Genomic DNA, 55,955 nt, shown 5'->3' with positions numbered 1-55,955 from the left:
TATCCTATCAGTTATTCATCAATAATCCTCTTTTATATCATAAAATAAAAAAGGCTTCAGGCATTAAAGAGTACTTAATGCCTGAAGCCTTGAGTTGGTTTTTCTTTATAACCTGCTTTTATAGACTTGCTTTATGCTGCTCGAGTCAGCTTATAAGTGCCAGTCTCATGCAGCTCTGCTTGCCAGCCATTTTTAATGACCACAGTAGTGGTTGGCTCTTGGATAAGCGCAGGGCCTGTGACCAATGCACCAGCACCGAATTTCTCACCGTCATAGATAGGCGTATCAATCCAGTCATAGGACTGATCAAACAGCATCTCACGGCTACCCGTTTTAGCATTACTGATATCCCCTTCCTGCGGCACAAGGCTCGGTAGTTTTGGCTTACTGATTTTACCAATTACCGATACCTCAATGTTGACCAGCTCGACGTGACTATCACGCTCATCATAAGTATAAAGTTCACGATGGCGATGATGGAACAATTCTAAAATGGTGCTGACGCTATCCGCATCGAGCTTACCATTCGGTATCAGCACGTTACATTCATGCACCTGACCAACATAGCGCATCTCCATGGTACGTTCGATAGTGATATCTTCATCTGTAAAGCCATCTTCTAACAGTTTTTGCACACCTTGCGCTTCAAGCTCTTGTAACTTGGTATTGAGTGCTTGCAACTCTACCTCTGGCGCAAGGATCATCATTTGTGTCGCCAAGTAGTTATACTTGATATCAGAGATAATCTGACCAAAGGCACAGAGGCAAGATGCGATTTTTGGTATTAAAACCGTACCAATACCCATCTCCTCGGCCAAAGCAATAATATGCATGCCAGCCGCACCGCCTGCGCAGACTAGCGCAAAGTCCCGAGGGTCATAGCCTTTTTCGATAGTAATACGGCGAATGGCATTAGACATGTTTTGGTTAACGATAGCACTGATACCGAATGCGGCATGATCTAACTCGATGTTTAGCGGATCAGCGATGTGCGTTTGCACCGATTGTACTGCTTTATCTTTGTCTAAGGTCACACTACCGCCTAACACCGCATTCGGCTGTAGATAGCCGAGTACCAAGTTTGCGTCTGTGACGGTTGGCAAGTCACCACCTTTACCATAACATGCCGGTCCAGGCGTCGCACCAGCACTCTGAGGGCCGACCTCTAGCATACCAAAGGTATTAACATGGCCAATAGAGCCACCGCCCGCCCCTAATGTCTCTACATGAATCATAGGTACGCCAATACGATTACGTAGAAAATCAATATCGCGGTTAAGGCTGGTTCTGCCTGATTTTGCCATGGTAATGTCAAAAGACGTACCGCCCATGTCGACTGTGATAATATCGTCAATCCCAAACGGGCTAGCAATATACAGGCCTGCTTGCGGCGCTGACGCTGGTCCTGAGTTAATAGCATTGACTGCACGTTCTCGCATGATACTACCAACTGCAAGCCCGCCATTAGACTGGAAGTAACGCACGGGCTGCTCAGCGCCTAATGCCTTAAAGTAATCGTCAATCTTATGGACATAAGATGCCATAACTGGGCTTAAATAGGCATTCACTAAGGTAGTTGAGGTACGCGTATATTCTTTAATCTGTGGATATACATCACTACCACAGCAGACGAACACCCCTGGCATATGCTCTTCAACCAGCTCTTTAGCGCGCTGTTCGTGCTGAGTATTACGAATAGACCAGACGAAGGAGATAGCAACTGCCTGAACGTCTTGCTGCTTTAACACTTTAATCGCATCAAGGATATCTTGCTCATTTAGCGGCTCGTGTTCAGTACCATCAGCTAAGATACGGCCTCGAATAGGAAAGCGACGATCACGGGTGGCGATTTGCGGTGCTGGCGGATAGCTGGCATCATAGCGATGCCCTTCTTCTTTATGCCCTAAGCGTATCTCGATACTGTCCTCATGGCCTGCCGTACATAACAGACCAACCTTTACCCCTTTCATCTGAATCAAGGCGTTTAGCGCGACGGTCGTACCATTGATGCATAGGTCACAGGCTTGGATAATGTCTTCAATAGGACGGTCAAACTGGGTGGCGATTTGCTGTAAACCATTAGCAATAGCCAAAGTGCCATCTTCAGGGGTAGAAGGTGCTTTGAATAGATGGACATGGCCACTTTTTTCGGCCAAAACAAAGTCAGTAAACGTCCCGCCAGCATCGACTCCAATACGGAAATCATTTTTCATCAGTCATCCTTAACTCAAGTTATTTAATATCAGGTGGTTTGTAGTTTTATGCTGTTAACTTCAACTGCTGGCGCTGCAAATGACGACGTAAAGCATCCGTCTCTGCTTCATTGACTGTCAGCGTTTGTGGGTCAATAACCACCCCATATTCAGTCTTAGCTGCTGCCACTGATATGATTCTTTCTTCTACATCTTTTAATACTGCGGGTATCGAGCGCGCAAATGAGCTACCATAGCCGCCACCACCAGGATTGGTATTACGCGCACGGTCACCCGGCTGGATTTCAGTGACAGTATTTTGCTTATATAAATCAGTGACACCGCCCTTATGGATAATCTCTAAGCGTCCTAATTTGAGCTCAGGTGAGATTTGCTCCGCACCAGCAGCGCCCATCGTTGGATGCTCACGGCCTTCACCAAAGGCAACTACCGTCATCTCATGACCTAACGGCTCAACTTCCCATACCGTGCCGCAGCCGCCGCGATACTCGCCAGCGCCGCCACTGTCTTCTGCCAAGCCATACTTATGAATCAAAATAGGATATTGATACTCTAGTAGCTCAATATCACCGGAGCTTAATGCACCAAAGCAGCATAAAGGACCGCAAGCATGCCAGCCATCCATTTGCTGAGTCGCGCCGGCACCAGAGATGATCGAAGCTAAAATCATCGTGACGTATTGTTCCCCTGTTTTTGGGTCAATACCTGAGATATTGATACCTGACGCATGACCCCAAGAAGCAATCACTCGATCTGGCGCTGCATCTTCAAACGCCATACGCACGGCATCGGTTAAGGTTTCCATCGGCGTGGTGGTACAGTTGACATGAGGGGCAGGTTCTTTGGCATTACAAAGCGTGCCATGCTCGCCCAAGTCTACCGTGACACAGCGATACAACCCTTCGTTGTACGGCGGATCGACTTGCGCAAACATCATCAGGCCTAGTAGTACACCAGACATCGAGTTACCAGCATAAGAGTTAATAAAGTAAGGCACTTGCGGTGGACTGGTGATTTTAATATGTACATCGCTGTCTTTAATCTTAATATCAGCGCTGATGGTCAAATCACCCAGACCGTGCCCCGAATCTTCTAATACCGCTTCACCATGATACTGGCCATCTGGGATAGATGAGATCAATGAGCGCATATGGGTATCAGCCATATTCTTTAGCTCTTCAATCGCCGCACGGACGGTCTCTACGCCATACTTGTCTAACAGCGCGATCATATTACGTTCACCAACCGCACAAGCACCATACTGCGCATTAAGGTCGCCTTCTTGGTTACGACGAGAGCGCATGTTGCTATGGATTAAGTTGATAACATCACGACGTCTAACGCCTTTTTCCCATATTTTGATAGGTGGAATGCGCAAGCCTTCGGCGTATATCTCTTTGGCATCTGGATTATAGCCTGCTGGTACAGGGCCACCGATATCAGTGACATGACCTTTACATACTGTCCAAAATACCAACTCGCCTTTATAAAATACAGGCTTGTACATACAGCAATCTAGGATATGACTGCCCATCATCACCGGATCATTATGATAAATAACGTCGCCTTCATGAATGTCATCACCATAATATTCGGCAACGGCTTTCATAGCTGGCATGAGTGAGCCTAGATGAATAGGAATGTCCTGACCCTGCAAAATCATCTCAGGCAAATGATCAAACAAAGCATTACTGTAATCGTGAGCGAGGTTAAAGACACTAGAGCGGGCGGTTTTTTCTAAGGTTGTCGTCATCTCGCGCTGTGCCGTTTCTAAGGCACCACGTACGACGGACAAGGTGATAGGATCAATTGAAGTGTGAGCGTGGCTCATGTGAGACTCCCTGTCTAGAAATTTATATCAGAAGATATGAGTGGCTCTGTAAAATATAGCGTCCAATGTGGCTGTTAATACTTAAACAGTTACACTCATTCTTTGCTTGCCTGTCATCCATCCTAATGACCAAGCTTTTTTACTATAACGAGGTTGTTAGCAAATAGATTGACTGACAGTGCAGAGTTTTTGACTGTGAGTGCACACTTTTATCAATAAACAGCCTGCTTTTATCTTTATCATAGTGGGACGTAACGCATTTAAAATAAAAAAGGGCAATGCATCGTTTGTGATGCACCGCCCTTTTTTATTACTTCATGTTTAATATTTTAAACTATTAAACATCTTATAAGTCAGCGACTAAAAAATTCCCTGAAACAATCTATAAACTGAGTAAACATTGATGGTTTTTATAAGTCATATACAAGGTAGTAGCAGTACCCTTATCCTCTTTGCTTGTATATATTGGATACTTATAAGCTTCCTCAAAAACGCCTTTATAACTCTCTAATTTAGCTATGCCTTTTATCGTTAAGTCTGCTTTGTTATTTATATTCATTAAATGATAAATATCGCTATAATCCACCCCTTTTTGTCTCATTTTCATAACATTAAAAGCAAAAACTGATTGGGTTGAACACAAATCCTCATTATTATCAGAGACATTTTGCACAGCATCTAGGGTTGAATCGATATAAACTCCTAATTTTTGTAACTCTTTAGGATGTTGTGAGGGTGCATGGATAGAGTCTGTTTTAGATTTAATTTCAGAGGGGAAGCTTGCTTGTACCGTATGCGTGAGTAGTAAAGTGCAAGTTAAAATTAGCGATTTTTTCATAATAGCTATGTGCTCATAAGTGGGTTTTTTCTAATAACCTCTACCGAGGTAGTTTTCATTCACATCGGCGTCTGACGAAATAACTTTACCATCAGCTCATAAATATCAGGATAAGCCTCTACCAATTTCTGCGGTGTTTCAAAAAACACTTCACTCAGTACCGCAAAGAACTCCGCTGGATTGGTCGCGCCATAACGATCAAGTCCTGACTTGCGGTGGGTCTGAAAATCTTCAAAATCTCGTGTCATAATCTCAGTCCAACGAGCAGGATCCATATCAGCTTGCAGCGGCGGAAAACCATTGGCGCGGCCGTTTAGCATATCAATCTTATGGACAAACTCATGAATGACCACATTATGCCCATCACGCTCGCCCGAATGCTTAGCGTCCTTCCATGACAATATGACAGGTCCGCGCTGCCATGCTTCACCGCTACGATGTTGAGTACCCTCATGGACGATACCGAACTCATCTATGGTAGTGGTGTCACTTTTGTATGAACCAGGATAAATGATTATCGATGACCAGCCAGCGTACCATTCAAGCCCTAGGTTTAAGATCGGTAGACAGGCTTGTAAGGCAATAGATTGTCTAGCAGCATCCGTAATCTCAAAACCTTGCGCGCCGTTAATAGATTTATCGTCCAAAAACAATGTCGCTAGCTCAAATAACCGTGTTAGCTCCTCCTGATTTAACCTATCAAGTATCACAATCCGCTGAGCCGCTTGCATCCAATCATTATGGGTAAATTCGCTATTATCCAATATACGCTGCTCGCGCCAGTCTTTTATCATACTAAACATGGTTATTTCCTTAATAGATAGACGTGTTCAAATCGTTTATTTCATTATTATCAAATGATGGATTGTATTTATCTATAAGAATTTTATATCAATCAAATCTTGTCCGGCTCTTATGATAATGCCCATAGCAACCCTAAAGGAGTAACCCCAAAATAATAAACACTCATTGTGCATTCATCGATAGACACGGTATAGTGAATGTAAGACATGGGCTATATAGCGGATGGATTGCCATACCAGTCTGACTATCATAACAATAACTTTACCAAGGATGCGTGAGGTATTTATGAATAAAGAATCGACTCAGTCCCAACATCAGTCTCAAAGCTACCCTCAAACTCAGGGCACAGAAAACACTCAAACTCAGGGCACAGAAAACACTAAAAACCCGATACAGACATCGACTGCCAATAAGGCGGCGGCCAAGGCCAGCGCTTCAAATACGACAAAACATACAGCGATAACGTCCAAAGAAAAACCAGAATGCTTTGATGAATTAAAAATCAATAATGACCAGTACCGTCCTGTAGCACAAGCAGTTGGTGACTGGCTAGATAATATCAATAATGATGCGCTTAGCCATCTTAATGAGCAAGCAGAGAACATCTTTTATCGAAAAGGTGTCACTTTCACCGTTTATAGCGATGCCAAAAATATCGAGCGTATGATACCGTTTGATATTATCCCGCGTATCATTGCGGCAAGTGAGTGGCAGCAGATTGAGGCGGGTTGTAAGCAGCGTATCACCGCTTTAAATGCTTTTTTGCATGATATCTATCACGATCAAGCCATCATGAAAGCTGGTGTCGTCCCGGCCAGCTACGTCTATGCAAGTGGCTGTTATGAGCCGTGGATGATGGGAATTGAGCTTGACAAGCCTATCTACTCGCATATCAGTGGTATTGACCTTATTCGTGATGAAAGCGGCCGATTTTGTGTATTAGAGGATAATCTGCGCACGCCCTCTGGCGTCTCTTACATGCTTGAGAGTCGTAATATATCAGAGACGCTGCTGTCCGATTTGTTTGCGCATACCCCTATCTTAGATGTCAGTGACTATCCAAAACGCCTCAAAGCCTGTCTTGCCAGCTCAACCAGCAAATACGACCCACAGATTGCCATCTTAACCCCAGGTCGCTTTAACAGTGCCTATTATGAGCATGCCTTTTTAGCACATGAGATGAATGTACCCTTGGTACATGGTTATGACTTAGTGGTTGAAGACAGCAAGGTCTATATGCAAGGTATTCGCGGCAAGGTACAAGTCGATATCATTTATCGCCGTATTGATGACCCTTATATTGACCCATTAGCCTTTCGCTCAGATTCTATTTTGGGCGTGTCCGGACTGATGAGTGCTTACCGTGCAGGCAATGTGGTCATCGTCAATGCACCGGGTACAGGCGTTGCTGATGATAAGAGTCTGTATCCATTTGTACCGGATATGATTGAATTTTATTTGGGTGAAAAACCTATTTTGCCTAATATTCAAACCTATCAGTGCCGTAAGCCTGATGAGCTGCAGTATGTACTGGATAATCTAGACAAACTCGTGGTAAAAGAAACTCAGGGCTCAGGTGGCTACGGGATGCTCATTGGGCCAACCTCAACCAAGCAGGAGATTGAGGAGTACCGAAAACGCTTACTTGCAAACCCAATCGGCTTTATCGCCCAGCCGACGATTTCTTTATCTACCAACCCTACTGCTGTCAATGACGGTATTGCGCCGCGTCATATCGACTTACGCCCCTTTATCTTAAGCCATGGCGATGGCTCAGTAGATATCGTACCGGGCGGCCTAACCCGTGTGGCGATGGTTGAAGGCTCTCTAGTCGTCAACTCATCACAAGGTGGCGGCATCAAAGACACTTGGGTGATTGACGACAGTAGTGTACATGATAAGCTCAACCAAAAAAGCCTGCCTACCTCTACCAAAATCGCCTCGGACAATCAGCATCCTGATAAGTCCAATCGCGTATCAACCGATACCAATAATAACGGCCATGCCAATTATTACGATCGCGTACAGCCTACAGAGGCAGGCTATGAAGATCTGGATGATGCACCGATGATACTACTGCTATCCACAGCCAGCCATCTCATTTGGCTCGGCAGATACAGTGAGCGCCTCTATTATTATGACGACGTTATGAAGCAGCTGATCAAAGGCGATCTCAAAAAATCCCAGATACAGCATCTAGTTGCTCATCTAGGCTTTGCAGCTGATGCCAATGAATCACTAAAGACGATGAAGGCGCAAATGATGACTGACTTAACACAAAATATCATTCCAAGCGTGATTCAATCTATTGAGACCAATGTCCAAGAGGCCAAGGGCGTGATCGGTAAAGATACGGCTGAGCTATACAATTTAATCAAACGCCTCTCAAGCGCAGGCACTTATCGGGCAGCCACCTTACAATTATATGCCTGCAATGCTGCTATGGCACAGGAGCATGTAACGGTCGTTTGCTTTTGGCAATTGGGACGGCATTTTGAGCGTTTAGAGCGCGCTGTCTTGTTAAATGAGGATTCAATGGCAGCAAGCCTTGAATTTAAGCACTGGATCAACAAATTGCCAGAGAACACGCGCTGGCGGGAGCTAATACGTTTGACCAATCAGATGATCCGATCAAAGCAATTTAGTGACTTTACGCTCATCAGCCAAGAGTTCAGTATCATACTGAAGCAAGGCGTCTAGTGTGGCGCTAGAACATCAGCATAGGGTGATGAATACAAAACATTAGACGAGATCATAGGATGATATTATGAAACTTCAAATCAGCCATCAAACCAATTATTACTATGATGATTTGGCTCAGCGCAGCGTACAGTATATACGTATGACGCCCATGCAGCTGCCGCATCAAATCATTCATAAATGGGATGTCATGTTGCCCAAAGTAGCAACCAATCAAAAAGACGGCTTTGGTAATGACTGGCTAACCCTCAGCCGAAATGAGGCGCACAATAACTTACAGATGCAGGCATCAGGAATCGTCGAAATCAACACCGAAACTGAGCGCCTAGAAGATATGGCGCATGTCCCCTACTTACTGTTCACCGTCCAAACCCCCTTAACAGAATGCTCAGAGGCGATGCGTGAATTTGCGGCACCTTATTTAAACAATCCCACGCATGACACTCTAAAAGCAATGGCCAATGCGCTCATCATAAAAATGCCATTTATAAAAGATATGACCCATGTTGGGACAACGGCGGCTGAAGCGTTTGCTACTGGTGCTGGCGTATGCCAAGACCATACTCATGTATTCTTAGGTTGTTGCCGTGATCAGAATATACCAGCGCGTTATGTGTCCGGATATCTCTATGATGACACCGAGAATCACATGGCAAGTCATGCTTGGGCAGAAGCGTGGCTAGACGGCTATTGGTATACCTTTGATATCTCAAACCAGTTATTTCAGCCAAGCTCTCATGTCTATGTCGCTATCGGGCGCGATTATTTAGACGCCGCTCCCGTGCGCGGCGTACGCATGGGCGGCGGTTACGAGAACCTATATAGCCAAGTACTCGTAACACGGCTATCGTAAAAACAGTGACAGCCATACTGAGAATAAAATGCTGTTTTTAGCTGGTTTTAATAATAAGCTTCATTTGAAAATGCTCACTACGTCAGTAAATTAAAACCCGCCTTAAGCGGGTTTTTTGCAACAGATATTCAATATCGATAACTTAAGCCTTTTTAACCTACCGCTAGTCGCATCAGCTGCGTACTGATATAGCCGCCAAATGTCCCTACCGCATAGCCTAAAATCCCCAAAAATACACCCACAGGGGCAAGTGATGGATGAAAGGCTGTAGCAACAATGGGCGCTGATGATGCACCGCCCGTATTGGCATTTGAGCCTACGGCCAAAAAGAAAAATGGCGCACGGATGATTCTGGCAAAAATAAATATCAACACCACATGGATACTCATCCACAGCAAACCAATCAGTAGCAGTCGCCACTGCGAGACAATACCAGCCAGATTGATTTGCATACCGATCGCCGCAATCAGCACAAAGATAAAGACGGTGCCGACTTTGGACGCACCAACATGGTCGAGTCTACGGATTTTGGTGAAAGAAAAGATGACCCCTATGATAGTAATGATCACCACCATCCAAAAGAAGGCGCTGGCAAAACTGTACTGTACCGCCCAGCTATAAGGAGCAAAGAATCCTGCAATCTGCCCACCAATAAAGTGTGCCACCCCTACCATAGCAAAGCACAACCCAAACATCACCATCAAATCATTTAAGGTTGCTGGACGGGCATTATCACGCTCATAGCTTTCAACCGCTTTGATGACCTTATCAATGCTACTGCTATCTGCCCGTAAAAACTTATCAATCTTAGCGCTATGTTTGGCCATAACTAAAATAGCCAGTAGCCATAATGAGGCATTGGTGGTATCGACAAGGATCATCATCCCAAATAAATCATCACTGACCCCAAACAGCTCTTTCATCGCCGCTTGGTTCGCCGCGCCGCCGATCCAACTACCAGCAACCGCCGAAAAACCGCGCCATAGCGTGTCATCGGTAAACATCTCAGGTGACACCCATTTGGCAATGCCTAAGCTGATCGGACCACTGATGATAATTGCAATACTGGCTGCAAAGAACATGGCAATGGCTTTCCAGCCTAATCCCAATATCTTTGGTACATCCATCGATAGGGTCATTAGAAGCAAGCTGGCTGGCAATAGATAGGTGGCAGTAAAGCCATAAATCTGTGAGCCAATACCGTCAGCGAATACACCTAAGCTGTTTAGCGTTGCAGGGATAAAGCAGCACAGTACAATCCCCGGTAGTACCGCATAAAACCGTTGCCAAAACTTACCCGGCAGTGCTTGAGTATAGAACACCAAACCGATGATGGCCATAATGATGCCAAACGCTAATGGCAAGCTTTCAATAGCTAAATAAGAGATATCAGGCATCCAATGGCTCCACTGCACACGATAAGAAAAAGTCTGTCAGTATAGACAAGGCAAAAAATACCTGCAAGCAGCTATCGAGTACAAAGCTTAACTTTACACTGTTTGGATAAGCTAGGTTCGTTAAATAGCCATGTATATTTGGGTCATACCTCTACAAAGTAGATTAGTATCAAACCCTTAAACACAAAAAAGCCAGATAACAAGTATCTGGCTCTTTTTGCGATATCTTTAGACGATTAAGGCATGATTATAAAAACCATTAATCGTTTAAGATAGGGCTATTACGAGTTGTTACCACGGTTGCCGCCGTTTGGACGACCTTGACCACGGCTGTCAGAACGACCAGCTGGACGGCCTTGGCTACCGCTTGGACGACCGCGACCTGTTGCAGCACGCTCACCACGTGGAACGCCTGTGCTATCACCACGGCTAGGAGCACCAGTACGCTTACCTTGATACGGCTTGCCACCTGAACGCTCATTTGGTTTACCTGATGCGTCACGTGGCTTACCTTGATAACCGCTGTCATTGCTTGCGCGTTGACCAGTTACCGAGCTATCGCTTGAACGTGCACGGCTTTGACCATTGCCACCGCCAGTTGAACGACCGGCATAACCACCCGCTGAACGACCACGGCCTTGACCATTACCGCCGCCGCTTGAACGACCACGGCCACGGCCGCGACCATTGCCTTTGTTTTCGCTAGGTACATAAGTTTTCTTAGCTTCCATACCTTCGATAACACATACTTCCATCTTACGATCTAAGTAACGGTTGATGGCGTTAAGCTGTGGGCGATCATCCATGCTACATAGGCTGATGGCAATACCGGTACGACCAGCACGACCACAACGACCGATACGGTGAACATAATCTTCCGTTTGGCGCGGCAAATCATAGTTGATCACGTGCGAGATAGCTGGCACGTCAAGACCACGAGCAGCAACGTCAGTCGCTACTAGGATTTTACATTTGCCATTACGTAAGTCTTGTACGATACGGTTACGCTTGCTTTGTGGCAAATCACCATGTAGGAAGCTGGCTTTATGACCCGCTTCTTGTAGCTGTTTAGCTAATTTTTCAGTACTACGTTTGGTCGCAGCAAAGATAATGATTTGTTCCATATCTTTGTGGCAAACGATCTTGTCAAGTAAACGGTTTTTGTGATCAAAATCATCACAATAGTATACTTTTTCTTCGATGTGTGCAGATTCAACTTTGATTGATACGCGCTCAGGATTTTTGGTAAAGCTGGCTGCGATTTTGCCAACAGGACCATCCCAAGTTGCTGAACACATGATGGTTTGACGGTTAATAGGTGCCGCTTTTAGGATGTCGCTGATATCATCAGCAAAACCCATGTCTAGCATACGGTCAGCTTCATCAAGTACCAAGATTTCTAGGCTTGATAAGTCAACGCGGCCTGCATTGATATGGTCAAGTAAACGACCTGGTGTTGCAACGATAACTTGAACGCCTTTTTTCAGCGCAGTGATCTGACCATTGTATGGTGCGCCGCCCACTAAAGGTACGCAAAATAGACCACGCATGTCTTTAGAATACGTACGGACGCTATCATGTACTTGCTGAGCAAGTTCACGCGTTGGCGTTAAGATAAGGGCTTTGGTTAATTTATCAAAGCTGGTTGCACGGCTTAAACGATCAAGTACTGGGATCACGAACGCGGCAGTTTTACCACTACCTGTTTGCGCTGATAATAAAAGGTCACGACCTTGTAGCGCGAAAGGAATGGCTTGTGCTTGAATAGGCGTTGGATTGGTATAACCACTACGATCAAGTGCGGTCAAAATCGGCTTGGCAATGTCTAAGTCAGCAAAGGTAACTTGATCTTCATCAGTCGCGTCAGTAGTAGCGGCTTGATTATTAGTATCAGTATTTGGGGTGTCAGTGTTTTCGATGATGCCGTTTTCAGCAGCGATTGCAGATAAGATGTCAGTCATGAGTATCCTTGGTAAGTATAAGCTGCTGTAAATTCAGCAGACTTGATGCATACCACTGATAACCGTTCACCACGTTACCTATATAATCTGAGTATCACAATCGTGATAATCACATGCCAAACCGATAAGGCTTGTCAAAATTATATAAAGGCGTTCGTGCTGTCTGACGTATTTTGGTGGTAGTGCCGAGTGTCTCATCTTTGTCTGCTAAAAACTCGATATCAATGCTTTGTCCAAAGCAGATAAAGGTAAATAACAACCAATCTAGCCCCTACAAGGGTCCGTAGATAAGATATGAGTCAAAAATAATAGGATTATTTAAGTACACAAAATCATCGGCAACAATTACTTTCGGTCATCCTAGACCCAAAATCGCAGGCGATGTTATCAATCTCATAATTCACATTAGACTATGCTAACGTGGCGACGCAGTATAACACAACAAAATCGTAATCAGTAGCTGTTTTTACGATTATCGTAGAAAACAGCCATAAAATGAGCATTGATGAGCCATACATGATTCATAATATAGACATTTTTGCATAAGCGCTTAAAAATAAAATTCTGCAAAAATGATGCATTGTAGATTTGTAGATATAGATATTAACGTGATATTTTTACATCAGTGACATATAGGGGTAATTGCCAAGCACCGCCCGCTTCAATCATACGGCACAGGCCGGTATTGCTTTCATGGCTTTTCTCAAAAGTCTTACCCGTCCATAACCATTCCGTTTTGGACAAACAGTCGCCAAGACCTCGACCTTTTTGGATAGATGTGATCTGACCTTTATCATAGTCGGTTGCATTGGTTGTGATCAGCTTTGGCTCGTATGGTCTAGTGTCATTGATCACCCAGACCCCTTTGCCTGCATTATAAGCAGCTGTCCAGCAGTTATGCTGCACGATCAGCTGCTTACTGTTTAGGCGCGTGACGTTCCATGACGACTTATCAAATAGGCTTGGGCAGTCACTACCGACATCTTTGATCGTACCCTTCATCAGCTCTGATAACTGAGATGAGCGCATGACAAATTTTTTCTTATTAGCAGAGATGGCTTTTGGATTGGGCATCACCATCCGTAGCGCTGGTGCGGACTTAGGCGATAAAACACTGCTACTGGGTTTGCTTGCGCCCTCTGTACGAATAAAAGCACTGGCTGTGCCCACTCGACCTTGTGCTTCATCTGCTTTTAGCATGACCGCACTCGCCCCTTTATCGGACAAGCGCCAGCGCGTATTACGCACAACCAGCTCTATTTTGCTTGATTTGCTCAAGGCCTCTAATAGCGCGTTGACTTGCGCTGAGGTCAACTCTGCATAGCCCGCTGTCCCCGAGTAAGGCTTGGCTTCGCCATAATCTTTATCGTTAATAAATAAAGCTATCCGGTGGCGGTTACCCAGCTGCATTAAGGCTTTGGCAGAATTTTCTCTGGCACCGCCAAGCTTGATCCGAGCCTCGACTGGGGCATTGGCACCTGCACGGCGTATCAACAATAAAGACACTGGCAATTCGATATCATTGTCTGCTTGATAACCTGCCAGTCTGCAAGTACGGGTATTGTCACAGACCACTTGCCAATCTTGGCTGGTAAAATCTATAGGCGTGCCAGCACTACTAGCGGCGCTATATAACGCGGTACTGATGGCGGTAAGGATGGGCAATAATATTCTTTTTGACAATATTCTTTTTGACATAGTTTTTATTATCTTTGTTGTTTTTTTAGATGGCGCTTTGATATGAGTGTGGTTTGAGTATTTAGGTTTGACAACATTGCTCTGGCGACTAGGAGTATTTACACTCACTAAGAGGATTGATCGAATCCTAAGCATATTCATCTCCTTCACATTCATCATGTTCATCATTCATCAATGCAAAAAATTGAAGCGCCTACCCTTTTTGGGTGGAGGCTGCTATCTTAACGCACCCATGTTTCTATCTGTTGTACTAATGTACCATTATGTAATTCATAAAGTATAGCTTAAATGCTTATAACCATATGTATATTTGGAATTATGAATATTTAAAATAAAAAAGGCTAATAAGACAGGTGCTTATTAACCTTTTTTGTTCGTCAATATACAGATATATTTTTTATTATATTTAATATCAAGTGCTTACGTATGCTGAGATGAGCCGTTTAGACCAGTGGTTATGACAACCTATCTAAGCGCATACTGGTCAGTCTAGGCAATAGGCTTAAGGACCAAGTCCACCGCTCGTTTAACAGCTGGACGTTCAGCAATTTTTTTCGCCCAGCGCTGTAGATGTGGATACTCATTCACTTGTAAGAATTCTGCTGCCTCATAGAGCTTACCAAGTGCCAGTTGACCATACCATGCCCAAATAATCATATCGGCGATATTATAATCAGATTCCTTATCACCGCCCATATATGTATGATCTTTTAGATGGCAATCAAGGACGTCAAGCTGGCGTTTGACTTCCATGGTATAGCGATTGATCGGATATTCCATTGGCTCAGGAGCGTAGGCATAAAAATGCCCAAAACCGCCACCTAAGAAAGGCGCGCTGCCCATCTGCCACATCAGCCAAGACAAGCACTCTACCCGTGCCTTGCCTTGCTGCATCGGAATAAATTTGCCAAATTTTTCTGCTAAGTACATTAAGATAGCGCCAGATTCAAAGATAGCAATTGGCTCGCCAGCCTCACTAGGATTATGGTCAACCAACGCTGGTATCTTTGAGTTTGGATTAATGGCGACAAAGCCCGAACCAAACTGATCGCCTTTTGAGATATCAATCAGATAAGCATCGTATGCGGCGTCCTTGATACCAAGCTCAGCCAGCTCTTCTAACAAGATATTTACCTTTACCCCGTTTGGCGTATTCAATGAATACAGCTGTAATGGTGCACCCCCTACAGGTAGCTCCTTATCTTTACGTGCGCCAGCAGTGGGGCTATTGATACTTGCAAATTTGCCACCGTTTTCTTTATCGTTTGTCCAAACTTTGGGCGGTGTGTAGCTCTCTATCTGATCGTTCTTAGAAGGATTATCCTGACTCATAATGTGACCTATTTTTGTTGTATGGGTTGTTATATTTTGGAGATGGTTGTATCTGCCATATATCTCCCACTATAACGGGGACTCATGCTGCTAATAAAGTCTTGTCTTGTAATTTATGGTAGAGATGTTTAAGCAAGCTATCATCTAGTCTTGAGGATAAAGGATAATGGATAATGGATAATGGATAATGGTTACTATGCTGCTCTTTAACTGAGCAGCCGTTATTTTTATACTACGCACAATATAATGCTTCTAAAGATATGGTGACATCAATATGGTAGCTCTGACTCCAACGCAAGATAAATACCTACCTTATGTACTGGCGGTAGCGTTATTTATGCAAATCTTAGACGCTACTATCTTAAATACCTCCCTACCGCAGATGGCACATGCGCTCGGCGAATCACCATTACAAATGCAATGGGCGGTTATCAGCTACGCGCTCACATTGGCAATTGTTATTCCTATCAGTGGGTTTTTAGCCGATAAATATGGCACACGCCGCGTGTTTTTGGCTGCCATTATCATCTTTTGTATTGGCTCGCTACTGTGCGCTCTATCCCCTAGCCTGGATTTTTTGATCGGCTCTCGTATCATACAAGCTATCGGCGGGGCGATGATGACGCCGGTCGCCCGTTTGATACTAGTAAAATCCTATCCACGTAACAAGCTTTTGACGGTGATGAATTTTGCGGTAATCCCTGCTTTGGTTGCGCCGCTAGTCGGACCGGTATTGGGCGGCTATATCGTACAATACGCCAGTTGGCACTGGATATTTTTAATCAATATTCCTATGGGTATTCTTGGTTTTATCATGGGCAAAAAACTGGTACCGGCGTTATTTGAGGATACCAAGCGATTAGATTGGACCGGATTTTTATTGTTTGCTGCTGCTGCTTGTGGTTTTACTTTGGCAGTAGAGTTTGGTGCGCAAGTTGGGCGTGGGTTTTATGGGCTAATATTTGGACTACTGGCAAGTCTATTACTCGGCGCTTATATTTGGCACGCAAAACGTCGAGCGGCCCCGCTATTTCCATTGAGTTTGTTTGATATACGTACCTTTCGTATCGGTATCACGGGGAATTTATTTACTCGATTTGGCATTAGCGCTGTACCATTTTTGCTACCGTTACTTTTGCAGGTGGTGTTCGAGTACTCTCCTTCGCAAGCTGGCTGGCTACTTGCCCCTATCGCTGTCGGCGCTATCGGCATCAAGCCTTGGGTAAGTAGAATTATTCAGCGTTATAGCTATCGGACGGTATTGATCTACAACACAACTTTTATGGGCATCCTGATTATTATTTTGGCACAGTTTAGTGATGCGGCGCAGTGGCTATGGTTTATCCCTATCTTGACAGTAATGGGCGCTTGTAACTCCATGCAGTTTAGTGCGATGAATACCATTACCATCGGCGACCTGCATGGTGCTCAGACCAGTAGCGGCAATAGCCTAATGGCTGTCAATCAACAGCTCGCCATCAGCTTTGGTATTGCCTTTGGTGCAGCACTGCTTACTCTGCTACGTGAGCGCCTACAAATGGATACATTGAGCGCCTTTCAAACCACCTATTGGATATTGGGTATCTTTACCATACTTTCAGGCTTACATTTTTTACGCTTAAAACCTGAGGACGGGCGTGGTTTATATTAACTATAGGTTTTGAAGACTTATAAATAATAATTGAATATTGAATAAAAAAGCCAGCCTATGCTTGGATGATGACCAAAACATAGGCTGGCTTGCTACGATTACATAAAAATCACGGCTATTTAAGTTAGTCGTCATTCATCTGCGATTGGATATAGTTTTCAATACCCACATCTTTCATTAAGTCTTCTTGAGTTTCAAGCCAGTCTTGATATTCTTCATTACCGTCTTTTAGAGTGACCAATAGCTGACGTGATACATAATCTTGCTGCGTCTCACACAAGGTAATCGCATCAGTGATGATGCTAAATTTTTGCTTTTCTAAACGCAAATTGCAGTCGATCATCTCAGGTACATCTTCAGCGATGAACATCTTGCCATAATCTTGCAAATTTGGCAGACCACCTAGCAATAAAATCCGCGCAATCAAGTCATCAGACCATTTCATTTCTGCAATAGATTGCTTATAGCAACTCTCGTTCAGTGACTCTAAGCCCCAATGACGAGCAATACGTGCATGTAAAAAATACTGATTGATGGCTATCAATGACTGACCCAGCACTTTATTCAGTGCGCGGATAATCTCTTTATCCCCTTTCATTTTTTCTCTCCCTATCTATCTATTATATGAGCTACTGTTTGCTGATTGTGACCCGTGACTATCAAGCAAGATTGGGAGAGACTTCAGCCATCTGACTTTGCAAATAATTTGGCAGACCAATCATATCAATCAGACGTAACTGCTGCTCAAGCCAATGGGCATGGTCTTCTTCTGTATCTTTGAGCTGCACGACCAACATCTCGCGTGTAACGTAGTCATGGGCTTCTTCACATAGGGCAATACCGTCTTTCAGATGTTTTTGTACTTGATATTCTAGATCTAAGTCAAGCTGGAGCATCTCAGGTACAGTCGTACCGATATTAATGGTATCAACACTCATTTTAGGCGTGCCGCCGAGCATCAAAATACGACGAATAATCGCCTGTGCATGTAGTGTCTCATCTTCCATCTCATGACTGATACGGTCGTACAATTTACCGTAATGCCATTCTGCATACATCTCAGAGTGGATAAAATACTGATCACGAGCCGCAAGCTCACCACCTAACAAAAAGTTTAAATAATCAATCACTTTAGGGTTGCCTATCATCACCTACACTCCTGTATGTATAATTGTTTGTTATATACATTCATAATTTTGCATATATATAAAGTACTATTCGTAAACCAATCAGTAAAGAGTAAATTCAACGAATATCCTTACATTTTCAGAAGGATATAGTAGCATAGACAGCGCTTAACGCTTGTAACGATATGAACTGAGAATCATAACCAACCACTATTATATTAATGTGTTAATGCTGGCTAAGAGAGTACAAGCTTGATAGGGATAACCAAATGCAGTTTTGCAGCGGAGTATCAGTGGTGTTATAGAGACGTTTGCACCTTATTCTTTAAGGGATCAGACCAAAAAGCAGATGCTTGATAGTGAATAGGCTACTGTTGTATTGAGGTTTATATAAGATTGGGATGCCCAAGCTAGCGCTTAAACCGCATACGCCAATCCTTCGAGCTTAGCATGATGTTCGTCTAGGTAATCGTTTACCATAGGCTCACAGCAGCCGCAGCATGTAGCGACATCTAACGTGTCTTTTAGGCCATCTAATGTATCAATACCAGCAGCAATGGCAGCTTTGATTTGCTTTTCTTTGACATCATTACAGATACAGACATACATAAGCGGGTTCCTACTGTGATTAACTAACTGGTTATTCGCTATAATAACGATAATTATTAGCATTTACAACAGGGTTTGGTGAATTTTACAGTCAGGTTCGTGCCTGCCTTATGATTATGTTAACCTGACTCGATTCATGTAACTGAATATAACAATCTGTGTAAACCTACAGTATGAAAGGTAGTAAAATGGCGACGAACTGTAAATCTGCTCATTTTTTAATCGATTTTAAGGATAACTGCTGTTATATTGTCCTCCTATTAACTAAATACACATTGGAATTGACCCATGTCTAATAATAATTCTATGATACAACCGCTTGAGTTGTTTAAAGTATTATCTGACCCTACGCGCTTGAAGATTTTCCAAATCCTATACAATAAAGAATCACGCTGCGTCGGCGAGTTAGTTGAAATACTTGATCAACCACAGCCAACGATCTCGCGCCACCTCAATCACCTAAAAAAACTGGGCATCTTAAACTGCGTTCGTGATGGAACTTGGATGTGGTACGAGGTCGCAAATGATTTGCCAGAATGGTGTCAAGATATTTTGGATATCACCTATAAGCAGATATCAATCAAAGAAAGAGCCATGCTTAAGCTTGCCTAACGTTATCACGTTATTAATAGGCAGTAAGTTTTTCGCTGATAAAACTTTGGTTTATTGAGCACATAAAAAGACCTCATCATGAGGTCTTTTTATGTGCTACTGTTTTATGTGCTATTGATAGCAGTCTTGCTCGAGCATTAAACCAAGTCTAAAAAATCACTCACAAAAACATTGGCTGGATGGTGGATCAGCTCCTCGGACGTCCCTACTTGCTCGACACGGCCATGATTCATCACCACGATTTCATCAGACACCGCCCGCGCCTCTTCTTGGTCATGAGTCACCATGATGCTTGTGATACCAAGCTCATGATGTATGTCTTTTAGCCAAGTACGCAGCTCTTTTCGCACTTTGGCATCTAGTGCCCCAAACGGCTCATCTAATAGCAATAATTTTGGCTTCACTGCCAGTGCCCGAGCCAGCGCAATTCGCTGCCGCTGACCACCTGACAGCTGATGCGGATACGCATTGGCCACTTGTGGCAACTGTACCAACTCTAATAGTTCAGCCACGCGCTTATCGATATCCGCTTTACTTGGGCGCTCATTTTTTGGTAGCAATGTCAGACCAAAGGCGACATTGTCAGCCACGTTTTTATGTCGAAACAGCGCATAGTGCTGAAACATAAAACCAATATGGCGCTTTTGTACCGGTGTATTGGTGACGTCTAGCTCATCAAACAATATCTGTCCAGAGTCTGCATATTCAAGACCGGCGATGATACGCAGCAAAGTGGTTTTACCGCAGCCTGAAGGACCCAACAAAGTCGTCAATTTGCCAGTAGGTACTGTAATATTGATATCATCTAAAGCGGTGAAGTTACCGAATGTTTTATTAACGTTGCGAATCTCGATGCTCATAATGGTGTCTCTTATTGTCTCTTTTATCGTGCGTAGCAGAGGATCTCAATAGTATGGCGTATAACAAAGTGGCTGCTATAAATCGCTAAGGTTTGCCAGCCGGCTCTGGCACGGTCGCATTGGTCGCATTGGCACTGACTGGTAACTCAGGCGCACTTATCAAACGCTCAGACTTCGCGAATTTGCGTTCTTGTAGCTTGGTCATGACCTGCTGAATGAGTAAGGTCACCAAAGCAAGGGCAGCAAGTAAGCTCGACAAGGCAAAGGCGGCGGTAAAGTTATAGTCATTATAGGCAATCTCGACCAGTAGCGGCATGGTATTGGTCTCACCGCGGATATGACCTGAGACCACACTCACCGCTCCAAACTCTCCCATGGCACGTGCATTGGTTAATATCAAGCCATAAAGCAATGCCCATTTGATATTGGGCAGTGTCACATGCCAAAACGTCTGCCAACCGGTCGCACCTAACGTTAATGCTGCCTGCTCCTCAGAATCGCCCAGCGTTTGCATCAGAGGTATCAGCTCACGCGCCACAAACGGAAAGGTGACAAACAACGTCGCTAAAATGATGCCTGGCACGGCATAAATCACCTGAAAACCCATGCTCTCAAGCCAGCCACCAATGGTAGAGTTCAGTCCAAATAACAGCACAAACATCAAACCTGCAACCACCGGCGATACCGAAAACGGTAAATCAAGCAGCGTCGTCACCAACTGCTTACCTTTAAAATGATAACGCGTTACTAGCCAAGCAATGGCAACCCCCATCACCATGTTAATCGGTAACACAATCGCCGCGGTAATTAAGGTAAGCTTAATAGCTTGCAAAGCTTCAGGGTCGACAAGTGAGGCGATATATAGCTCCCAGCCTCCTTTAAACGCTTCATAGAACACCGCTAGTAGAGGGACTACCAACATAATGACCATGAATAAAACCGCAATAATAATAAATATTCGGCGTACCCATGGCGTGTCTTTGGTTGCTGGGTTGCTTTGGTAGTCGTAACTATTGGATATTTGCATTAGCGGGCTCCTACGCGGCGTGACAGCTTCCACTGTACGATATTGATGGCCAATAAAATCGCAAAGGAGATAAGCAGCATAAATAAGGCAACCGCTGAAGCGCCTTGGACGTCAAACTGCTCAAGCTTACTGATAATAATTAAGGGTAAAATCTCAGACTGCATCGGAATGTTACCGGCAATAAAGATAACTGATCCATACTCGCCCGTAGCACGAGCAAACATCATGCCAGCACCCATCAGTAGTGCCGGTAACAGCTCTGGTAAAATAACCTTACGAAATGTCGTCAAGCGATTGGCTCCCAATACCGCAGATGCTTCTTCAAATTCAACTGATAACTCTGCAAGTACGGGCTGTACGGCACGAACAATAAAGGGAAAGCTGACGACCACCAAAGCCAGCCAAATACCGATCGGTGTAAAAGCAACTTGAATATCAAACTTGGCAAACCATTGCCCGATAAGACCATTTGGCGCATATAAAGTGGCAAGCGAGATACCCGTGACCGCTGTGGGAAGTGCAAAGGGTAAATCTACCAAGGCATTTATTAAGGATTTGCCCCAAAACTCGTAACGTACCAGCACCCAAGCGACCAATGTACCAAATACCATATTGGTCAGCATTGCCAAAAACGACATCCATAAGCTGAGTTTGATCGCTGCGGTGACTTGTGGTTGGCTAATGGTCTCCCAAAATCCTGTCCAGCCCATCTGCGTTGTGGTATAGGCCATCATGGCAAACGGTAGTACGACCAATAGCGACAAGCTAAAGACAGTGATGCCCATACTTAGCCCAAACCCTGGTAGCACATTGCGCTGACGCAAGCGTGTTAACCAGCCTTTTTTAGGTATCGGTTTGATGGTAGAAGGTGTTGTTGCACTCATAATAGCGTCCTATTGCCTAGCTGATGGTACTTATCGTAAGCACTCTATCGTAACGATATAAAGAAAAAAGGTATGATAAAAAGCGATGATGACTATGCTCATGGTATAAAGGACATAGCGTTGACGGCCATGTCCTTTATGAGATTGACATAATTTCATGATGTCGTGCGTTACTGAGTGACAGTCAAAATAATGATAGATAAATAACGCCGTTGCTGTATTTAAACAAGTTAAGCAAAATGTTGAATAAAAAACAGCTGCTAGCGTCGGTTATTTACATTACCACTGCCCTTACTGAGGCGCATTAACCGCCAACTTATCAAACAAACCACCATCACTAAAATAGGTGCTCATGATCTCATCCCATGTACCAAATGCATCGTTTGGACGGAAGGTTTCGATAGGGGGTAATTTATCACTGTTTTTATCAAGTACACTCTTCACACTTGGGCGCAGGTATAAGTCAGCGGCCAGTTGCTGAGCAGCATCACTCCATAAGAAATCAAGATAGGCTTTGGCAGCATCTGTCGTGCCTTTTTTATCAGTCACTGTTTTCACAACCGCAACTGGGCTTTCAGACTTGATTGAGTATTTTGGATAAACGATATCGACTTGACCGACACCAAAATCTTTTGCGGCAAGGTTGGCTTCGTTTTCAAAGGTCACCAAGACATCACCAATACCACGCTGTACAAACGTCGTAGTCGCTGCACGCCCGCCGCTCTCATAAACTTTGACATTTTTTAACATGTCTTTGACGTAGTTTTGCGCTTGGGCTTCATCTTTATTAAACGCATGTAAGCCATAACCATAAGCACCTAAAAAGGCATAACGGCCGTTACCCGTGACTTTTGGGTTTGCCATAACAATCTCAACACCCTCTTTAGTCAAATCCGCCCAATCATTGATACCCTTTGGATTGTCCTTACGTACCAAGAAAACGATGGTGCTGGTAAAAGGCACGGCATTGTCTGGGAATTTACTTTCCCAATCTGACTCAACCAAACCTTTTTTCTCAAGCAGCTCAATATCAGAGCCTTGGTTCATGGTTGCGACATCGGCCTGTAGACCATTGGCGACCGACAAAGCTTGTTTACTTGAACCACCATGAGATTGCTTGATTAAGATATTACTGTTTGGGTTTTCCGCTTTATAGTGCTCAACAAATAAGGGATTGTAGTCTTTATAAAAATCACGGGCGACATCGTAGGAGACGTTTAATAGCTCAATATCCTGCCCTTTTGTCGCGGCAGGCGTGCCCTCTGCATTGGTTGCGGGCTCAGTTTTTTCGCTATTGCTACAGCCTGCAATACCTAATGTGAGCGCCACACCGGCGATACTTAGGGCGCTAAGCGTTTTGTTTTTATAACCTGCGGTATAGGATGTCATGGCTGCCTCAAAAAATGTCTGATAAGTAATGTAAGTATGCTAACAGCGCTATCTTATTATGTTTAATGATGAATATGTTTATGTTATTGCCAAAATGGAATAAAGGAATTAGAAATATAAGATTATCAATAACTTAAAGTTATTAATAAGATATAGGTTACATATTTTTAATAAGCCTTGAGCTATTTGCTAATAACTTAACCGCTTGATTCGCTTTTCATACTTTGATGAATATCTAAATCAAACGGCTTATAACTGAGTAATTTGGTTGTCTTTTTACTTACCTTTTTAGCTGTCTTTTCAGCTGTCTTCATGATTGCTGTCTTGACTATCTTTATTGCACGCTTGCCAGCTTATCGAAACGCCCGCCATCGACAAAAAACGTCTCCATAATCTGTGTCCAAGGACCAAAGACACTGACAGGCTTGAACGTCTCAATGTCAAGCAAAGTGTTCTTATGAGCGGCAAGCACTTGCTCATTACTAGGACGCATGTACATCTGTGCCATCAGCTCTTGCGCTGGCGTGTCCCATAAGCTCTTTAGATAGGTAGTTGCCGCTTCGGTTTTGCCCGCTTTATCCGTCACCGCATTCACCACGGCAACAGGATTGGCAATCAATACTGAATAACTTGGATAAACGATATCGACTTGTCCTTTGGCAAACTGCTTGGCGGCCAAATGCGCCTCGTTTTCAGTCGTAATAAGCACGTCGCCTAGACCGCGCTGAGTAAAGCTGGTCGTTGCGGCGCGCGCGCCATTGTCATACGTGACGACGTTTGCCAAAAGCTTTTTGATAAAGGTATCTGTTTTGCTAGAGGTTTCGACCGTTTCTTTAAAATGATGCAGACCGTAACCATAGGCGCCCAAGAAGGCATAACGCGCCGTGCCGCTGGTTTTTGGATTGGGTATCACTATAGCCACGTCACTACGGGCCAAGTCTTGCCAGTCTTTAATACCCTTTGGATTACCGCTGCGTACCAAGAGCACCATGGTGCTGGTATAAGGAATTGCGCCATTTGGTAGCGCTTGTTGCCAGTCAGCAGCAACCAAGCCTTTTTCGACCAATAGATTCATATCGCTTTCTTGGTTAAAGGTCACCACATCCGCTTGCAAGCCATTGGCAACTGACAGAGCTTGCTTACTTGAGCCGCCATGCGACTGATTGATATGCACTTTGCTACTCGGGTGCTCTTTTTGGTAGCCTTTGGCAAATAAGGTATTGTAATCTTTATAAAAGTCACGTGAGACATCGTAAGAGACATTCAGCAGATCAATATCTTGTGACGGCGCTGCTGAGCTTTGCGCACTATTTTGGCTCTCGTTTTGCGTGGCTTCAGTAGGGCTACAGCCTGTCATTAAGGCCACCATCGTCAGCGCGCCGCCCATGATTAAGGTGCGAGGTGCTTTGTTTTGACGACCACGATTGTCAGTCCATGAGATATGTGGCAAAAGCTGATTCTTGATTATATTGGTCGTTTGCATAGACGCTCTCGATAATGTCATGCTGCCACTTATCAACCCTATTGTTTTTTTGATTCTATACATAAGGGTTATAAAGGCAGTGATGGTAAGAATTTTGGAAGAAGCATTGGTTTTTTTGTTGATGAGAGATATGCTAGCAGCATAGACAACAAACGCTTAGTGACGAATACGCTTATCGAGTGCTGAACTTGGCATAAGCGCGATTATTCATAGCGCTACGATAAATGGTGCGACAGTGAGTTTTGGCATATCCCTTTTGCAAAGTTATCTTTATAAATTATCCACTTACCCAAGGCATGCTTATGATTACTTCCTTCTCTCGTCCCTCGCGTTTTTTTGCCGCCCTGTCTTTAACGAGTGCCGCGCTGCTTGCTTTGAGTGGTTGTAATAACACGATAAAAGCCACGGTAGACAATCACAGTGTCATGCAACCTAGAGTGGCGCCCTCGCCTGCTGTAAAAGTCATCGTTGGTGACTATGCTTCTGAGGGTTATGATCATCGCGCGCAAGGCAATGATTGGGTAGGCGTGATGGTCAAAGCAGCCGGTGATAAGCAAATTAATATTAAGGTACGGGCGCGCAGCGATATCAAAAAACCGACCTGCCAGTTTGATGGCACCGCAACATTGATGGGTCAAGATGATGCACACGGCATTATTTTCCAGAGCAAGATCAACGACAGCACCGCTTTTTTTCAATTTAAAGATAATAAGTTGACTATTGATAGCCAAGATAAATACGCGCTGAACTATTTTTGCTCTGGCGGTGGCACCTTGGCTGGTGACTACCAAAAGCTGGCAGGTGATTTAGAGCTCAGCTAAGCATAAAAGGCGCAAAATATTCATAAAACAAAATATTCATAAAAAAAGGGACAGATGGTAAATCTGTCCCTTTTTTAAATTTTCTCTTTACGATAAATGCTATACCGCCGAAGCCCCTACCAATTTAACCTCAGCACGCTCATCAAAAGCGATACCAGCATAATAATCACGCAAGATCTGCAACACTTCTGGACGGCTAAAGTTCTCTGGTACATCTTCATCTTCTGAGAGCGCTTTACGTAACTTGGTTCCTGATACTTTGACATGCTCAGACGCTTCATGCGGGCAGGTTTTATCTGACGCCATCGCATTACAAGCATTACACCAAAACGTCCAGCCAATCTTTAGCGGCTGGGTAATCAAATCATCTTTGCCAACGTGGTCAAAGATGGTTTGCGCATCAAAAGCACCGTAATAATCACCAACACCAGCATGATCACGACCAACGATCAGATGGCTACAGCCATAGTTTTGGCGGAATACCGCATGTAATAATGCTTCACGGGGTCCGGCATAACGCATATCAAGTGGATAACCTGCTTGGATAACCGTGTCAGCTCTAAAGTAATTGTCAATCAAAGTCTTAATAGCTTCTTGACGTACATCTGCTGGGATATCGCCCGGCTTTAACGCACCCAATAACGAATGTATCAATACCCCATCACAAATCTCGATGGCAATCTTGGCAAGATATTCATGCGAGCGGTGCATTGGATTACGGGTTTGAAAAGCCGCGACCGTTTGCCAGCCTTTATTGTCCAAAATCGCGCGCGTTTCAGCAGGGGTTTTATAAATCTCAGGGTATAAGATTGGGAACTCGCCTTCACTTAGGACGTCAACACTGCCAGCAATATTGATCTCCCCTTGCTCTAGGACTTGCTGTACGCCAGGATGCTCAGGATCTGTGGTGGTAAATACTTGTTGGCACTCATGTGCTTTATCGATGGTATAAGTTTCTTCCACCGTTAAAATTCCCATAATCTCGCCATCTTGCGCGACCAACGCCACTTTATCACCTTGATTTAGGCGATCGGCGGTCGCTTTTGGCGCTGATAAGGTAATAGGAATCGGCCAAAACAAGCCAGCATTGTCACCAATTTGCAGGCGCATATTATCAACCACGCCCTGCCAATCCGCTTGATTCATAAAACCATTTAACGGTGTAAAACCGCCTATACCAAACATAATCAAATCACCGCGCTCACGTGAGCTGAGCGTGATGGTTGGTAAAGTACTGGCAAGTTTTAATGCTTGATCGCGAGCCTCACCATTTAACAATAGTGGCTTAAGCACGTCACTACCGTGCGGAGGAACAAGTTTTGATGGTGTTTGATTATGCAGGATAGATGTCATAGGAATTTTACAGCCTTAAGAGATGAGAGAAAATGAGTAACGGTAGATCAAGGTAGTAGAGAAGCAATTGGGCGAATAACGTAATAAACATAGGCTACCTAACTTTCGTTATGAAAATTTATGCTGTGTTTGGATATAGATATGTCTTAAAGGAATTTATGTTTATAGAGCCAAGCTTATATGATGTAAATCTGAATGCTTTACCTTGCGACTGGCAATAAGATCAAGTACACACGCAAATCATTTTCGTCGCCGCTTTTATGTTTAAAAACAAAATTGAGATTACGTCATGTATCAATATAACTACGCTGACCAAACCCTGGTAGAAGAACGAGTCGCCCAGTTCCGCGACCAAACCGAGCGGTTTTTGGCAGGCGAGCTTGCCGAGGAGCAATTTTTACCGCTGCGGTTGCAAAATGGTCTATATATTCAGCGCTATGCACCGATGCTGCGTATCGCCATTCCATATGGCCTGCTTGCCAGTTACCAATTGCGTAAATTGGCAGAGATTACCCGTAAATATGACAAAGGCTATGGGCACTTTACTACCCGCACCAATATTCAGCTGAATTGGCCAAAACTTGAAGATGTGCCAGATATTATGGCGGAGCTTGCATCAGTACAAATGCATTCTATCCAAACGTCTGGCAACTGTATTCGTAACACCACAACCGACCCATATGCCGGTATCCATCAAGAAGAGATTGCTGATCCGCGTCCTTATTGCGAGATTATTCGCCAGTGGTCAACTTTTCATCCTGAATTTGCGTTTTTGCCGCGTAAATTTAAAATTGCCGTGATTGGTACCGCCAATGACCGCGCTGCCACACAAGTACATGATGTGGGACTGCATTTAAAAACCAATGACGCAGGCGAGCTTGGTTTTGAAGTCCTCGTTGGTGGTGGACTTGGACGTACCCCAGTGATTGGTAAAGTGATCAAGGAGTTTTTACCGCGCCAGCACCTGCTTAGCTATCTAGATGCTATCTTGCGCGTTTATAACCTACACGGTCGCCGTGACAATAAGTATAAAGCGCGTATCAAGATATTGGTTGAGAGCATGGGCGGTCCTGCCTTTGCCAAACTGGTTGATGCTGAATGGGAGACGCATCTCAAGGACGGTCCATTGACCTTGACCGATGCCAATTTTGATACTGCCAGCAGTTTTTTCACTGAGCCTGATTATCAGGTTTTCGATGCGCTCCAAGTCCAGTCTGAGCTACAACAACAGCTCAGCGCCGATAAAGCATTTGCCAATTGGTATCAGCAAAATACCGTCGCGCACAAAATAGCCGGCTATCGCGCTGTCGTCATCTCCCTAAAAGCAGGCTTAGTCGACGGAACCTACGTACCATCTGGTGATGTTACTGAGTCGCAAATGGACGCGCTTGCTGATCTTGCTGATACCTATAGCTTTGGTGAATTACGTGGTACCTATCAGCAGAACCTAGTCTTTGCAGATGTACAAACCAATCAGCTGTACGCGCTATGGCAACAGCTGTCGGCGCTGCATTTGGCCCGAGCTAATATCAATACCTTAACCGATATGATTGTTTGTCCTGGTTGGGACTATTGCTCGCTTGCCAATGCCACCACGCACAATATCGCCGAGCAAATTGAAAAGCAGTTCGATGATCTTGACTACCTTTATGACTTAGGTGAGATTCGCCTCAATATGTCTGGCTGTATGAACGCTTGTGCCCATCATCATACGGGTGATATCGGTATCCTTGGGGTCGACAAAAAAGGCGAGCATTGGTATCAAATCAGTCTAGGCGGCAATTCTAGCAATGATGCCAAGATTGGCAAAATACTAGGTAAAGCAGTACCAGCAGATGACGTAGCGACTACCCTACAAAAGATATTGGATGTGTATTTAGAGCAGCGCGTCAGCAATGAGCATGAGGTAGAAGGTTTTGGTGATTTGGTCGATCGTGTTGGCATCGCACCCTTTAAGGAGAAGGTCTATGGGTAATCATCATGTATTAAATAATAAGGGTGTTGATATCAGCCAAAACGATACCTGGTTGGCGCTTAATACCGATGAGCTACCAGATGGTATTGCCCTTATCCATATATCGCTGCTTGAGCTATTACATAAACAAGAAAGATTCGATATCGTATTGCCGCTCATGGATTTGTTAAATGCTGATGGCAAGCTTGCTGGCGGGTTGTTAAAGCAGCTGAGCGACTTGCTGACTGAGCATGCCAGCCGGGTTGGCGTTTGGGTGACCTCAGATAATGACGCCGAGACATTGGTTGGTTTATCAGAGTTTTTATTACAGCAAGATTTGATTGTGATCCATGTACTAGCATTTACCGACGGACGCGGCTTTAGTTATGCGCAAACCCTACGTCAAATAGGTTATGAGGGCGAGATTCGCATAGCGGGCAAGTTTGGTCGTGACCAAATTGCCTACCTTTTACGCGCTGGCGCAGACAGCTTTGTGCTTAGCGAACATGATATGAAATCTATCTCTGATATCAGTCAAGCATTTAACGCGCTTGCCAGTAGTTATGACGGACGTGATGCTAGCGCATTACCGATGTTTGCAGGTGCTTAATTTTAGAATCAAACATAAGCGCTTATATTGACTTAAACACACAAATATTTATATGCGTGATATTTCACTCTACTTCTTTTTACATGAACTCTCACCAAGGAATCTACCATGAGCCAGTTACACCCAAATCTAGATATCGATCAAGCCAACCAAGACTTGCACGGCAAGTCTTCAGAAGAAATCGTTGCATGGGCATTAAGCCAAGCAAAAAACCCAATCATCACCACCAACTTCCGCCCTTACGAGTCAGCGATTTTGCATTTGGTTGCGTCGCTGCGCCCTGACATCACTGTACTATGGGTAGATTCTGGTTATAACACTGATGCCACTTATCAATTTGCCAATAAAGTCATCCGTGATTTGAACCTAAATGTCATCACTTACATCCCTAAGCAGACAGCAGCGTATCGTGACGCAACGATGAATGGTATCCCGGGCATCGACAACCCACAGCACGATGAATTTACCGATCAGGTAAAGCTAGAGCCGTTCCGCCGTGCTTTAGATGAGCTAAAGCCTGATGTGTGGTTCAATGCTATCCGTCGTGATCAAACCGAATTCCGTCAAGGTCTTGATGTACTAAGCCTATCAAAAGACGGCGTATTAAAGGTTGCGCCGTTATTTGATAAGACAGATAGCGACTTGGATGTGTATCTTGAAGAACATAACCTACCGAATGAATTTGACTACTTCGATCCAACTAAAGTAGAAGAAAGCCGCGAGTGTGGTTTGCATACACAACTATAGATAGCTGCTGCCGTTAGGCATTATTCACTAAATACATAGACTTAACACTCCTCTTATCACTTTATTACTGGTAAGAGGATTTTTACGTTAAAAAACGTCCCTTTTTTTCCTCTATTCCCTTTCTCAGTAAAATCACCGTTCCATATCTCAAAAACGACTATGCTAATGCCAATACATTACGTGAGCCTGCGCAGCTGATCACTCATAATAACGCTATATATTCAATTGAATGACTGGTCATACTATGAATACCTTTCCCCTATTTTTTAAATTAGAAGATCGTAAAGTGCTTATCGTCGGCGGCGGCGATGTGGCATTACGTAAAGCTGATTTGCTAAGCCGTGCTGGCGCGTGTATCACCGTCCTTGCGCCAAGCATTAGTCATGAGATACAAGCATTGCTCAGTGACACTAAGCACCAGCTGATTCATGAGAACTATCATAAAACCTATATGACAGACTCGCGCGTGATTATTGCAGCTACTGATGATGAGACGCTTAACCATCGAATACATGCTGATGCGACGGCATTAAATATTCCTGTCAACGTCGTCGATACGCCGCATTTATGCGATTTTATTTTTCCAGCTATTGTTGATCGCAATCCCATCGTGATTGGTATCTCATCAAATGGTAAAGCGCCGGTGCTGGCACGTCTATTACGTGCACGGTTAGAGACGTTGATTCCACAAGGTTATGGCAAATTAGCTAGGCTTGCTGGTGAGTTCCGAGGTGAAGTTAAAGCCAAAATCCCAACATTGACTGGGCGTCGACAGTTTTGGGAGCGCGCATTTGAAGGCAAAGTCAGTCAATTGATGTTTGCGGGTAATGAAATCGAAGCTATCGCCCAACTGCAAGCAGATTTGGATAACACAGCGGCAACTATGACTGCAAAAGATACCATAGAAACTGAACCCAAGAACACAGTGGGCGAAGTCTATATCGTTGGTGCCGGTCCCGGTGACCCAGAGCTGTTAACCTTTAAAGCGCTACGCCTGATGCAGCAAGCGGATATCGTTTATTATGATGCACTGGTATCACCGCAAGTATTGGATTTATGCCGCCGCGATGCTGACAAAGTATTTGTCGGTAAAAAACGGAGCAATCATGCCGTAGCACAATTGGGCATCAATGAGCTGTTGGTTAATAGCGCAAAAGAAGGTCGGCGGGTGGTGCGTCTAAAAGGCGGTGACCCGTTTATCTTTGGGCGCGGCGGTGAAGAGATTGAAAGTCTGCGAGCGCATAATATCCCTTATCAAGTAGTGCCCGGCATTACCGCTGCCAATGCGGCTGCTAGCTATGCTGGTATTCCTCTGACTCATCGTGACCATTCGCAATCGGTACGTTTTGTGACAGGTTTTTTAAAGGCAGGTGCACCTAATAGTAATTTTAAGAGTTTTTTGAATACTGACGAGACCGTTGTCTTCTATATGGGTCTGCATTCTCTACCACGCTTGACGGAAGGTTTGATTAATGCTGGGCGTAGTGAGGAGACGCCGATTGCTATCGTCTCTAACGCCAGCATGCCCAATCAACAAGTATTAACGGGCACACTTGCTAGCATCGTTGAATTACAAGAAAAGAACCAGCTGCCGACACCTGCACTGCTCATCATGGGGGATGTGGTTGCACTGCATGATGATTTGGCTTGGTATAACATACCCAATCAGCCACATAATAAAGATACTTTAGAAGAAAATGACAATAATTGGTTACGTGGCGGTACGGCTACAACACCCAATACGACACTAAAACCGAAACTAAAACCGAATGCTCACCAACAAGCGCATGCGCTATCTATGATTGCAAATTTGACAACGGAAAATAGCGATCTTGAACAGTTGGTGATAGGTTAAAAAGCCTCCTAAAAAGCCCTTTTGATTTAAATGATTTAAAGCCCTGCCAATTTAGTGGTAGGGCTTTTTTCTGATTGCAACAAGTAAACTTCTCCAATCCTTGATAGAATAATGGCTGTCTTTTATTCACCATTAAGCCTCACTATGTCTGCATCCGCTGTTAACCCTCTTACTATTCTTCATACCTCTGATTGGCATTTGGGACGCAGGCTCTATGGACGTCTGCGCTACGATGAATTTGCTGCATTTTTAAGCTGGCTACAAGACACCATTAGTGCGCAGCAAGTGGATGTACTTATTGTCGCAGGCGACATCTTTGATACTATGACCCCAAGTAATAAAGCCCAAGCGCTGTATTATGAGTTTTTAGGTAAGGTTTCAAAATCTTGCTGTCAACATGTCGTCATCGTCGCTGGCAACCATGATTCACCGACATTTCTAGATGCCCCAAGCAATGTCCTTAAGTTTTTAAACGTCCATGTCGTTGGTACCGCTTGTGAAGACTTAAACGATGAAGTGATGGTATTAGATGATGCTGATGGTACACCGCATTGTATTATCGCAGCTGTGCCTTATCTGCGTGATCGTGACGTACGTGGCAGTCAGGCTGGCGAGTCAGCTCAAAGCAAAGACGCCAATGTCATCGCTGGTATCTGCGCGCACTACGATGACGTTGCAGATATTGCCAAAGCCAAACAAGCTGAATTAGTTAAAGCACACAAACACCAGATACCTATCATTGCCACAGGTCATCTGTTTGCTGCCGGTGGCAGCACTACCGACGATGATGGGGTGCGTGAGCTGTATGTTGGCTCGCTTGGCAAGGTCTCCGCCGATATGTTCGATGGCTGCTTTGATTATGTGGCGCTCGGTCATTTGCACGTACCGCAGCGCGTTGGTGGCCGTGAGCATATCCGCTATTCAGGCTCGCCCATTGCAATGGGATTCGGTGAAGCACGCCAGCAAAAACAGGTATTGCTGGTGCAGTTTGGTACTGCCGCAAACGATTTTGAAGATAAAGTATTAGCAGACCCTATCGAGCCTTCTCTACCGCCAATCAAACAAGTTGCTAAAAAGGTATCCATTCAAACCTCTGAATTTATGGACGACCTGTTTGGCTTTGATGATTCAGCAGGAAGCGCTGAGAATAAAAAATTTGAAGCAGGAATCTCTACTCAAACAGATGCTATACGGCCTATCGACTCTACCTTTCATGTAACACCTAGGTTAACTTCTCAGTTATTGCATCATGATAAAGAACGTCAGATGCAAGTGATCTCAATGCCTATTCCAAAGTTCCAAAAATTGGCGCAAATATCGGGTGATTTGGAGACCATCAAGCAAACCGTTGGTAGCACCATTAAAGCTCTGACTGATACAGAGTCGGTTTGGTTAGAGATTGTCTATACCGGTGATGAGGTTGTTAGCGAATTGCGTGAAAGTATTCAAGCGATGGTAGAAGGCCTACCCTGTGAGGTGTTAAAAATAAAAAATACGCGTACTTATAATAAAGTACTCAATCAGCAACAAATCTCAGAGACGCTACAAGATTTAAATGAGCAAGAAGTATTTGAGCGTTGTCTAGCCACTCATAACATCCCTGACGAGCAAAGATTGAACTTACGAGAGGCTTATGAGCAAATCGTTTATGATCTGCACCATGCAGATACTCAGGCTGAATAATAGCTAACACTCATCAGCCTGATACAACGAACAGTAAATTATCACTACTATCTATAAAAATAAGACCCTGCCATGCGCCTAATTGAACTCAGACTTAAAAACCTCAACTCCTTAAAAGGCGAGTGGCACATTGATTTCAGTGACGCCGCTTTTCTTAACGAAGGTATCTTTGCTATTACAGGGCAAACAGGTGCTGGTAAGACGACCATTTTGGATGCTATTTGCTTGGCTCTTTATAGTCAAACACCAAGACTTGGTGATATTACTGGCTCTACCAATGAGATCATGACCCAAGGTACCGGAGAATGCTCCGCAGAAGTCATTATCGAAATTGATGGCAAGCGCTATCAGTGTTCATGGTATCAACATCGTGCTCACAAAAAAGCCAAAGGCAATTTACTACCGATTAAACATGAGATTAGTGAGGTCAAGTCTGGCAAGATTTTAGAAGAGAAAAAATCTAAGACCTCGGCTTATATTCAAGAGCTTATTGGTATGGATTTTAGCCAGTTTACCCGCTCCATCATGCTGGCACAAGGCAGCTTTGCCGCCTTTTTAAAATCTGATATTGGTGATAGAGCAGCGATTTTAGAGAAGATAACAGGTACGGCTATTTATGCCAAAATCTCACTCAATGTGCATGAGAAAAAACGCTTTGAAGAAGAAGTGCTTAGTAAACTGCAGGCAGGCGTTGATGGCTTATCTTTGCTAAGTGTTGAAGACGAAAATCTACTAGCAGCCGAGCTAAAAGCTTTAAATGAGCAGCAAAGCACACAGCGACAAACTTTTAAGACATTAAGCGAGCAGCTGCAATGGCTAAATAACGTAAAACAGTTGCAACATAACTTATCTACTTATCAAAGTGAGTTCGCAAGCGCCCAGCAAGCGCAACAAGACTTTATCTCAGAAGCCAAGCGTTTAGATATTGCCAACAAGGCATTAGAGATTGATAGCCAGTTTCGTGAGCTTAGCTATAGCCGTGAGTCGGTAAAAAAGCTAGATATTGAACAACAGAGTTTGCTGAGTCAGATTCCTGCTCAGCAAGAAGCACTGACGCAAGATACACATCATTTAGACGACGCTAATACGCTAGAAAAGCACGCCTCAGACAACCTGCAAATAAACTTGCCTATCATCGCACAGGTACGCGAGTTGGATAGCAATATAAGACAGCAGTCTCAATCCTTAGAGGAAGACAATCAGCGTAAGGAGTTATTGGTAGGCAATGTACAGATATCACGCCAAACAATACAAAATCATCAGAAAACTGCCGATAGCACCAAAAATCAGCTAAATAATATTAACCAGTACTTTGATAAACACCCAGAGCTGATCGACCTTGATACTGATATGACTATCTTTGATAGTAGCTGTCAGCGATTAAGGGCGCTACTAGCAGAGAACTCTGAACTTTCAGCCGCTAGGATGAGTCAACATAGCCATGCCCGCCAACTGCAAGCTGATTTTGAGAGGTTATCCAAACAGCAAGACACTGATATCTCATTAGTAGCGCAGCGGCGCGAGCAACTGCTAAAGCTACAGCAGCAGCAAGCAGTCATCACTCAAGACCAGCCCCTTTCTAGTATGCGCGGTGAGCAAGAGCAAATCGATCAAATTATCACACAAATTGAGCAAATCAAATTTAAGATTACACAGCGGTCTGAGCTGTCCACTCAAATTCATAATATTAATCTTGCGCTACCAATATTGAATCAAGAACTGACGGTCTTAGACGACTTAATTGCCACTCATCGCGCAGATATTCAAAACACTAAACTTAAAAAGCAAGACAAGCAGACGCATCTTCATCTACTACAAAAAGTCGCAAGGCTTGAAGATTACATCCTGGAGCTCGAAGACGGTATACCCTGCCCGCTGTGCGGTGCGCATGAGCACCCTTATGGTGAGCACCATCCGCTATTAGATAGTCAGATTGACAATAAACAAGCGTTGTCGCTGATGCAGCAGACCCAGCAGCAATTATCTGAGCTTGAGATACTCATTGAGCGTCTAGAGCAAACGTTGTCCAAATATCATATTGATCATGCTACTAAGAACGAAGCCATTAACCACCAACAGCAGCAGTTAGCCCCTTTGCAGCAGCAATGCAAGATGTTGGGCAAAGATATCCAAGAAAGCCTGCTCTCACTACTTGAGATCAATAAAGATTATTCAAAAGCGATTGCAGCGATTATTCATCCTCTTTATCAATTGAATGAAGATATAAATAAACCTAATAATGATATTGAACGCCCTTTAGCTTTATTAGACAGTACCAAACAAAATCTGCTTGAGCAAAAACAGTCTCTTAAAGATATATTGATTCAACATGATAACTTGACACAAAGCATATTAACGCTAAGTATTGCTATAGAGAGTGATGAAAAGCAGCATCAAGTACTGATGAGCAAGATCAATAACCTGACGACGGATATTAAGCTACACTCGCAGAAAGCAGACACTATTGAAGAAAAAATAGCCGCTAACTTTTTGGCATTAACCCCTATAACTAGCAGTATTTTATCTTTGGTAGCTAAGTATTCGGCGGATCACTACGCAGAATATTTGTCTATTGATTTCCAAAGAACAGACATTCAAAACGTACTTAAGCAATTGAACACTAGTATTGATGAGCAAATCATACAAGATAGCAGCGACTATGAGCGTCATATTGATAGATTACGTCAACAGCGCAGTATGCTCAATCAGCTAAAAAAGCATTTTAATGAGCAAAAAAACAGCCAGCAACAGCTGACTAATACCTTGAGTACAGTGAGTGCTCAAATTGACACCAAGAAAGTTCAGCTCTGCACTGATGAAAGGGCTCTAAAAGACCTTGAACACTTGATAGCGGAGAAAAATACCACTCTTGAGCAGCTCAAGAGCGAAAGAATAGGGATTTTTGCAGATAAAAATACAGAGTCTGAAGATACATTACTGCGCCGCGCCGTCGATGACGCAAGAGCCAAGCAGGCAAATGCTCAGAGACAGTTAGACAGCACGCAGCAAATATTAGAGCAACTGCAAAGCAGACAACGACAGCTATTGGCAGAATTGCAATCGGCTACGACAGCACTCAATACGCAGCAAGATCTATTTATGGAGCATCTAGCAGCGGCGCAGTTTGTGGATGAAGATGCTTTTATCCATGCGCGCTTGCCTAAAGAAGAGCGTGATAACTTACATCTGCGTAAAACTACGATTGATAGCGCCTTGCAGCAGGCACAGTTACAGTTAGATAGCACCCAACAATCACTAGAGCAGAACCTATCTCTGGCTATGACCAATGCCAGCCAAGAAACGCTTACCGCTCAGCATCAGCACATTCAGATGGAGATTGATCAGCTCAGCCAACAGATTGGTGCTATTGTTCAAAAGCTCAAAGACAATGAGAACCAAAAAGGTCAACAAGCAGCGCAGCTTATCGCCATCAATGCGCAAAAAGAGAAATTAAAGGTCTGGCAGCAGCTCCATACTTTGATTGGTTCAGCGGATGGTAAGAAATATCGCACCTTTGCCCAAGGTTTAACCTTTGAAGTGATGATTAGCCATGCCAATAGCCAATTACAAAAGATGAGTGACCGCTACTTGCTGATTCATGATGACAGCAATCCGCTTGAGCTGAATGTCATTGATAACTATCAAGGCGGCGATATTCGCAGTACTAAAAACTTATCTGGCGGCGAAGGCTTTATTATCAGTTTGGCGCTTGCTCTTGGCTTGTCGCAAATGGCCAGTCACAATATCCGTGTGGATTCGCTGTTTTTGGATGAAGGTTTTGGCACGCTTGATGAAGAGTCGTTGGATATTGCCCTAGATACTTTGACTGGCTTGCAACAAGAAGGGAAATTGATTGGTATTATCTCTCATGTACAGGCGTTAAAAGATCGCATTTTGACCCAAATCAAGGTCGAAAAAATCTCCGGCGGCTTTAGCCAAATCAGCGGCCAAGGGTGTCGGCGTGTGATGAGTGACAAAGCATGATAAGTTAAAATGGTTGATGACGGCGTATGAGTGATAAAGGATAAGGATATCGCTATGAACAATCAAAAAAATCGACTTTGTATTGGACGGAACCGTCTAAAAAAAGCGCTCAATCCTGCTAGATTGGCATTATTAGTGGTTTTATTTGGCGGTGTTATTACCCCAAGCTATGCCACTATCAACTGTGCAGGCTTCTTACCCAGTAGCTATTTTGAGCGTATCAAAAACAACCTACCATTTATGGGCAAGCTCGTTGAACAAGCTAATGGTAGGCAGCAGCTAACAGATGTAAATGGTAACGTCGTCATAGACAATCTTCATAATGCTTATATATTGGTGGATAAGTATGTGTTGGCTCAGAAAAGTGGTAAATATGGTGTTGTAAACGCAGCTGGCAAGATAATCGTGCCCTTTAAGTATGACGATATTCAAACTGAGCCCGATATTTATACCAGTTTTATCGTTAGTGTTAAGTCATCTGAAGGTAATACCAAACAAGGCATTATCAATCGTCATGGCGAATGGATTTACCCATTGGCAGATGTGCGTATTCAGCATGCTCATTATGATGCAGATTACGACCAAGATTATTTTTTAGTCACGAAAAATTTAGCGACCCACAATAAAAGTCTGACAGGGCTGCTAGACGATAGAGGGTATTGGGCCGTTATGCCGCAGTATGATGGTATTACTCCATTAAATTCTTGTACTGGTCAGCCATTATACTTGCAGGTAGGTTTGCAAAATATGACCGCGCTTATCGACCAAAGCAGCAATATCATCATTCCTTTTCTAGACAAGCAGCATATAGAGTCTTTTAATAATAACGTCAGTCCCTTATTATTTTTGCGTAGCAGCTTAGTTGATGTGCCTAATACAGCTGATATGGCGACTGCTATGAGTGAGGATATTCAAGAGTATATTGTCAATGCCGAAATGATCGATGCTAATGGTAAATCAATTCTCTCGTCAGAAGCACCTATCAGAAAGCTGTTATATCATCAGTTTTATACATTTAAGCAGGCTGGCAAATTTGGTCTAATTAATGATAAAGGCAAGGTGATATTAAAGCCAGAGTTTGACAGTTATAGAGATGACGCTGATAAGGTATGGTTAGAGAAGAATGGCAAAATGATTGGTTTAAATACGCTGATAAAATTAGATTAAGTTTCAATAATACGTCCAATTCTAGACAAGAAAAAACCACCGTTAATTGATAACGGTGGTTTTTTCTACTAAAAATAATTATTTAGTGCCTTTTATTTAGTCACTAAACCACTCAACTCACTCATCAATACCGACAACGTCGATAAGCTAATCGCATTGTCGTCATTACTATCGATTTTTTGCATCTCTGCCATAACAGTATCAAGCTGGCTGGCGTGACGTGATTTCCAGTCGTTAAAGGCTTGCTTGGCATCAGACTGAGCCAATAACGTATCCATCAGCATACGTAAGTTGCGCGATACTTCATTGGCCAGCGCATGGCGGGCACGGCGATCCCAGTGATCTTGCTGTGGCAGCGTAACGATATTATCCATCATCCAGTCAAGCTGTAAAACGTGATAGGCTTCAAAATATAAGGTTGCAATCTCATCAACCGGACGCTCATACTGCTCTGCTAAGAGTGCCGCATCAAGCGCATCGACGTGATAAGGCAGCATGGCGAACATTGACGCATCATTGACAGAGAGACCATCAGCCATCAGACTTGAGGTGTCCTCTTGCAAGTATTGGGAGAATTGCTGCTCAATAAAGCCGCCTGATTTGGTCAGCTTCTCGACACTGTCCTCAAAACGACTGATCATATCGGCCACTTGCAAATCTTGTCCAAAGGCATTGATAAACCAAACCACCCCGTTTTCGAGTGCATCGCGCAGACGCAGTTCAAGCTCAAGCAGCAACGTGGCATCGACTTGATTGTCGAGTGCTTCTAGTAGCACCCATGCTTTTGAGACATGGAACACATCACGTGCAATGGCATAGCCGCGCACGATAGTGGCAAGCGTTTGTCCGGTTTCTTCATGCAGACGGAATAATGCTTCGATACCCAGTCGGTTAACCACACTATTGGTCAGATAGGTACTGATGATTTCACGGTGCAAGCGATGCTCAGTCATCTCATCAAAGAAGCGCGATGATAGCTCATCAGGGAAATATTTACGCAATTCATTCACAAAATACGGCGCATCCGGTAAATCTGAGAGCAATAAGTTGTCATAAACCCACATTTTTCCGTAAGCCAACACAACCGCCAGCTCAGGATTGGTCAAACCGGTACCCGCTTTTTGACGTTTGGCAATTTCTTCATCTGATGGCAGATACTCAATCGCCCGGTCCAGACGCCCTTCTGCTTCTAACATCTGAATAAATCGCTGATGATCGCTTAAGTTTGCAGCTGCACGGATTTGGCTCAGCTCAATGGCTTGCGGTTGTAGATAGTTTTGACGCAGTACCAACTCACTAATGGTGTCAGTCATGCTCTCAAGAAGCTCATTACGCTGCTTGAGCGTCATATCACCTTGCTCAACCACTTTGCCAAGTAAGATTTTGATATTGACTTCATGGTCTGAGCAGTTGACGCCGCCTGAGTTATCGATCGCATCGGTATAAATGCGTCCACCAGTTTGGGCATATTCGATACGACCTCGCTGCGTGAATCCTAAGTTACCACCCTCACCAACGATGGCCGCCCGTAATTCGCCACCGTTGACACGCACGGCATCATTGGCGCGATCACCTACGTCAGCATGACTTTCTTCACTGCTTTTCACGTAAGTACCGATACCACCATTCCAAATAAGATCAACCGGAGACTTTAACAGTGCACTGATAAAATCGTTGGGCGTGAGGCTATCTTCACTGATATCAAACAGCGCTTTCATCTCAGGACTGATAGCAACGGTCTTATCTTGGCGTGAGAAGATACCACCGCCTTGGCTAATAAGAGACTGGTTATAATCCTCCCATGACGAGCGAGGCAGGTTAAATAAGCGCTCGCGCTCTGCAAAAGACGCTGCTGTATCTGGATTTGGGTCAATAAAAATATGCAGATGGTTAAAGGCAGCAACCAATTTGGTATGGGTTGATCTGAGCATACCGTTACCAAAGACATCGCCGCTCATATCACCAATGCCCACGACGGTAAAGTCATCGCGATTTTGGATGTCCATGCCACGCATACGGAAGTGGCGCTTGACCGACTCCCAGCCACCGCGTGCGGTGATACCCATTGCTTTATGGTCATAACCAACCGAGCCACCAGAAGCAAAGGCATCGTCTAACCAAAAGTTATATTCAGCAGACAAGGCGTTAGCAATATCAGAAAAAGTTGCTGTGCCTTTGTCGGCCGCGACCACCAAATACGGGTCATCTTCATCATGACGTACGGTATTGGCTGGCGGGACAATCGCACCATCGACGATATTGTCGGTCACATCGAGCATACCGCGAAGGAATGTCTGGTAGCAGGCAATGCCCTCAGCTTGGAATACATCACGACCATCCGCCATGGTTTTGGTCTTAACAATAAAACCGCCTTTTGAGCCAACTGGTACGATAACGGCGTTTTTGACCATCTGTGCTTTGACCAGACCAAGGACTTCGGTACGAAAATCCTCCATACGATCAGACCAACGCAGACCACCGCGAGCGACTTTGCCACCGCGTAAATGCACGGCTTCAACGCGTGGCGAATAAACAAAGATCTCAAACATTGGCTTGGGTTTTGGCAAGTTTGGAATATCTGCGGCCAAAAACTTAAAGGACACACGATCTTTACGCGAGCCGTCCGCCTCTCTTTGAAAAAAGTTGGTACGGACCATGGCGTTAATCAAATCTAAATACCAGCGGAAGATACGATCTTCATCCAAACTACTGACACCTGCTAATGCGGTGGTAATCTGCTCTTGGATTTGGCGGGTTTTGCTGGCACGCTCCTCTTCACTGTATTTAGGATTCATTCGTGCATCAAACAAACTGCCTAACGCGACACTGATGTCGCTATTTTTGACCATGGTTTGTTGAATATAGACGTTTGAGAATGGGGCTTTTGCTTGCATCATATAGCGTGATAAGGCGCGCAGCACCACCACATCATAAGTATCTAACTTGGTGGTCAATACCAACTCGTTAAGCGCATCACTCTCTACATGACCTGCCCAAATTTGCTTTAAGCTGTCCTCAAACTGTGCGCGCACCACTTGCATATCAATGGTATCGACGTGTTCTAAGACCAGCTCATACTCTTGCATCCAAATAGGCTGCTCAGGCAAATCAAACTCATAGGTCTGCGCTGAGATAACAGAGACACCAAAATTCTCTAGTACAGGTAAGACTTTGGATAAAATAACGGCTTTTTGACGACCGTAGAGTTTTAAATGTAGCTGATTGCTTGCATCCCCTGTCGATTGGTATAAGTGCCAAATCATCGGCTGCTCATCGCTAAGCCCAGCCAAACGCTTGGTATCTTCAACCGCGGTACGCGCATCGAATCGCTCTTGGTAAGCAGCAGGGATATAAGTTAAAAATCTGCGTGTCAAGGCATTGGCGTGCTGCTCACCGACATTGTCCAGTAGCATTTTTTGATAGTTATCATTCCACGACTGCATCAAAGAGGACAGCTTGACTTGCAGCGCGGCAGTATCCACCTCATGCACTTGACCGGGTACTGTACGGACGTGCACATGCACGCGGGCATGTTCAGATTCATTAAACTCTGTCGTAAAGCCTGACGATGTACCGCCATAGGCTTCTTTTAGGACATTTTGAACCTTGATGCGAAGTTCGGTATTGAATTTATCACGCGGAATATAGACCAAGCAGGAGACAAAACGCTGGTAATGATCGATACGGCAAAATAAGCGCAGGCTTTTTTTATCCTGTAGCTGACTGATTCCGAGCACTGTTGGGTAAAGATCTTCAACGCTGGCTTGAAACAAATCATCACGCGGTAAGGTATTAATGATATGCATCATTTTATGATAGGCATGACCATCGCGTGGTAGTTTTGCCATCGCCATGATTTTATTAGATTTTTCACGCAGGAGTGGGATTTGTTGTACGCTTAATTGATAGGCCTGTGCGGTAAAGAGACCGATAAAGCGATGCTCACCGATGAGCTTGCCATTATCATCAAACTTGTGAATACCTAAAAAATCCATATACACTGGGCGGTGTACTGGTGATACGCGGCTTGATTTTGACAGTACCAATACTTGCGGCGCTGTTAGCAGTCTTTTTAGATTGCTTGGCAGCTCATCAAAGCTTTTTGAAAGTTGATCCTCGCTACCGCCGCGCAATAAGCCAAGGCCACTATTACCAATAGAAAATAGATCCAGATCACTACGTTCAGCTTGACTGCTGTCATTGCCGACCTCGATACTGTGGCCATCTTCAAAGCGATATTCTCGATATCCCAAAAAGATAAAGTGATCATCCAAGACCCAGTCTAGAAATGCTTGAATCTCTTGTTGAGAGTAAAATACTTCCGGTAATGTTTTTGTTGCAAGCTCCGCCTTTATATCGGTTAGCTTGGCGCGTATTTGCTGCCAGTCATCAACGACGACATCCAGCGTGTCTATTTTTGCCAATAATAACTGTTTTAATGCCGCCAATTCATCATTGTCTTGATAAGAGATTTCACAATGAATCAGAGACATGTGTGAGGTGCCACTTTCTTGAGCACTTTCAACTTTGGTGATCGCTCCATTTTCATCGCGCTCAACATTGACGATGATATGATAAGTACGATGCACATCGATGCCTTGCTCTTCAAGGCTCATCAATAGTGTGTCAACCAAAAATGGTCGGTCATAGGCAACGATTTGGATAACGGTATGTGAGCTGTGAAAATGCTGCTCTTCAGCAATGGGGTTTAAGATAGCGAGCTGCGGATGGCTGCGATCATAGGCTTTTAATAGCGTAAAATGATGCAGCGCCATCCCAGCCAAATCAGCATTACTGATGTCCTTGGCAGTTTCTTGATGTAGTGGCTGATAATAGCTATGAATAAAGTGGTCAAATAGTGATTTGTCCGCTTGTACATAACTGGTGGCAATATCGCTTATCTGGCTGATCCGCTCTTTTGCGATATTTAGAGAGTTTGGCATATCCTTTGTCCTTGCGATTTTTTATAAGCTTGTTATTTATGTGTTATATCTTATGTGTATAGTGATTGGCTCAATTTACGCTTATTGATTATTATCAATCATGGTTTGTCTGACTCCTGCGGTACGAATTATTGTATCAAAGCTATGCTCTTAGGTGGCAGTGTAACGCACCTAAGCGCATAGCTAAAGCGTACAAAATCATTTCATGAATCAGCAGTATTTCGATAACCTTTGCTAATGGAACATTCATTAGCTTAATAGGGTTCAATATTGATGAACAGGCGCATAGCTATGACAATTGAGGTGTTTTTTTGTTAGAATAGCACGGGATATTGAACAGTATTTTGCTGGCTCGCTATTAACTCACTTATTATGAATTTTAATGCTAAGGGCAAGAGGTATGATGAATATTTTGGTGATTGGTTCAGGTGGTCGTGAACATGCGCTAGCATGGCAGTGCGCAAAAGATAATAAGGTAAAAAATATCTATGTCGCGCCCGGTAATGCGGGCACTGCTCTTGAACCTAAATGCCAAAACGTCATTTTGGAAGAGTCAGCTGGTGCAGGCGAGCACAGTGCCGTTATCGCGTTTTGTCAAAATAACGCTATTGATATGGTCATCGTTGGTCCAGAAGCACCCTTGGTCACCGGCATTGTCGATGCTTGCCGTACTGCGGGCATCAAAGCATGGGGGCCGACAGCGTACTGTGCGCAGTTAGAAGGCTCAAAAACTTTTGCCAAAGAGTTCATGGAGCAAAACAACATCCCAACGGCCGCTTATCAAGGCTTTACCGATGCAGTAGCAGCAAAGGCTTATATCGATGAGCAAGGCGCACCTATTGTCATTAAAGCCGATGGTCTTGCTGCCGGTAAAGGTGTCATCGTCGCTGAGACGATCGAGCAAGCACATGACGCCATTGATGATATGCTGGCGGATAATAAGTTTGGCGCTGCAGGCAGCCGCGTGGTCATTGAGCAGTTTTTGCAAGGCGAAGAAGCCAGCTTTATTTGTATGGTCGATGGCGAAAATATCCTACCGATGGCAACCAGCCAAGACCATAAACGTGCCTTTGAAGGAGATACAGGTCCAAACACAGGTGGCATGGGTGCTTACTCCCCTGCACCAGTTGTCACTCAAGAGGTTCATGATAAAGTCATGGCACAAGTGATTCAGCCTGTTGTAGATGCGATGAAAGCTGCCGGTCATCCTTATACCGGATTTTTATATGCTGGGCTAATGATCGATGATGCAGGCGACCCGTATGTGATTGAGTTTAACTGCCGTTTTGGCGATCCGGAGACGCAGCCAATTTTGATGCGTTTGCAATCTTCTATGGTTGATTTGGTCGAGCAAGGGCTTGCAGGTAACTTACCATCTGAAGCCAACTGGGATAAGCGCCCTGCCCTTGGTATTGTTGTTGCCTCAAAAGGCTATCCTGAAACCTCATCGAAAAATGATGTGATTGCCGGCTTGCCAGAGCTCGATAGTAACAACCAACAATCTGTAAAAGTTTTTCATGCTGGTACTGCTTTTTCTAATGAAGATGCGCTTAGTAATGAGAAAGAAATCGTAACCAATGGCGGGCGCGTACTATGTGTGACCGCATTAGCAGATAGCATCTTGGATGCACAGCAAGCAGCATTGACGGTCACTGCCGCCATCAGTTTTGATGGTGCTCATTATCGCCGTGACATTGGTCATCATGCTATTGCCCGCGAAACTATTTAAAAATAGCGATTTATAGCTGACTTGACTGTATTTTTTTAACTACTATTGTTTAAATACTGGTAGTAAATTTTAGAGACACGACCTCGCCTAATGCTGGGTCGTTTTTTTATGATGGTTACCTCTTACGATCTTCAGATGGTTATCCAACTTACAATGTAAAGAATACCGCTTAGCTAAGCTGCATAACCTGCCTTCTTTATATGATACAATTCTGTACACTCATAACACATCTCCCTTGTATTGTAGGTACATCACCCACAAATCAATACCAACTCGATGAAATGACGATATCTATGGCAAACAATACCTCTAGGTCTTCTAATAAAAAGCAGTCTATCGATAACTTAAAAACTTCGGGGTTTGATCGCCGTATGTCGATTGCCAAAACCTCATTAAACATCGGTCGTCGTTGGGCAGGTAATAGCGTGTCTGGTATGTTTCTTAATAAAGAAGCGCGTACAGCACGTAACCAGATTTTTATGGAAGAGCAGGCGCATTATTTGGCAGAGGAGCTTGGTAAATTAAAAGGCTCTGTGGTAAAGATCGGCCAAATGCTGGCGATTTATGGTGAGCATATTTTGCCACCTGAGATTACCCGAGCCCTGCAAACGCTTAATGACGATACCGCGACACTTGCATGGCCAAAAATTGAGCAGAATTTGCATGACTTATTGGGTGATAAGCTGCATGAACTTCAGGTTGACCCCGTCCCTATTGGAACAGCATCCCTTGCCCAAGTTCACCGTGCAACCGTCATCGCCACAGGTGAGCAAGTGGTATTAAAGATTCAATATCCAGGTGTGGCTGATGCCATTAACTCGGATTTGGCTTTATTTAAGAGCTTGTTGAAAGTGAGTAATATCGTTCCACAAACGCGCTCACTTGATGCGTGGTTTGAAGAGATACGTGATTTACTCCATCATGAAGTTGACTATGAAGCCGAAGCTACCACAACCGAGCGGTTTTATAACCGTTTGATTAACGATACACGTTACGTTGTCCCCAAAATCAATCGCCATTATTCGACCAAGCGCCTGCTGTGTATGTCTTACGAACCTGGTATCAGTGTCGTCTCTGATGCATTGCAACTGTTACCGCTTGAGCGCCGAAATACCATTGGACAGGCAGCTATCGAAATCATGATACAAGAGATTTTCGTTTGGGGTGAGATGCAAACGGATCCAAACTTTGGCAATTACCTTGTACGTGTTGCACGTGATGATCATGAAATTGATAAATTGGTTTTGTTAGATTTTGGCGCGATTCGCCAGTTTGATAATAACTTATTGACGATTGCTCATAATTTATTACGTGCCGGTTATTATCATGACCATAAATCTATGATGAGTGCGATGACGGGTTACGATTTTTTCGACATTATGAGTGACAAAGTGCGCTCAGATATGGCCTCATTGTTCTTGTTAGCGACCGAACCTTTTAGTGACCCTCTAATAAATACTGATATGCCTGTGAATTGTCTAGATGAGCAGCAACGTTATATTTGGGCCAATAGTAAGCTGCATACTCGCCTCTCAAATGCTGCAACAAAGGCTATGCAGTCTTTTGAGTTCAATCTACCGCCTAAAGAGTTTATGTTTATCAGCCGTAAATTTATCGGCGCTTACACTTTCTTGACTGTGCTTGATGCTCGTACTGATTCTAATCATCTCGTAAAGCCATTTTTATAAAGCGCTTTTTATGTATGTTCTTAGCAATTTTTGAACCGCCTTTTTGGGGCGGTTTTTTATAATTTAGATTTTAATCGCTTAGGCTATTTTGTATATTTAATCTTTATCCTTAGGGTTTGATATAAAGCATGTTTTTTACTTAGGCTATTAATTTAAATACTCATACTAGCTATCGTCCATGTATCAAATCTGGTCTGATATCCTTCTGGTTTCTGTACTCTCAACTCCCAACAGGTTTCTTGGCGTGCTAAGTACTTAACTTCAAAATGCGTACGCTGACTACTGCTTGCAACCTGACTACGGATAGTAGGTAGGCACCATACTTCACGCGCTTGTTGCTCAGCATTGTCCATATAGGCTTCAATATTGGTCGCGAGTATAATCTCCCCGCCTACCTGTAAGCGTGATAGTAGAAACTCAAAAAATGGCATATTGAACCACTGCTGATTGGGGTTATGCTGCTCAGGGTTCGGGTACAAGATATAGATGGTTTCGATACTGTTTGGCGCGATGGCATGGACAATCCACGCGATAGCATCAGCATGAATCGGGGTCAAATTGGCTGAATTCTGTTGTCCTGCCAATTTTTCAAATGCCTCAAACTTGTTGCGCGTACGCTCAATTGCGACCAGATGCTTATCAGGATTTTGCATGGCAAAACTTAAGGCATGCTTGCCCTTCCCTGCGCCAATCTCCAAAACGAGCGCTGATTTAGATTTGGTAACTGCGTCTGGCATTACAAAATCACGTGGTGCTGAGAGTCGTTGAGGTTGGAATGCTCGCATTTTTTGATGTGAAAGCTCAAGGTTGTCAGTCATTTACTGTCCTTAAAGTATTTGTCATTTGTCATTATTCGGCTGCATGCTATTATATAGTCAATGTAACCCAATAGTAATATCACGATATCGATTACTCATCGACAAATGACTTTCTCAATCACATTTATAGAGCAACGATTTGAAAATCAATCGTTGTTTAGTTTTTGTTGGTCATTTGTCGATAAAACCAAGGATTTCTTTACTGTTATCATGACTGAATCTACTACTAGCGCCAGCCCTTCACCCAAAACCTATCCTTGTCCAGAGTGCGGTAAACAAACCTCCTGGCAAGATAATAAATATAAGCCGTTTTGTAGTCATCACTGCAAGCTGATTGATCTTGGCGCATGGGCAAATGAAGACTACACATTGCCTGCTGAGTCGACGCCGTTTTCTGATGAGCTATAAGTATTAAACGCTCTACTTTCTTAACCTCATAACTCTTTACCCTCATAACTTTATTATTTCAAGGATGCTATACATGTCTGCTACTTACCTGATGCCCACTTATCTTCGTCAACCTATCAGTTTTACCCGCGGCTCAGGAAGCTGGCTCTATACTCAAGATGAGACGCCTTATCTAGATGCATTGACCGGTATCGCAGTATGCGGTTTAGGGCATTGTCATCCACAAGTAACCGACGCTATTCAACAGCAGGCAGCAACGCTGGTTCATACCAGCAATTTATTTGGTATTGACTGGCAAGAGCGTGCTGGTGAAGCTCTATGTGATGCAGCGCAAATGGACAGTGTCTTTTTTGCCAATAGTGGCGCTGAAGCAAATGAAGCAGCGCTAAAATTGGCGCGCCTATACGCCCATCAGCAAGGCTTTAATCGTCCAAAGGTTATTGTGATGGAGCAATCTTTCCATGGTCGTACTTTACTGTCATTATCAGCGACTGCAAACCCTAAAGCCCGTGAAGGCTTTTATACCTTAGATGAGGATTTTATCCGTGTACCATTTGGCGATATTGCCGCCATTGAACAAGCCGCTCATGATTATGAGGATATATGCGCAGTATTTGTAGAGCCTATTCAAGGTGAAGGTGGTCTTAATACCGCTGCCAATGGTTTTACTTATCTTGAGCAGATACAAGCTGTCTGCGATACCCATAACTGGCTGTTTATGCTTGATGAGGTGCAAACTGGTAATGGAAGAACTGGTAAGTACTTTGCTTATCAGCATAGCAGCGCACGCCCTGATGTATTGACAACCGCCAAAGGCCTAGGTAATGGCTTTCCAGTGGGTGCCTGTATGGTACGTGGTCGCGCTAATGGCTTGTTTGGTGCTGGTAGTCATGGCTCAACCTATGGCGGTACACCATTAGCCAGTCGTGTGGTACATAGCGTGTATGATGTACTATTCAACAGTGATATCATGCAAAACGCTGTCAGCGAAGGACAGTTTATTCGCGACAGCATGGTTGATGCATTTGGACAATATGGTGTCAGCAGTCGCGGCGCTGGGATGATGATTGGTATTGCACTCCCTAACGAGATGGACTGTAGCAAGCTTGTAGATGACGCTCGTGATGAGCAAAAGCTGATTATCAATGTCACAGGCGGTCACGTGATTCGTCTGCTACCGCCGCTTAATATGAGCCGCGACGAAAGCTCACAAGTGGTCGAGCGCTTGGTTAACTTATTAAAACCTTTGTTTTAAACAACTGATACAGTCAAAGTCTAACGCGAAAAAAGCCTATAGATACATTATCTATAGGCTTTTTGCTTTTGAACATTTCAAAAGTACTTTAAAGCAAATATCGTTAAGCGCTCAACTTAATTGGCGTGAAAGTATTTTTTTAATACCTCTAAGCAGCGCGTGATTTTTGCAGGCTGTTGCTCACGGTTTAAAGTGACGGCATATAGCACAAAACTTGGCATTTGGTAGCCTGTAAGCACTTCGACCAAATTGCCAGATTCTAGCTCTTTTTTGACATCCATTTCCATCATTCTAAGGATACCATGACCTTCTTTAGCAATAGTCATTGCCATAAAAACGTTATTGGTATGGATACGCGATGTCATTTTAATACGTGTTTTCTTACCAGTTTCAGTCTGAGTAAGCTCGACATGATTGGCATCTTTCATGATATCAATGCAGATAAGCTGATGATCTGCCAAATCTTTCGGGGTTTCGATTTTTTTATGCTGACGTAAATATTGCGGTGAAGCCACTAACATTTGGCGCACATCAGATAAAGGATGATTGCTCAGCGTTGAGTCGTTGATATTAGGGCTCATACGTACCGCAATATCAATGCGCTCATCAATCATATCGATATAATTATTATCTGCGAAATACGTGATACTAAGATCGTCATGCGCTGACATCCAAGTAGATAAAGCAGGCAAAATATGATGCACGCCCAGCTCAGGCGTCGTTGCAATACGCAAACTACCTGCAAGCTCATCACGCAATTGATTGACTTTAATTCGACCTTGTTCAGCAGCACTTACCACATCCTTTGCTGCTTCATAAAAACTGGCTCCCGCTTCTGTTAAGCTGAGCTTACGGGTTGAACGATGCAATAATATGACACCAAGCTCATTCTCTAAAGAGCGTATCTGCTGACTGACTGCACTGGTGGTAATACCCAGTTCACGAGCTGCACCGCTAAAAGAGCCGTGTCCGACCACACTAGCAAACACAGCCATACCACGTAAATTATCTAACATATTCTCATCCAAGCTACTTTTTAGTTATTAATATAACTTAACCATTATAACCAATTATTAAAATTCTTACAGTTTTTTAATACAATCCTGATGGACAAATAATATGACTTCTTATGTCATAAAACCAAAAATATCAAGATGATAAAGCATTTCATCTTGATATTTCAATAAGCTGATGAGCAGTCTGGTTTTAGTAAAACACTGTTATTAGAGTTTATGCATGATTAATACAACTGAATCTTGCCCATTTTTCCCTCACCGCGCTCAATTAAATACTGCATCACTGGCGTATTGAGCAGTCTTGACTCTGCTACTGTTTTAGCCTCAACAAGACGTTTTTGTTGCCGACGCTCTGGGGTTTTATCATCGGCTTGCATGATACTGCTATCAATTTGTAACGTAATAGTGGCATCAGGGAACTCTGCCTGTATCTTTGACGCTAGCTGCTCAAAGGTTGCCTGCAAATGCTTGCTATTGACCGCTGTAACAAAGACGGATTCGGCATTACAGCTTCCTGTCATCATGCCTTGACGGGCAAGCGCCAACTCATCTTGAGCCAAACTAGCGGCTTCGCGAGCACATTGTAACCAGTAATCCCATTTTTCAGGCGTCCACTCCCCTATCAATTCTTGCGGCGGACAACGTAAAAGCGTACGAGGGTCGTCAGAGTGACTAAACAATTGAGAATCATTTACCTTAGGCTCAACAACAGGTTCAGGCTCAACAACAGGTTCAGGCTCAACAACAGGTTCAGGCTCAACAACAGGTTCAGGCTCAACAACAGGTTCAGGCTCAATAACAGGTTCGGGCTCAATAACAGGTTCGGGCTGATGATTGGACAACTCTAGCGTGCTATAACTACTAGAGTTGTCATACGGGCTAAAATGATCAGCCTCGTCATATGAATGATATTGCTCATATTGATGACTACTATTGCCAGCTCCAACATCCTCTTTATTATTACCGGTGACATTGCCACTGACATCAGTATGGTTATCAGCGATAGTGTCAGATTGCGTTTGTGATTCTAATGACGGTGATACTGGCTCAGTGATTAGTGCTGTGCTAGAGACAAGGCTAGTCGGTTTTTCTATAGCTGTTGCCATATTATCAGGTACATGCGCTAATATCTCATCGACTGGTAAAGGACGAAAAGCTAAGAGACGTAAAATACACATCTCAAGCGCTTGCATCGGCGTACTGGCAAGCTTAACGCCTTCACGTGCTTGTACCACGATTTCATAATAAAGCTGTAATACCTCAGGGCTTATATGCTGAGCAAGCTGATTGATATGCTGTGCTTGCGCTTCATTGACATTAAGAGCGACTTCGGGCAACAGCTGACACAATGCCAACTGGTGCAATAGCTCAGCGAGCCCATCAAACATGCTACTGGCATCAACCATTTGCGCACGCATCTGCTCAATATGAGCAGCAACAGCAGGCTTATCATGATGATAGATATCTGTGATTAAGCTCACTAGGTCAGCTGCATCAATCAAGCCGAGCATTGAATTGACGGTCACATCATCAAGCATCCCTTGACCAAAAGCAATCGCTTGGTCGGTCAATGAGAGGGCATCACGTACCGAACCTTTTGCGGCACTAGCCAGTTGCCAAAGCGCTGGCTGCGTATAGTCTACTTGTTCTTGGGTTAACACATTAGCCAAATGCTCACTCAGTAAGCTTTGGGGCAAAGGACGCAATACAAACTGTAGACAGCGCGAGATAATCGTAATTGGCAGCTTTTGCGGATCCGTCGTGGCTAATAGGAACTTGACATGCTCAGGCGGCTCTTCTAAGGTTTTAAGAAGCGCATTAAAACTGTGTGTCGACAGCATATGCACTTCATCAATCAGGTACACCTTATAACGACCTTGGCTTGGCGCATAGGGGACGTTATCAAGTAGCTCGCGCGTGTCTTCAACTTTGGTACGAGAAGCGGCATCAATCTCAATCAGATCAATAAAGCGCCCTTGGTCAATCGCCACGCAATTATCACACACGCCACACGGGGTACTGGTGATGCCTGTATCACAATTTAAACACTTAGATAAAATACGGGCGATGGTCGTCTTACCGACGCCGCGCGTACCGGTAAACAGATAAGCATGATGCAGACGATTGTAATCAATCGCATTGATCAACGCCTGTGAGACATGCGTCTGCCCAATCAACTCATGAAAGTTTTTGGGTCGGTATTTTCGGGCTAAAACCTGATATTGCTGCGTCATAATGAATGCCAAGGTAAGTCGTAAAAATATAAGTAAAGCATCAAATTAGCAATTTATCTTAAAGTCAATGATCCAAGCTAGATGTCAAAATAACTGTCGAGCCAAGCTATCCAAATATAGCATCAAAACCAGCTATCAAACTTAAGTCCGAAAGCTAGGCTATGATTGAGCTCTCAATTGCGCCAATTGTTGGTATAAACGCTGTGTATTTGCATCGATAAGCGACCCATTGAGATGAAAAGCATCGAGATGGACTTCGGTATTTACGCTATCTTCACAAGGTCTGACCTCTACCCCAATTAAAAACAGATCCTGCATAACTGGCTGCTGCATCTGGGCGTTGAGTTCGAATAACAAATCTTGATGACCCGCACGAACCTTTTCAGCGCTCAATGAGCTGTCGTCATCTTGGGCATAAAACACCATCAAATAGTGGCGACCAAACACATTATAAGAGTGCTCATGGCGCACATAACCTGTCCAGCGCGACTCTTGATCGATGGTTCTATGCGCTAATATTTTTTCTATTAGACACGCATAAGTGTACATGGATTCATCAACCAAAATATCAACTTGCTCTTTTGGCAATGGATTACCCGCTTCATAACAACTTTTGATTAAATTATTAAAAAGCTTGTACCACATCCGAGTGTTCTTCTGAATCTCTACCATCAGCGCAGCTGCAAACTCAGTTTGGTTAGGATCTGCCGCTTTTTGTAATCGCGGTTCAATCTGTGCTATCAATTGATTGCTGACCAATTGCGCCTGCACATCAATTGCTCTTTGATGAAAATCTGATGATTGTAAGAACTGCGCAAGCAAGGTCGATTCATCTGCAAATGCTTCAAATCCTGTCAATTTACTGCGATGAAAGGCTAGATAAGCGCTCAAATCACTGGGCGTAACCAACTGATTTAATATCTCAGAAAAATTTTGATAGCTAAATACTTGCAGTACACTCTGCTCGTCATCTAAGTCCAACACACAGTCTTCAGCGAAGAACTGACTGCCATACTCATAACCAACTGCATAAGATGGCGTTGCTAAATAATCGTTTTGTAGATCAGTATGATCGCTAACTTGTTGCTGTATTGGTTGTTGTATTGAAAGCGAGGTTAATCCAATAAAATATACAGGTTTATTAGATGTTGCCTGATTTTTATGGGCAATGATTTTATCGTTTTTGAGGTAAAGCTGAGCATGCTGCTTAATCAGCTGATTGACAACCTCTTTTCTCCAAGTACGCACCTGAGTACTATTAATATCTTGCTTGCTTGCCTGCATCACGACATCATTGACGATAAGATAAATCATCGCATTGGAAAACTCAAAGACAAAATCATAACCCTGAAAATATTCAGGGCTAGAGATTTTATGTGCTGCTAAGGTATACAAAGACAAAAAACTCTGTTGTATCATCTGTTGCCAAATCGAGGGTGGTACTTGCTGATTGTCCATAATGTTAAACGCATCCCTATCCATGATAGTACTGAAAATCATATGAGGCTTTTTCAACAAATCAAAAAAGCCATCTTATGTTCAGTTTAGTATCAGTATGGACTTATGGCAAGCAAACTATCTTTAACCCTCAAACTTACGGCGCATGTGCGGAAATAAAATCACATCACGGATACTGGCAGAGTCTGTCAATAGCATGACTAAGCGATCAATACCGATACCTTCGCCAGCGGTCGGCGGCAAGCCATAAGATAAAGCTTCGATATATTCTGCATCGAAGTGCATGGCTTCATCATCGCCAGCATCTTTTTCAGCTACTTGACCGAGGAAGCGCTCTGCCTGATCGGCAGGATCATTAAGCTCACTAAAGCCATTCGCCAATTCACGACCACCGACAAACAGCTCAAAACGGTCAGTAATCTCAGGATTGTCATCATTGCGGCGTGCAAGTGGCGAGGTTTCAGCAGGGTATTCAGTAATAAAGGTTGGCTGACGTAGCTGGTGCTCAGCGGTTTCTTCAAAGATAATAGTTTGTAATTTACCCACCCCAAAGACGTCTTTTACCTGCTGTTTTAGCGTTTTAGATACGTACTCGGCGAGATACTCACGATCATTGATACGTGACATATCGAAGTTTTCTGCATATTTGGCAATCGCATCAGACATAGACAGACGCTCAAAAGGCGCTTTTAAGCTAATGGCTTCTTCTTGATAAGTAATCTCAGTGGTACCTAAGATATCGATCGCCAATTCGTTAAATAGGCGCTCAGTCAAATCCATCAAATCATGATAATCAGCATAGGCTTGATAAAACTCAATCATAGTAAATTCAGGATTATGACGGGTTGAAACCCCTTCATTACGGAAGCTGCGATTGATCTCAAAGACCTTTTCAAAACCACCAACCACCAAGCGTTTTAGGTAAAGCTCAGGCGCGATACGCAGATACAACGGCATATCAAG

40 protein-coding genes and 1 pseudogene are annotated in these 55,955 nt (G+C 43.9%); 17 read left to right on the top strand and 24 right to left on the bottom strand.

Translation table 11 applies throughout. From position 1 onward, the window contains the following. Positions 1-131: 131 nt before the first annotated feature. The 4 genes from ABYU67_RS05560 to ABYU67_RS05545 all read right to left on the bottom strand — a co-directional run bounded on the left by ABYU67_RS05560 (position 132) and on the right by ABYU67_RS05545 (position 5,685). A complete protein-coding gene (locus tag ABYU67_RS05560; RefSeq protein WP_372844015.1) occupies positions 132-2,213 on the bottom strand; it encodes a hydantoinase/oxoprolinase family protein in 2,082 nt (693 codons plus the stop codon). 46 nt (positions 2,214-2,259) lie between these two features. After that, positions 2,260-4,044, bottom strand: a complete 1,785-nt coding sequence (locus ABYU67_RS05555; RefSeq protein WP_372844014.1) for a hydantoinase B/oxoprolinase family protein — start codon at positions 4,042-4,044, stop codon at positions 2,260-2,262. A gap of 382 nt (positions 4,045-4,426) precedes the next feature. Further along, positions 4,427-4,882 (bottom strand): hypothetical protein, encoded by a 456-nt coding sequence (locus ABYU67_RS05550; RefSeq protein ID WP_372844013.1) that lies wholly within the window; start codon positions 4,880-4,882, stop codon positions 4,427-4,429. A gap of 59 nt (positions 4,883-4,941) precedes the next feature. Beyond that, positions 4,942-5,685 (bottom strand): zinc-dependent peptidase, encoded by a 744-nt coding sequence (locus tag ABYU67_RS05545; RefSeq protein WP_372844012.1) that lies wholly within the window; start codon positions 5,683-5,685, stop codon positions 4,942-4,944. Between the two features lie 286 nt (positions 5,686-5,971). On the opposite strand from ABYU67_RS05545, the pseudogene ABYU67_RS05540 reads away from it, so the two are divergent. The 3 genes and pseudogenes from ABYU67_RS05540 to ABYU67_RS05530 form a co-directional block, all read left to right on the top strand. Beyond that, positions 5,972-7,570 (top strand): annotated as a pseudogene (locus ABYU67_RS05540) (circularly permuted type 2 ATP-grasp protein); the annotation flags it as partial. Between the two features lie 183 nt (positions 7,571-7,753). Continuing rightward, positions 7,754-8,386: an alpha-E domain-containing protein gene (locus ABYU67_RS05535; protein WP_372844017.1), complete on the top strand. Its 633-nt coding sequence runs from the start codon at positions 7,754-7,756 to the stop codon at positions 8,384-8,386. 67 nt (positions 8,387-8,453) lie between these two features. Then, positions 8,454-9,239, top strand: coding sequence for a transglutaminase domain-containing protein (locus ABYU67_RS05530; protein WP_372844011.1), 786 nt, complete (start codon positions 8,454-8,456; stop codon positions 9,237-9,239). 152 nt (positions 9,240-9,391) lie between these two features. Here the strand turns inward: ABYU67_RS05530 and ABYU67_RS05525 are convergent, their stop codons facing one another. The 5 genes from ABYU67_RS05525 to yghU form a co-directional block, all read right to left on the bottom strand. After that, positions 9,392-10,636 carry a DUF819 domain-containing protein gene (locus ABYU67_RS05525; protein WP_372844010.1) on the bottom strand — a complete coding sequence of 415 codons (1,245 nt, stop codon included), beginning with the start codon at positions 10,634-10,636 and terminating at the stop codon, positions 9,392-9,394. Positions 10,637-10,917: 281 nt separating this feature from the next. Next, complete coding sequence (locus tag ABYU67_RS05520; RefSeq protein ID WP_372844009.1) at positions 10,918-12,597, bottom strand: DEAD/DEAH box helicase; 1,680 nt, start codon at positions 12,595-12,597, stop codon at positions 10,918-10,920. Between the two features lie 109 nt (positions 12,598-12,706). After that, on the bottom strand, positions 12,707-12,856 hold the full coding sequence (locus tag ABYU67_RS05515; RefSeq protein WP_372844008.1) for a hypothetical protein: 150 nt from the start codon (positions 12,854-12,856) through the stop codon (positions 12,707-12,709). 344 nt (positions 12,857-13,200) lie between these two features. Next, complete coding sequence (locus ABYU67_RS05510; RefSeq protein WP_372844007.1) at positions 13,201-14,295, bottom strand: DUF1176 domain-containing protein; 1,095 nt, start codon at positions 14,293-14,295, stop codon at positions 13,201-13,203. A 489-nt stretch (positions 14,296-14,784) separates the two neighbouring features. Next, the gene (yghU, locus tag ABYU67_RS05505; protein ID WP_372844006.1) at positions 14,785-15,627 is read right to left on the bottom strand and encodes a glutathione-dependent disulfide-bond oxidoreductase; all 843 of its coding nucleotides are present in this window, start codon (positions 15,625-15,627) and stop codon (positions 14,785-14,787) included. 274 nt (positions 15,628-15,901) lie between these two features. Here yghU and ABYU67_RS05500 point away from each other — a divergent pair, with 274 nt between their 5' ends. After that, positions 15,902-17,278: a DHA2 family efflux MFS transporter permease subunit gene (locus tag ABYU67_RS05500; protein WP_372844005.1), complete on the top strand. Its 1,377-nt coding sequence runs from the start codon at positions 15,902-15,904 to the stop codon at positions 17,276-17,278. 124 nt (positions 17,279-17,402) lie between these two features. On the opposite strand, the gene bfr (ABYU67_RS05495) is transcribed toward ABYU67_RS05500, so the two are convergent. The 3 genes from bfr (ABYU67_RS05495) to ABYU67_RS05485 all read right to left on the bottom strand — a co-directional run bounded on the left by bfr (ABYU67_RS05495) (position 17,403) and on the right by ABYU67_RS05485 (position 19,014). Further along, positions 17,403-17,876: a bacterioferritin gene (gene bfr, locus ABYU67_RS05495; protein ID WP_372844004.1), complete on the bottom strand. Its 474-nt coding sequence runs from the start codon at positions 17,874-17,876 to the stop codon at positions 17,403-17,405. A 61-nt stretch (positions 17,877-17,937) separates the two neighbouring features. Then, positions 17,938-18,426: a bacterioferritin gene (gene bfr / locus ABYU67_RS05490; protein WP_372844003.1), complete on the bottom strand. Its 489-nt coding sequence runs from the start codon at positions 18,424-18,426 to the stop codon at positions 17,938-17,940. A 396-nt stretch (positions 18,427-18,822) separates the two neighbouring features. Further along, complete coding sequence (locus ABYU67_RS05485) at positions 18,823-19,014, bottom strand: bacterioferritin-associated ferredoxin (RefSeq protein ID WP_372844002.1); 192 nt, start codon at positions 19,012-19,014, stop codon at positions 18,823-18,825. Positions 19,015-19,302: 288 nt separating this feature from the next. Between ABYU67_RS05485 and ABYU67_RS05480 the strand changes: the two genes are divergently transcribed. After that, the gene (locus ABYU67_RS05480) at positions 19,303-19,626 is read left to right on the top strand and encodes a helix-turn-helix transcriptional regulator (protein ID WP_020443557.1); all 324 of its coding nucleotides are present in this window, start codon (positions 19,303-19,305) and stop codon (positions 19,624-19,626) included. Between the two features lie 137 nt (positions 19,627-19,763). Here the strand turns inward: ABYU67_RS05480 and ABYU67_RS05475 are convergent, their stop codons facing one another. The 5 genes from ABYU67_RS05475 to ABYU67_RS05455 all read right to left on the bottom strand — a co-directional run bounded on the left by ABYU67_RS05475 (position 19,764) and on the right by ABYU67_RS05455 (position 25,290). Then, complete coding sequence (locus ABYU67_RS05475) at positions 19,764-20,486, bottom strand: sulfate/molybdate ABC transporter ATP-binding protein (RefSeq protein ID WP_372844001.1); 723 nt, start codon at positions 20,484-20,486, stop codon at positions 19,764-19,766. Positions 20,487-20,571: 85 nt separating this feature from the next. Beyond that, positions 20,572-21,513, bottom strand: a complete 942-nt coding sequence (gene cysW / locus ABYU67_RS05470; protein WP_372844000.1) for a sulfate ABC transporter permease subunit CysW — start codon at positions 21,511-21,513, stop codon at positions 20,572-20,574. Then, complete coding sequence (gene cysT / locus ABYU67_RS05465; protein WP_372843999.1) at positions 21,513-22,397, bottom strand: sulfate ABC transporter permease subunit CysT; 885 nt, start codon at positions 22,395-22,397, stop codon at positions 21,513-21,515. The genes cysW and cysT overlap by 1 nt, the downstream gene beginning before the upstream one ends. Before the next feature lie 291 nt (positions 22,398-22,688). Further along, complete coding sequence (locus ABYU67_RS05460) at positions 22,689-23,786, bottom strand: sulfate ABC transporter substrate-binding protein (protein WP_372843998.1); 1,098 nt, start codon at positions 23,784-23,786, stop codon at positions 22,689-22,691. Between the two features lie 334 nt (positions 23,787-24,120). Beyond that, complete coding sequence (locus ABYU67_RS05455) at positions 24,121-25,290, bottom strand: sulfate ABC transporter substrate-binding protein (protein WP_372843997.1); 1,170 nt, start codon at positions 25,288-25,290, stop codon at positions 24,121-24,123. 281 nt (positions 25,291-25,571) lie between these two features. Here ABYU67_RS05455 and ABYU67_RS05450 point away from each other — a divergent pair, with 281 nt between their 5' ends. Beyond that, complete coding sequence (locus tag ABYU67_RS05450; RefSeq protein WP_372843996.1) at positions 25,572-26,090, top strand: hypothetical protein; 519 nt, start codon at positions 25,572-25,574, stop codon at positions 26,088-26,090. 99 nt (positions 26,091-26,189) lie between these two features. Here the strand turns inward: ABYU67_RS05450 and sat are convergent, their stop codons facing one another. Beyond that, positions 26,190-27,443: a sulfate adenylyltransferase gene (gene sat / locus ABYU67_RS05445; protein ID WP_372843995.1), complete on the bottom strand. Its 1,254-nt coding sequence runs from the start codon at positions 27,441-27,443 to the stop codon at positions 26,190-26,192. A gap of 289 nt (positions 27,444-27,732) precedes the next feature. On the opposite strand from sat, the gene ABYU67_RS05440 reads away from it, so the two are divergent. The 7 genes from ABYU67_RS05440 (at position 27,733) to ABYU67_RS05410 (ending at position 39,443) form a co-directional block, all read left to right on the top strand. Beyond that, positions 27,733-29,418: a nitrite/sulfite reductase gene (locus tag ABYU67_RS05440; protein WP_372843994.1), complete on the top strand. Its 1,686-nt coding sequence runs from the start codon at positions 27,733-27,735 to the stop codon at positions 29,416-29,418. After that, a complete protein-coding gene (locus tag ABYU67_RS05435) occupies positions 29,411-30,007 on the top strand; it encodes a DUF934 domain-containing protein (RefSeq protein ID WP_372843993.1) in 597 nt (198 codons plus the stop codon). Before ABYU67_RS05440 ends, ABYU67_RS05435 begins: the two co-directional genes overlap by 8 nt. Positions 30,008-30,115: 108 nt before the next feature. Further along, positions 30,116-30,754, top strand: coding sequence for a phosphoadenosine phosphosulfate reductase family protein (locus ABYU67_RS05430; RefSeq protein ID WP_372843992.1), 639 nt, complete (start codon positions 30,116-30,118; stop codon positions 30,752-30,754). Positions 30,755-30,998: 244 nt separating this feature from the next. Continuing rightward, positions 30,999-32,609, top strand: a complete 1,611-nt coding sequence (gene cysG, locus ABYU67_RS05425) for a siroheme synthase CysG (protein WP_372843991.1) — start codon at positions 30,999-31,001, stop codon at positions 32,607-32,609. A gap of 144 nt (positions 32,610-32,753) precedes the next feature. Continuing rightward, positions 32,754-34,292, top strand: a complete 1,539-nt coding sequence (locus ABYU67_RS05420; RefSeq protein ID WP_372843990.1) for an exonuclease SbcCD subunit D C-terminal domain-containing protein — start codon at positions 32,754-32,756, stop codon at positions 34,290-34,292. A 72-nt stretch (positions 34,293-34,364) separates the two neighbouring features. Further along, positions 34,365-38,276: an AAA family ATPase gene (locus ABYU67_RS05415; RefSeq protein WP_372843989.1), complete on the top strand. Its 3,912-nt coding sequence runs from the start codon at positions 34,365-34,367 to the stop codon at positions 38,274-38,276. Positions 38,277-38,330: 54 nt separating this feature from the next. Beyond that, entirely contained in the window at positions 38,331-39,443 is a 1,113-nt protein-coding gene (locus ABYU67_RS05410; RefSeq protein ID WP_372843988.1) for a WG repeat-containing protein, read from the top strand. 92 nt (positions 39,444-39,535) lie between these two features. On the opposite strand, the gene ABYU67_RS05405 is transcribed toward ABYU67_RS05410, so the two are convergent. After that, positions 39,536-44,386: an NAD-glutamate dehydrogenase gene (locus ABYU67_RS05405; RefSeq protein ID WP_372843987.1), complete on the bottom strand. Its 4,851-nt coding sequence runs from the start codon at positions 44,384-44,386 to the stop codon at positions 39,536-39,538. 403 nt (positions 44,387-44,789) lie between these two features. Here ABYU67_RS05405 and purD point away from each other — a divergent pair, with 403 nt between their 5' ends. Together purD and ABYU67_RS05395 are read left to right on the top strand one after the other, a co-directional pair. Continuing rightward, entirely contained in the window at positions 44,790-46,115 is a 1,326-nt protein-coding gene (purD, locus tag ABYU67_RS05400) for a phosphoribosylamine--glycine ligase (RefSeq protein WP_372844016.1), read from the top strand. 293 nt (positions 46,116-46,408) lie between these two features. Beyond that, positions 46,409-47,803 (top strand): ABC1 kinase family protein, encoded by a 1,395-nt coding sequence (locus ABYU67_RS05395; RefSeq protein WP_372843986.1) that lies wholly within the window; start codon positions 46,409-46,411, stop codon positions 47,801-47,803. A gap of 152 nt (positions 47,804-47,955) precedes the next feature. Here the strand turns inward: ABYU67_RS05395 and ABYU67_RS05390 are convergent, their stop codons facing one another. Beyond that, positions 47,956-48,621, bottom strand: a complete 666-nt coding sequence (locus ABYU67_RS05390; protein WP_372843985.1) for a DUF938 domain-containing protein — start codon at positions 48,619-48,621, stop codon at positions 47,956-47,958. Positions 48,622-48,831: 210 nt separating this feature from the next. Between ABYU67_RS05390 and ABYU67_RS05385 the strand changes: the two genes are divergently transcribed. Together ABYU67_RS05385 and ABYU67_RS05380 are read left to right on the top strand one after the other, a co-directional pair. After that, complete coding sequence (locus ABYU67_RS05385; RefSeq protein WP_372843984.1) at positions 48,832-49,029, top strand: DNA gyrase inhibitor YacG; 198 nt, start codon at positions 48,832-48,834, stop codon at positions 49,027-49,029. A gap of 73 nt (positions 49,030-49,102) precedes the next feature. Further along, positions 49,103-50,284 carry an aspartate aminotransferase family protein gene (locus tag ABYU67_RS05380; RefSeq protein WP_372843983.1) on the top strand — a complete coding sequence of 394 codons (1,182 nt, stop codon included), beginning with the start codon at positions 49,103-49,105 and terminating at the stop codon, positions 50,282-50,284. Between the two features lie 116 nt (positions 50,285-50,400). Here ABYU67_RS05380 and ABYU67_RS05375 read toward each other — a convergent pair whose 3' ends face one another. The 4 genes from ABYU67_RS05375 to ABYU67_RS05360 all read right to left on the bottom strand — a co-directional run. Continuing rightward, positions 50,401-51,300 carry a LysR family transcriptional regulator gene (locus ABYU67_RS05375; protein ID WP_372843982.1) on the bottom strand — a complete coding sequence of 300 codons (900 nt, stop codon included), beginning with the start codon at positions 51,298-51,300 and terminating at the stop codon, positions 50,401-50,403. 224 nt (positions 51,301-51,524) lie between these two features. Continuing rightward, positions 51,525-53,534, bottom strand: a complete 2,010-nt coding sequence (dnaX, locus tag ABYU67_RS05370) for a DNA polymerase III subunit gamma/tau (protein WP_372843981.1) — start codon at positions 53,532-53,534, stop codon at positions 51,525-51,527. 159 nt (positions 53,535-53,693) lie between these two features. Next, positions 53,694-54,992 (bottom strand): hypothetical protein, encoded by a 1,299-nt coding sequence (locus ABYU67_RS05365; protein WP_372843980.1) that lies wholly within the window; start codon positions 54,990-54,992, stop codon positions 53,694-53,696. Positions 54,993-55,115: 123 nt separating this feature from the next. Continuing rightward, the coding region (locus ABYU67_RS05360) for an amino acid--tRNA ligase-related protein (RefSeq protein WP_372843979.1) at positions 55,116-55,955 on the bottom strand (840 nt) is incomplete at its 5' end.

It is taken from the genome of Psychrobacter sp., assembly GCF_041554015.1.
GTDB lineage: Bacteria > Pseudomonadota > Gammaproteobacteria > Pseudomonadales > Moraxellaceae > Psychrobacter.
Note: the sequence above shows the minus strand (reverse complement) of the source record. Positions and strands in the feature narration are given on the sequence as shown.

What these genes read in the sequence shown, in the direction of transcription:
- ABYU67_RS05560 (WP_372844015.1), bottom strand. Translation starts at nt 2,213, where the DNA reads ATGAAAAATGATTTCCGTATTGGAGTCGATGCTGGCGGGACGTTTACT.
- ABYU67_RS05555 (WP_372844014.1), bottom strand. Translation starts at nt 4,044, where the DNA reads ATGAGCCACGCTCACACTTCAATTGATCCTATCACCTTGTCCGTCGTA.
- ABYU67_RS05550 (WP_372844013.1), bottom strand. Translation starts at nt 4,882, where the DNA reads ATGAAAAAATCGCTAATTTTAACTTGCACTTTACTACTCACGCATACG.
- ABYU67_RS05545 (WP_372844012.1), bottom strand. Translation starts at nt 5,685, where the DNA reads ATGTTTAGTATGATAAAAGACTGGCGCGAGCAGCGTATATTGGATAAT.
- ABYU67_RS05535 (WP_372844017.1), top strand. Translation starts at nt 7,754, where the DNA reads ATGATACTACTGCTATCCACAGCCAGCCATCTCATTTGGCTCGGCAGA.
- ABYU67_RS05530 (WP_372844011.1), top strand. Translation starts at nt 8,454, where the DNA reads ATGAAACTTCAAATCAGCCATCAAACCAATTATTACTATGATGATTTG.
- ABYU67_RS05525 (WP_372844010.1), bottom strand. Translation starts at nt 10,636, where the DNA reads ATGCCTGATATCTCTTATTTAGCTATTGAAAGCTTGCCATTAGCGTTT.
- ABYU67_RS05520 (WP_372844009.1), bottom strand. Translation starts at nt 12,597, where the DNA reads ATGACTGACATCTTATCTGCAATCGCTGCTGAAAACGGCATCATCGAA.
- ABYU67_RS05510 (WP_372844007.1), bottom strand. Translation starts at nt 14,295, where the DNA reads ATGTCAAAAAGAATATTGTCAAAAAGAATATTATTGCCCATCCTTACC.
- yghU (WP_372844006.1), bottom strand. Translation starts at nt 15,627, where the DNA reads ATGAGTCAGGATAATCCTTCTAAGAACGATCAGATAGAGAGCTACACA.
- ABYU67_RS05500 (WP_372844005.1), top strand. Translation starts at nt 15,902, where the DNA reads ATGGTAGCTCTGACTCCAACGCAAGATAAATACCTACCTTATGTACTG.
- bfr (WP_372844004.1), bottom strand. Translation starts at nt 17,876, where the DNA reads ATGAAAGGGGATAAAGAGATTATCCGCGCACTGAATAAAGTGCTGGGT.
- bfr (WP_372844003.1), bottom strand. Translation starts at nt 18,426, where the DNA reads ATGATAGGCAACCCTAAAGTGATTGATTATTTAAACTTTTTGTTAGGT.
- ABYU67_RS05485 (WP_372844002.1), bottom strand. Translation starts at nt 19,014, where the DNA reads ATGTATGTCTGTATCTGTAATGATGTCAAAGAAAAGCAAATCAAAGCT.
- ABYU67_RS05480 (WP_020443557.1), top strand. Translation starts at nt 19,303, where the DNA reads ATGTCTAATAATAATTCTATGATACAACCGCTTGAGTTGTTTAAAGTA.
- ABYU67_RS05475 (WP_372844001.1), bottom strand. Translation starts at nt 20,486, where the DNA reads ATGAGCATCGAGATTCGCAACGTTAATAAAACATTCGGTAACTTCACC.
- cysW (WP_372844000.1), bottom strand. Translation starts at nt 21,513, where the DNA reads ATGCAAATATCCAATAGTTACGACTACCAAAGCAACCCAGCAACCAAA.
- cysT (WP_372843999.1), bottom strand. Translation starts at nt 22,397, where the DNA reads ATGAGTGCAACAACACCTTCTACCATCAAACCGATACCTAAAAAAGGC.
- ABYU67_RS05460 (WP_372843998.1), bottom strand. Translation starts at nt 23,786, where the DNA reads ATGACATCCTATACCGCAGGTTATAAAAACAAAACGCTTAGCGCCCTA.
- ABYU67_RS05455 (WP_372843997.1), bottom strand. Translation starts at nt 25,290, where the DNA reads ATGACATTATCGAGAGCGTCTATGCAAACGACCAATATAATCAAGAAT.
- ABYU67_RS05450 (WP_372843996.1), top strand. Translation starts at nt 25,572, where the DNA reads ATGATTACTTCCTTCTCTCGTCCCTCGCGTTTTTTTGCCGCCCTGTCT.
- sat (WP_372843995.1), bottom strand. Translation starts at nt 27,443, where the DNA reads ATGACATCTATCCTGCATAATCAAACACCATCAAAACTTGTTCCTCCG.
- ABYU67_RS05440 (WP_372843994.1), top strand. Translation starts at nt 27,733, where the DNA reads ATGTATCAATATAACTACGCTGACCAAACCCTGGTAGAAGAACGAGTC.
- ABYU67_RS05435 (WP_372843993.1), top strand. Translation starts at nt 29,411, where the DNA reads ATGGGTAATCATCATGTATTAAATAATAAGGGTGTTGATATCAGCCAA.
- ABYU67_RS05430 (WP_372843992.1), top strand. Translation starts at nt 30,116, where the DNA reads ATGAGCCAGTTACACCCAAATCTAGATATCGATCAAGCCAACCAAGAC.
- cysG (WP_372843991.1), top strand. Translation starts at nt 30,999, where the DNA reads ATGAATACCTTTCCCCTATTTTTTAAATTAGAAGATCGTAAAGTGCTT.
- ABYU67_RS05420 (WP_372843990.1), top strand. Translation starts at nt 32,754, where the DNA reads ATGTCTGCATCCGCTGTTAACCCTCTTACTATTCTTCATACCTCTGAT.
- ABYU67_RS05415 (WP_372843989.1), top strand. Translation starts at nt 34,365, where the DNA reads ATGCGCCTAATTGAACTCAGACTTAAAAACCTCAACTCCTTAAAAGGC.
- ABYU67_RS05410 (WP_372843988.1), top strand. Translation starts at nt 38,331, where the DNA reads ATGAACAATCAAAAAAATCGACTTTGTATTGGACGGAACCGTCTAAAA.
- ABYU67_RS05405 (WP_372843987.1), bottom strand. Translation starts at nt 44,386, where the DNA reads ATGCCAAACTCTCTAAATATCGCAAAAGAGCGGATCAGCCAGATAAGC.
- purD (WP_372844016.1), top strand. Translation starts at nt 44,790, where the DNA reads ATGAATATTTTGGTGATTGGTTCAGGTGGTCGTGAACATGCGCTAGCA.
- ABYU67_RS05395 (WP_372843986.1), top strand. Translation starts at nt 46,409, where the DNA reads ATGGCAAACAATACCTCTAGGTCTTCTAATAAAAAGCAGTCTATCGAT.
- ABYU67_RS05390 (WP_372843985.1), bottom strand. Translation starts at nt 48,621, where the DNA reads ATGACTGACAACCTTGAGCTTTCACATCAAAAAATGCGAGCATTCCAA.
- ABYU67_RS05385 (WP_372843984.1), top strand. Translation starts at nt 48,832, where the DNA reads ATGACTGAATCTACTACTAGCGCCAGCCCTTCACCCAAAACCTATCCT.
- ABYU67_RS05380 (WP_372843983.1), top strand. Translation starts at nt 49,103, where the DNA reads ATGTCTGCTACTTACCTGATGCCCACTTATCTTCGTCAACCTATCAGT.
- ABYU67_RS05375 (WP_372843982.1), bottom strand. Translation starts at nt 51,300, where the DNA reads ATGTTAGATAATTTACGTGGTATGGCTGTGTTTGCTAGTGTGGTCGGA.
- dnaX (WP_372843981.1), bottom strand. Translation starts at nt 53,534, where the DNA reads ATGACGCAGCAATATCAGGTTTTAGCCCGAAAATACCGACCCAAAAAC.
- ABYU67_RS05365 (WP_372843980.1), bottom strand. Translation starts at nt 54,992, where the DNA reads ATGGACAATCAGCAAGTACCACCCTCGATTTGGCAACAGATGATACAA.